The sequence below is a fragment of the Solibacillus sp. iso_87 genome (genome assembly GCF_056173085.1).
Map to the genome: position 1 here is coordinate 898871 of NZ_CM149656.1, position 57671 is coordinate 956541.

Annotated in this window: 54 protein-coding genes and 2 pseudogenes (2 of these 56 running past the window's edge); 36 read left to right on the forward strand and 20 right to left on the reverse strand. The window is 38.3% G+C overall.

What is annotated here, in order from left to right; all coding sequences use genetic code 11:
• Positions 1 to 1562: the 5' portion of a two-component system sensor histidine kinase NtrB gene (locus tag AC0VXV_RS04375; protein WP_475530505.1), read on the reverse strand. Its footprint begins 16 nt before the window's first position; the window shows 1562 of its 1578 coding nt (coding positions 1-1562); the start codon lies at positions 1560 to 1562; its stop codon lies off the left edge, out of view.
• Positions 1563 to 1910: 348 nt separating this feature from the next.
• Between AC0VXV_RS04375 and AC0VXV_RS04380 the strand changes: the two genes are divergently transcribed.
• The 3 genes from AC0VXV_RS04380 (at position 1911) to AC0VXV_RS04390 (ending at position 5655) form a co-directional block, all read left to right on the forward strand.
• Positions 1911 to 3380 carry a UDP-N-acetylmuramoyl-L-alanyl-D-glutamate--2,6-diaminopimelate ligase gene (locus AC0VXV_RS04380; RefSeq protein ID WP_475530506.1) on the forward strand — a complete coding sequence of 490 codons (1470 nt, stop codon included), beginning with the start codon at positions 1911 to 1913 and terminating at the stop codon, positions 3378 to 3380.
• Between the two features lie 76 nt (positions 3381 to 3456).
• A complete protein-coding gene (locus tag AC0VXV_RS04385; protein ID WP_475530507.1) occupies positions 3457 to 4017 on the forward strand; it encodes a VanZ family protein in 561 nt (186 codons plus the stop codon).
• 66 nt (positions 4018 to 4083) lie between these two features.
• A complete protein-coding gene (locus tag AC0VXV_RS04390) occupies positions 4084 to 5655 on the forward strand; it encodes a peptide chain release factor 3 (RefSeq protein ID WP_475530508.1) in 1572 nt (523 codons plus the stop codon).
• Between the two features lie 71 nt (positions 5656 to 5726).
• On the opposite strand, the gene AC0VXV_RS04395 is transcribed toward AC0VXV_RS04390, so the two are convergent.
• Positions 5727 to 6491, reverse strand: coding sequence for an NRDE family protein (locus tag AC0VXV_RS04395; protein WP_475530509.1), 765 nt, complete (start codon positions 6489 to 6491; stop codon positions 5727 to 5729).
• A 218-nt stretch (positions 6492 to 6709) separates the two neighbouring features.
• Between AC0VXV_RS04395 and AC0VXV_RS04400 the strand changes: the two genes are divergently transcribed.
• From AC0VXV_RS04400 to AC0VXV_RS04410, 3 genes are all read left to right on the forward strand, one after another.
• Positions 6710 to 9754 carry an efflux RND transporter permease subunit gene (locus tag AC0VXV_RS04400; protein WP_475530510.1) on the forward strand — a complete coding sequence of 1015 codons (3045 nt, stop codon included), beginning with the start codon at positions 6710 to 6712 and terminating at the stop codon, positions 9752 to 9754.
• Positions 9755 to 10148: 394 nt separating this feature from the next.
• Complete coding sequence (locus tag AC0VXV_RS04405) at positions 10149 to 10913, forward strand: TerC family protein (protein ID WP_475530511.1); 765 nt, start codon at positions 10149 to 10151, stop codon at positions 10911 to 10913.
• Between the two features lie 104 nt (positions 10914 to 11017).
• Positions 11018 to 12367 carry a TrkH family potassium uptake protein gene (locus tag AC0VXV_RS04410; RefSeq protein ID WP_475530512.1) on the forward strand — a complete coding sequence of 450 codons (1350 nt, stop codon included), beginning with the start codon at positions 11018 to 11020 and terminating at the stop codon, positions 12365 to 12367.
• Between the two features lie 84 nt (positions 12368 to 12451).
• Here AC0VXV_RS04410 and AC0VXV_RS04415 read toward each other — a convergent pair whose 3' ends face one another.
• The gene (locus AC0VXV_RS04415) at positions 12452 to 12739 is read right to left on the reverse strand and encodes a transposase (protein WP_079524844.1); all 288 of its coding nucleotides are present in this window, start codon (positions 12737 to 12739) and stop codon (positions 12452 to 12454) included.
• A 141-nt stretch (positions 12740 to 12880) separates the two neighbouring features.
• Here AC0VXV_RS04415 and AC0VXV_RS04420 point away from each other — a divergent pair, with 141 nt between their 5' ends.
• Positions 12881 to 13045 carry a hypothetical protein gene (locus AC0VXV_RS04420; protein ID WP_475530513.1) on the forward strand — a complete coding sequence of 55 codons (165 nt, stop codon included), beginning with the start codon at positions 12881 to 12883 and terminating at the stop codon, positions 13043 to 13045.
• 58 nt (positions 13046 to 13103) lie between these two features.
• On the opposite strand, the gene AC0VXV_RS04425 is transcribed toward AC0VXV_RS04420, so the two are convergent.
• A complete protein-coding gene (locus AC0VXV_RS04425; RefSeq protein ID WP_475530514.1) occupies positions 13104 to 14837 on the reverse strand; it encodes a B12-binding domain-containing radical SAM protein in 1734 nt (577 codons plus the stop codon).
• A 164-nt stretch (positions 14838 to 15001) separates the two neighbouring features.
• Between AC0VXV_RS04425 and AC0VXV_RS04430 the strand changes: the two genes are divergently transcribed.
• The gene (locus AC0VXV_RS04430) at positions 15002 to 16462 is read left to right on the forward strand and encodes an ATP-binding protein (RefSeq protein ID WP_475530515.1); all 1461 of its coding nucleotides are present in this window, start codon (positions 15002 to 15004) and stop codon (positions 16460 to 16462) included.
• 299 nt (positions 16463 to 16761) lie between these two features.
• Positions 16762 to 17208, forward strand: a complete 447-nt coding sequence (locus AC0VXV_RS04435) for a MarR family winged helix-turn-helix transcriptional regulator (protein WP_475530516.1) — start codon at positions 16762 to 16764, stop codon at positions 17206 to 17208.
• A 44-nt stretch (positions 17209 to 17252) separates the two neighbouring features.
• On the opposite strand, the gene AC0VXV_RS04440 is transcribed toward AC0VXV_RS04435, so the two are convergent.
• From AC0VXV_RS04440 to AC0VXV_RS04450, 3 genes are all read right to left on the reverse strand, one after another.
• Positions 17253 to 17981 carry a chemotaxis protein gene (locus AC0VXV_RS04440; RefSeq protein WP_475530517.1) on the reverse strand — a complete coding sequence of 243 codons (729 nt, stop codon included), beginning with the start codon at positions 17979 to 17981 and terminating at the stop codon, positions 17253 to 17255.
• A 62-nt stretch (positions 17982 to 18043) separates the two neighbouring features.
• Positions 18044 to 18655 carry a lysostaphin resistance A-like protein gene (locus AC0VXV_RS04445; RefSeq protein WP_475530518.1) on the reverse strand — a complete coding sequence of 204 codons (612 nt, stop codon included), beginning with the start codon at positions 18653 to 18655 and terminating at the stop codon, positions 18044 to 18046.
• 85 nt (positions 18656 to 18740) lie between these two features.
• Entirely contained in the window at positions 18741 to 18926 is a 186-nt protein-coding gene (locus AC0VXV_RS04450) for a YkvS family protein (RefSeq protein ID WP_008403508.1), read from the reverse strand.
• Between the two features lie 174 nt (positions 18927 to 19100).
• Here AC0VXV_RS04450 and AC0VXV_RS04455 point away from each other — a divergent pair, with 174 nt between their 5' ends.
• From AC0VXV_RS04455 to AC0VXV_RS04505, 11 genes are all read left to right on the forward strand, one after another.
• Entirely contained in the window at positions 19101 to 19289 is a 189-nt protein-coding gene (locus AC0VXV_RS04455) for a hypothetical protein (RefSeq protein ID WP_475530519.1), read from the forward strand.
• Positions 19290 to 19379: 90 nt separating this feature from the next.
• On the forward strand, positions 19380 to 19565 hold the full coding sequence (locus tag AC0VXV_RS04460; RefSeq protein WP_079524861.1) for an aspartyl-phosphate phosphatase Spo0E family protein: 186 nt from the start codon (positions 19380 to 19382) through the stop codon (positions 19563 to 19565).
• Between the two features lie 331 nt (positions 19566 to 19896).
• Entirely contained in the window at positions 19897 to 20763 is an 867-nt protein-coding gene (locus AC0VXV_RS04465; RefSeq protein ID WP_475530520.1) for an NAD(P)-dependent oxidoreductase, read from the forward strand.
• A gap of 93 nt (positions 20764 to 20856) precedes the next feature.
• Positions 20857 to 21762 (forward strand): chemotaxis protein, encoded by a 906-nt coding sequence (locus AC0VXV_RS04470; RefSeq protein ID WP_475530521.1) that lies wholly within the window; start codon positions 20857 to 20859, stop codon positions 21760 to 21762.
• A 197-nt stretch (positions 21763 to 21959) separates the two neighbouring features.
• Positions 21960 to 23501, forward strand: coding sequence for a Ppx/GppA phosphatase family protein (locus AC0VXV_RS04475; protein ID WP_475530522.1), 1542 nt, complete (start codon positions 21960 to 21962; stop codon positions 23499 to 23501).
• Between the two features lies 1 nt (position 23502).
• Positions 23503 to 25677 (forward strand): RNA degradosome polyphosphate kinase, encoded by a 2175-nt coding sequence (locus tag AC0VXV_RS04480; protein ID WP_475530523.1) that lies wholly within the window; start codon positions 23503 to 23505, stop codon positions 25675 to 25677.
• 272 nt (positions 25678 to 25949) lie between these two features.
• Positions 25950 to 26717 carry a 2,4-dienoyl-CoA reductase gene (gene fadH / locus AC0VXV_RS04485; protein WP_475530524.1) on the forward strand — a complete coding sequence of 256 codons (768 nt, stop codon included), beginning with the start codon at positions 25950 to 25952 and terminating at the stop codon, positions 26715 to 26717.
• A gap of 535 nt (positions 26718 to 27252) precedes the next feature.
• Positions 27253 to 27696 carry a cyclic-di-AMP-binding protein CbpB gene (gene cbpB / locus AC0VXV_RS04490; RefSeq protein WP_079524871.1) on the forward strand — a complete coding sequence of 148 codons (444 nt, stop codon included), beginning with the start codon at positions 27253 to 27255 and terminating at the stop codon, positions 27694 to 27696.
• A 71-nt stretch (positions 27697 to 27767) separates the two neighbouring features.
• Complete coding sequence (locus AC0VXV_RS04495) at positions 27768 to 28667, forward strand: LysR family transcriptional regulator (RefSeq protein ID WP_475530525.1); 900 nt, start codon at positions 27768 to 27770, stop codon at positions 28665 to 28667.
• Between the two features lie 76 nt (positions 28668 to 28743).
• On the forward strand, positions 28744 to 29457 hold the full coding sequence (gene dapD, locus AC0VXV_RS04500) for a 2,3,4,5-tetrahydropyridine-2,6-dicarboxylate N-acetyltransferase (protein WP_475530526.1): 714 nt from the start codon (positions 28744 to 28746) through the stop codon (positions 29455 to 29457).
• Between the two features lie 15 nt (positions 29458 to 29472).
• Complete coding sequence (locus tag AC0VXV_RS04505; RefSeq protein ID WP_475530527.1) at positions 29473 to 30594, forward strand: N-acetyldiaminopimelate deacetylase; 1122 nt, start codon at positions 29473 to 29475, stop codon at positions 30592 to 30594.
• Positions 30595 to 30645: 51 nt separating this feature from the next.
• Here AC0VXV_RS04505 and AC0VXV_RS04510 read toward each other — a convergent pair whose 3' ends face one another.
• Both AC0VXV_RS04510 and AC0VXV_RS04515 read right to left on the reverse strand, forming a co-directional pair.
• Positions 30646 to 31833 (reverse strand): MFS transporter, encoded by a 1188-nt coding sequence (locus tag AC0VXV_RS04510; protein ID WP_475530528.1) that lies wholly within the window; start codon positions 31831 to 31833, stop codon positions 30646 to 30648.
• Positions 31834 to 32105: 272 nt separating this feature from the next.
• A pseudogene (locus tag AC0VXV_RS04515) lies at positions 32106 to 32495 on the reverse strand (DsbA family protein); the annotation flags it as partial.
• A gap of 142 nt (positions 32496 to 32637) precedes the next feature.
• On the opposite strand from AC0VXV_RS04515, the pseudogene AC0VXV_RS04520 reads away from it, so the two are divergent.
• Together AC0VXV_RS04520 and AC0VXV_RS04525 are read left to right on the forward strand one after the other, a co-directional pair.
• A pseudogene (locus tag AC0VXV_RS04520) lies at positions 32638 to 33185 on the forward strand (TetR/AcrR family transcriptional regulator).
• A 25-nt stretch (positions 33186 to 33210) separates the two neighbouring features.
• The gene (locus tag AC0VXV_RS04525; protein WP_475530529.1) at positions 33211 to 33672 is read left to right on the forward strand and encodes an NUDIX domain-containing protein; all 462 of its coding nucleotides are present in this window, start codon (positions 33211 to 33213) and stop codon (positions 33670 to 33672) included.
• A gap of 223 nt (positions 33673 to 33895) precedes the next feature.
• On the opposite strand, the gene AC0VXV_RS04530 is transcribed toward AC0VXV_RS04525, so the two are convergent.
• The 5 genes from AC0VXV_RS04530 to AC0VXV_RS04550 are packed head-to-tail and all read right to left on the reverse strand — an operon-like array spanning position 33896 to position 38224.
• The gene (locus AC0VXV_RS04530; protein ID WP_475530530.1) at positions 33896 to 34972 is read right to left on the reverse strand and encodes an ABC transporter substrate-binding protein; all 1077 of its coding nucleotides are present in this window, start codon (positions 34970 to 34972) and stop codon (positions 33896 to 33898) included.
• Positions 34969 to 35769, reverse strand: coding sequence for an ABC transporter permease (locus AC0VXV_RS04535; RefSeq protein ID WP_079524891.1), 801 nt, complete (start codon positions 35767 to 35769; stop codon positions 34969 to 34971). Before AC0VXV_RS04535 ends, AC0VXV_RS04530 begins: the two co-directional genes overlap by 4 nt.
• The gene (locus tag AC0VXV_RS04540) at positions 35769 to 36572 is read right to left on the reverse strand and encodes an ABC transporter permease (RefSeq protein ID WP_079524894.1); all 804 of its coding nucleotides are present in this window, start codon (positions 36570 to 36572) and stop codon (positions 35769 to 35771) included. The genes AC0VXV_RS04535 and AC0VXV_RS04540 overlap by 1 nt, the downstream gene beginning before the upstream one ends.
• Positions 36565 to 37665, reverse strand: a complete 1101-nt coding sequence (locus AC0VXV_RS04545) for an ABC transporter ATP-binding protein (RefSeq protein ID WP_475530531.1) — start codon at positions 37663 to 37665, stop codon at positions 36565 to 36567. Before AC0VXV_RS04545 ends, AC0VXV_RS04540 begins: the two co-directional genes overlap by 8 nt.
• Positions 37666 to 37681: 16 nt before the next feature.
• Positions 37682 to 38224, reverse strand: coding sequence for a helix-turn-helix domain-containing protein (locus tag AC0VXV_RS04550; RefSeq protein WP_475530532.1), 543 nt, complete (start codon positions 38222 to 38224; stop codon positions 37682 to 37684).
• 226 nt (positions 38225 to 38450) lie between these two features.
• On the opposite strand from AC0VXV_RS04550, the gene AC0VXV_RS04555 reads away from it, so the two are divergent.
• Together AC0VXV_RS04555 and AC0VXV_RS04560 are read left to right on the forward strand one after the other, a co-directional pair.
• Positions 38451 to 38879, forward strand: coding sequence for a redoxin domain-containing protein (locus AC0VXV_RS04555; RefSeq protein ID WP_475530533.1), 429 nt, complete (start codon positions 38451 to 38453; stop codon positions 38877 to 38879).
• A gap of 60 nt (positions 38880 to 38939) precedes the next feature.
• Positions 38940 to 39602, forward strand: coding sequence for a potassium channel family protein (locus AC0VXV_RS04560; protein ID WP_475530534.1), 663 nt, complete (start codon positions 38940 to 38942; stop codon positions 39600 to 39602).
• Between the two features lie 101 nt (positions 39603 to 39703).
• Here the strand turns inward: AC0VXV_RS04560 and rnjA are convergent, their stop codons facing one another.
• A complete protein-coding gene (gene rnjA / locus AC0VXV_RS04565; RefSeq protein WP_475530535.1) occupies positions 39704 to 41371 on the reverse strand; it encodes a ribonuclease J1 in 1668 nt (555 codons plus the stop codon).
• A gap of 5 nt (positions 41372 to 41376) precedes the next feature.
• On the reverse strand, positions 41377 to 41586 hold the full coding sequence (locus AC0VXV_RS04570; protein ID WP_008403475.1) for a DNA-dependent RNA polymerase subunit epsilon: 210 nt from the start codon (positions 41584 to 41586) through the stop codon (positions 41377 to 41379).
• Positions 41587 to 41928: 342 nt separating this feature from the next.
• On the opposite strand from AC0VXV_RS04570, the gene AC0VXV_RS04575 reads away from it, so the two are divergent.
• Complete coding sequence (locus AC0VXV_RS04575; RefSeq protein ID WP_475530536.1) at positions 41929 to 42699, forward strand: Cof-type HAD-IIB family hydrolase; 771 nt, start codon at positions 41929 to 41931, stop codon at positions 42697 to 42699.
• A gap of 329 nt (positions 42700 to 43028) precedes the next feature.
• On the opposite strand, the gene def is transcribed toward AC0VXV_RS04575, so the two are convergent.
• On the reverse strand, positions 43029 to 43586 hold the full coding sequence (gene def, locus AC0VXV_RS04580) for a peptide deformylase (RefSeq protein WP_475530537.1): 558 nt from the start codon (positions 43584 to 43586) through the stop codon (positions 43029 to 43031).
• A gap of 383 nt (positions 43587 to 43969) precedes the next feature.
• Between def and pdhA the strand changes: the two genes are divergently transcribed.
• From pdhA to AC0VXV_RS04610, 6 genes are all read left to right on the forward strand, one after another.
• Positions 43970 to 45085 (forward strand): pyruvate dehydrogenase (acetyl-transferring) E1 component subunit alpha, encoded by a 1116-nt coding sequence (gene pdhA / locus AC0VXV_RS04585; RefSeq protein WP_475530538.1) that lies wholly within the window; start codon positions 43970 to 43972, stop codon positions 45083 to 45085.
• Positions 45086 to 45088: 3 nt separating this feature from the next.
• The gene (locus AC0VXV_RS04590) at positions 45089 to 46066 is read left to right on the forward strand and encodes an alpha-ketoacid dehydrogenase subunit beta (RefSeq protein WP_251689586.1); all 978 of its coding nucleotides are present in this window, start codon (positions 45089 to 45091) and stop codon (positions 46064 to 46066) included.
• An 18-nt stretch (positions 46067 to 46084) separates the two neighbouring features.
• Positions 46085 to 47473: a dihydrolipoamide acetyltransferase family protein gene (locus tag AC0VXV_RS04595; RefSeq protein ID WP_475530539.1), complete on the forward strand. Its 1389-nt coding sequence runs from the start codon at positions 46085 to 46087 to the stop codon at positions 47471 to 47473.
• 4 nt (positions 47474 to 47477) lie between these two features.
• Positions 47478 to 48890: a dihydrolipoyl dehydrogenase gene (gene lpdA / locus AC0VXV_RS04600; RefSeq protein WP_475530540.1), complete on the forward strand. Its 1413-nt coding sequence runs from the start codon at positions 47478 to 47480 to the stop codon at positions 48888 to 48890.
• Between the two features lie 461 nt (positions 48891 to 49351).
• Positions 49352 to 49765 (forward strand): CidA/LrgA family protein, encoded by a 414-nt coding sequence (locus tag AC0VXV_RS04605; RefSeq protein WP_475530541.1) that lies wholly within the window; start codon positions 49352 to 49354, stop codon positions 49763 to 49765.
• Positions 49728 to 50417 carry an LrgB family protein gene (locus AC0VXV_RS04610; protein WP_475530542.1) on the forward strand — a complete coding sequence of 230 codons (690 nt, stop codon included), beginning with the start codon at positions 49728 to 49730 and terminating at the stop codon, positions 50415 to 50417. Before AC0VXV_RS04605 ends, AC0VXV_RS04610 begins: the two co-directional genes overlap by 38 nt.
• 36 nt (positions 50418 to 50453) lie before the next feature.
• Here AC0VXV_RS04610 and AC0VXV_RS04615 read toward each other — a convergent pair whose 3' ends face one another.
• On the reverse strand, positions 50454 to 51923 hold the full coding sequence (locus AC0VXV_RS04615; RefSeq protein WP_475530543.1) for an aminotransferase class I/II-fold pyridoxal phosphate-dependent enzyme: 1470 nt from the start codon (positions 51921 to 51923) through the stop codon (positions 50454 to 50456).
• Positions 51924 to 52049: 126 nt separating this feature from the next.
• On the opposite strand from AC0VXV_RS04615, the gene AC0VXV_RS04620 reads away from it, so the two are divergent.
• Entirely contained in the window at positions 52050 to 53009 is a 960-nt protein-coding gene (locus AC0VXV_RS04620; protein ID WP_475530544.1) for an NAD(P)H-dependent flavin oxidoreductase, read from the forward strand.
• Positions 53010 to 53031: 22 nt separating this feature from the next.
• Positions 53032 to 53301 carry a UPF0223 family protein gene (locus AC0VXV_RS04625; protein WP_475530545.1) on the forward strand — a complete coding sequence of 90 codons (270 nt, stop codon included), beginning with the start codon at positions 53032 to 53034 and terminating at the stop codon, positions 53299 to 53301.
• Between the two features lie 206 nt (positions 53302 to 53507).
• Here AC0VXV_RS04625 and AC0VXV_RS04630 read toward each other — a convergent pair whose 3' ends face one another.
• A complete protein-coding gene (locus AC0VXV_RS04630; protein ID WP_079524935.1) occupies positions 53508 to 54131 on the reverse strand; it encodes a YktB family protein in 624 nt (207 codons plus the stop codon).
• A gap of 176 nt (positions 54132 to 54307) precedes the next feature.
• Between AC0VXV_RS04630 and AC0VXV_RS04635 the strand changes: the two genes are divergently transcribed.
• Positions 54308 to 54505 (forward strand): hypothetical protein, encoded by a 198-nt coding sequence (locus tag AC0VXV_RS04635; RefSeq protein WP_008403454.1) that lies wholly within the window; start codon positions 54308 to 54310, stop codon positions 54503 to 54505.
• 142 nt (positions 54506 to 54647) lie between these two features.
• Positions 54648 to 55442 (forward strand): inositol monophosphatase family protein, encoded by a 795-nt coding sequence (locus AC0VXV_RS04640; protein WP_475530546.1) that lies wholly within the window; start codon positions 54648 to 54650, stop codon positions 55440 to 55442.
• 37 nt (positions 55443 to 55479) lie between these two features.
• Here AC0VXV_RS04640 and AC0VXV_RS04645 read toward each other — a convergent pair whose 3' ends face one another.
• Complete coding sequence (locus AC0VXV_RS04645) at positions 55480 to 55695, reverse strand: DUF5325 family protein (RefSeq protein WP_475530547.1); 216 nt, start codon at positions 55693 to 55695, stop codon at positions 55480 to 55482.
• Positions 55696 to 55823: 128 nt separating this feature from the next.
• Here AC0VXV_RS04645 and typA point away from each other — a divergent pair, with 128 nt between their 5' ends.
• Positions 55824 to 57671, forward strand: partial view of a translational GTPase TypA gene (gene typA, locus AC0VXV_RS04650; protein ID WP_475530548.1) — the 5' portion only. Its footprint extends 3 nt past the window's final position; the window shows 1848 of its 1851 coding nt (coding positions 1-1848); its start codon is at positions 55824 to 55826; its stop codon lies off the right edge, out of view.

The following is a 57671-nucleotide window of genomic DNA, read 5'->3' on the forward strand; positions in this document are numbered from 1 at the left end:
GGAAATGTTAATAATATTTCAGTACCAACATGCTGCTTGCTTTTAATCTGGATCGATCCTTGATGATCTTGCACAATTTTATTGATAATCATCATGCCGAGCCCTGTTCCTTTTGTCTTAGTTGTATAGAAAGGTTCGAATATCCGATCCAGTACATGTGGAGGAATACCGCATCCAGTATCAATAATCTGGATATAGATTTCCTTCTCATCTTTACTTTTGCACACTTGCAATGTAATAGAACCATCTTCATTAATCGCTTCAATCGCATTTTTAAATAAATTAATAAATACTTGCTTCAGTTGATTTTTATTTCCTAATATTGTAATGTTCAAATGCTCATTAATAATTTTCAAGGAAATCGTTTTTGACTGGAACTCATATTGAAGAAACTGAACGACTTCCGATAAAGCTTCCGCCAAATTAATTGGGGCATACTGGTTTGCTTGAGGTTTAGATAGTACAAGAAACTCCGATAAAATTAATTCAATTCGCTCTGTTTCATTTTGAATGAGCTTCGTATATTCATAATAAGGTGAATCCGGATCTTCATTCATCATTTGAACATACCCGGAAATGACCGTCATCGGGTTGCGGATTTCATGAGCAACACCCGCGGCAAGCTCTCCAACAAGCTTCAGTTTTTCCGATTTTAATATCAGATTTTCATTTTCCTTAATATAGGAAATGTCCCGCGAAATGACAGACGATCCGATAATTTCACCATGCGGACTCAAAATAGGCGACAACGAAATTTGTGCATCGAAAAAAGTGCCGTCTTTTCTCATATCGGTCGTTTCATGCAGATGATATTTCTTTCCGGACATCAGATCTACTTTTCTTTGTTTTGATTCTTCCTCGTTTTCCGGTGGAATGAGTGGCAGAATACGACCGATTGCTTCCTCCTTGGTCCAGCCATACAATTTTTCGAATGCAGGATTTACGGCAATGACACGGTCCTCCAAATCAAAAACAGCGATTGCATCATTTGCCTGTTCAAAAAACAAGTTCAAATAGGCGTGTTTGGAGTTTAAATAATATTCGCGGTCAATCGCATTTTTCTCCAGCTTCATCCATATATGCTTAATAAAGAAACTTTGAGCAATACTAACAATACAAATGATAATCAAAAAACTGAAAACTAGAAAATGCTCCTGTGATCCAAATAATGTGAAAGAGAAAATTGATAATTTATATAACATAAAAATCTCCAAAATAATTAATAATATATTAATAGCTAAGATTACAGATGAACCGTAAATTGTCAAAATAGCGATAATATATAGAAATGCGTAAAAGGTAATAATGCTTACACTTTGAAAGTTAAAAAGAAATGCAAGTAAATGCCAACAGACGATTAAAATTATCTGAAGGGTTTTAGGCGACAATTTAACATAATAGAATGCAACGAGCAGAATACTACTTGCAACACAAACGATTAAAAAAGCGGGATGGTGATTGAAAAGTTGAAAAGTAATTACAACAGCAAATACGGTAGCAGAAAAAATATAGGTGATTATCATAAGCAAGTTTCGCTTATTCAGAATTTCATGTTGCTGCATAAAACACCTCGGATAAGTAATATTAACTATAATGATACAGTAATTCATGATGTCGATAAATGGCGAATTTTGATATGATAGATATATCGTATAAATAAATTAAATAAGTGAACAAAGTGGAGTCTTTATAATTTTAGTTCTTAAATTCTGTATATTGAGTCAATAATAAGAAAAATGAACTTTTGTATTATATGTCCAAAGTCCTTATATTGCAAACATGTTTATTTTATACGGAAACATTACAGTTAATGAAAAGCGTGGAAATTTCAATCTATGCACAGTATGATGATTAGTACATAGAAGAAAATTATCATTCGCAATTATATTGCAATTGTGGGGGAAAGAATTATGTATGCAGAAGAACTTTTAAGTACACTGATGCAAAAAAAAGTTGTAGGTCAATTACCGAAACTGATTACCGATATTGCGATTGACTCGCGCAGTGTACAGCCAAACAGTTTATTTATTTGTATAAAAGGTTTTACGGTGGACGGGCATGATTATGCTCAAAAGGCAGTTGATGCAGGTGCAACTGTAATCGTTACAGAACGTCTATTACAATTAGATGGAGAAGTTCCACAAGTAATTGTAAAAAATACGACACGTACACTTGGCATTTTAGCGGCAAAGTTTTTTGATTATCCATCGAAGGATATAATGATGATCGGAGTAACAGGTACAAACGGGAAAACAAGTGTATCTGGAATTATCCACAATATATTAATCGGACTTGGCGAAAAATCGGCATTGTCGGGAACAATCGGTTTCAATCTAAATGGAGTGCTATATGAATCGGCAAATACGACAAGTGATTCATTAAATACACAACAGATGATTTTCCGTGCGAAAAGCGAAGGCTGCCGAGCAATGGTGATGGAAGTTTCGTCACATGGTTTAGCATTAGGCCGTTTAGCCGGTGTTGACTATGATGTGGCGGTATTTACAAATTTAACGCATGACCATTTAGATTTCCACGGTACGATGGAAAACTACGGCAACACAAAAGGTTTGCTGTTTTCTCAGCTTGGACAAGACTTGGAGAAAAACAAGCATGTCGTTTTAAATGCTGATGATCCATGGTCTGAGCGCTATTCGGAAATGACACCATATCCAATTTGGACTTACGGATTGCATAATAAAGCGATTTTCCGTGCAGTAAACTGCCATTATGAAAATGGAATGACGCAATTTGATATGGAAACACCGGAGGGTACATTCCCGGTATCAATGCATTTACTAGGTGAATTTAATATTTACAATGTCCTCGCAGCAACAGCCGTTTTCTATGCTCGCGGCTTCCCGATTGATGTCATTATAGAACAAATTGAAATGCTACCGCCGGTGAAAGGGCGTATGGAGAAAGTAGATTCGGATTTACCGATTCAAATGTTCATCGACTATGCACATACACCGGATGCAATTGAAAAAGCGATCAATGCGGCAATGCCATATAAAAAACAGGAAAATAAATTAATTTTCCTTGTTGGTACAGGTGGCGGACGCGATAAAACGAAACGTCCGACAATGGCAGAAAAAGCATCTGTTGCTGATTATGTTGTCCTGACGACAGATGATCCGCGCTATGAGGAATTTGACAGTATTACGGGTGATTTGGCAAAAGGCATGAAACATAAAAATTATGCCTGTATCGGTGACCGTGCGGAAGCTGTTAGACATGCAGTAAGCGTAGCAAATCCTGGTGATATTATTATTTTCGCAGGTAAAGGTCATGAGGACTACCAAATTATCGAAAATACGAAATATCCGCATAGTGATGCGAAAATTGCGATTGAAGCTGGAAAGTTAAAATTTGTATAGATTATGCTATAATTTTTTCAAATCCACCGTGTTAACGTAATGGCGTTAGCGGTGGATTTTTTTGGAGGTGACAAAAATGATCCATTCATTTTTACTGAGTATGATTGCGTATTGCACTGTGAGCTTCCCGATTTATTGCATATTGCGAATGTTCTATATGAAAAATAAAACAAGAAATGCACGGCGCGAATTGGTGATGCTCGTATTCTTCTTTTACAGTGTCAGTATTTTTTCACAAACGATTATCCCAAACTTCCAAATCTCGAATGGACAGATCTATTTTGATACTTCGACCGCATATGTGCGCAGCAATTTCACCCCATTACAAACAATTATGCTGTATTATGACCAATTGAATGGACCATTGGCAAATATCGCATTTTATAATTTGGCAGGCAATATTGTCCTGTTTATTCCTTTTGGTTTCTTTATTCCACTGTTATGGAAAAAATTCAGAGGATGGCGCATCATGCATATCGTTGCATTCATCATCCCGTTATTTATTGAAGGAACACAATATTTTATTGGTCGTAGTATTGATGTCGATGATGTATTATTAAATGCAATTGCCATTGTGATCGGCTTTATGCTCTTCAAAATATTCCAGAGATTACGTAAAATGAGCACGCCAAAGTAAAAAAGGTTGTAACAAATGACTGTTGTCTTTTAAAATAAGAAAGTATGAATAAAGGAGACGAAATTAATGACTTTAGAACAAGATATATTATCGCGTCGTACATTCGCCATCATCAGTCACCCGGATGCTGGTAAAACGACGATTACAGAAAAACTACTATTATTCGGTGGAGCGATTCGTGACGCAGGAACAGTAAAAGGAAAGAAGTCAGGAAAGTTTGCGACATCTGACTGGATGGAAATCGAGAAACAACGTGGGATCTCGGTTACTTCTTCTGTTATGCAGTTCGATTATTCAGGCTGCCGTGTAAACATTCTGGATACACCTGGACACCAAGACTTCTCGGAAGATACGTACCGTACGTTAATGGCTGTAGACTCGGCTGTCATGGTAGTCGATGCGGCTAAAGGGATCGAGGCCCAAACATTAAAGCTATTCAAAGTTTGTAAAATGCGCGGTATTCCGATCTTTACATTTATCAACAAATTAGACCGTCAAGGGAAAGAGCCACTAGAGCTTATTGAAGAATTGGAAGAAGTACTTGGCATTAATGCATATCCAATGAACTGGCCGATCGGTATGGGGAAAGAGTTCCTTGGAATTTACGACCGTTACAACAAGCGTATTGAGCAGTTCCGTGTAGAAGAAGGTGACCGCTACTTACCGCTTGATGGAGAAGGGCATTTAGCTATAGATAACGATATGAAAAAAACATCGTACTATTCACAGGCTATCGACGATATCGAACTTCTAAATGAAGCTGGAAATGAGTATTCGGAAGATAAAATTGCACGTGGTGAATTGACACCGGTATTCTTCGGTTCGGCATTAACAAACTTCGGTGTTCAAACATTCCTTGATACGTATTTAAAATTTGCACCAATTCCTCAGCCTCGTATTACGGAAGATGAGCAATTTATCGATCCTGTAGACCATGGCGAGTTTTCTGGATTCATTTTCAAAATTCAAGCGAATATGAACCCGGCACACCGTGACCGTATTGCATTCGTGCGTATTGTATCTGGTAAATTTGAGCGCGGAATGAACATGACACTTTCACGTACAGGTAAGTCTTTCAAAGTGACACAGTCAACACAGTTCCTTGCAGATGATCGTGAAACAGTAAATGAAGCTGTTGCAGGTGACATTATCGGTCTTTATGATACAGGTACGTATCAAATTGGGGATACTGTAGTCGGAGGTAAGAAAACATTCAACTTTGAAAAATTACCTCAATTCACACCTGAAATTTTCATGAAAGTTTCGGCGAAAAACGTAATGAAAGGGAAGCAATTCCAAAAAGGCGTTCTGCAATTAGTACAAGAAGGCGCAATTCAGTATTTCAAAACAATGCATACTGAAGAAGTAATCCTTGGTGCGGTTGGTCAATTACAGTTTGAAGTATTCCAGCACCGAATGATTAATGAATACAATGTAGAAGTAATTATGCAGCCGATTGGCAGTAAGATTGCACGTTGGATTGAAAATGAAGAAGATGTGAAAGATTCAATGCATTCTCAACGTTCAATGCTTGTTAAAGACCGTTTCGATAATAAAGTATTCTTATTCGAAAACGAATTTGCGATGCGTTGGTTCTCTGAGAAAAACGAAAATATTCAATTATACAGCTTGTTATAATCTAATATTAAAGCCCCGGTGATTTTCTTTGAAAGAAAATTGCCGGGGTTTTTTTATTTTGAGACATACATTCATTCTCCCGCATCTATACGGTAAGACCGGTCAAATTTATACTTTCCGTCCTCATATGTCCGCTCAAGAAAATCAATCTTCCCATTATTGTGGTAAACAATGGCAGTCGAGCAGCGAGTGCCGTAATTAGGAATTTTTACAAATTGAGCGGATAAAGACCGTTCCAGATGGATACCTACACCAGTATTTGGCAATACTTCATCTTGTGCGATTTCGTCATTTGCCAATAGCGAAATTAAGGTGTTCATTTCGATTGCCTCGTTATCGACTGTATTTTCTAGTACAGTCTTTGCCGAATTTACTTTTGGCCATGGTGTATTGAAAGTAGCGTTACTTACACCGTGAACTCCGCTTTCTACAATGCGGTGTTCATCGTAAATATTATTGTAATGATGCATGGCTTCGCCGTCATAAAGCAACACATTGAAGCCGCCGTACAAATCTCTTTTTGAACGCAGTGACTGGATAAACGAGTCTGTCGGTTCCGTAGAAGTTAAAAATAACCGTACAATTTCTCCGCGTGACAATTGGCCGGTTTCAGGAAGGCGCGGATCACGGTAATTTGTGATAGCGGCAAAACGACCATTTTTCGACACGCCCATCCAGCTACCTAGCTGACGTAAATCTCGTCCGGCTAATATATCAGGGTCATCTTCCCAAAAATGGGCGGCTGCCGTCGGACGGTCATAAAATTCGTCACGATTTGCAACGATGATGAGCGGATATGATGGATGAACTTTATAGGAAAATGCAATTAGACACATAAATGAACCCCCGTAGCTTGAGTAGTAGGCAAAGACATCCAGCCCCAAAAATTCACTGGATCATACGATATAATGTGCTAAAACAGTGCCTACCTTGTATGATTTTTTGTAACATTTTGCTTTAGTAACCTAAGTTTTTGTCAAATGATAAAAGGGAAAAAGATAGCTCTACACGAATTTTAATTAATATATAGACAAATTGAAAGGACTTTCCACCGATGAATATAAGCAAGTTTTCTATAAAACGTCCGGTTTTTACAATTGTTTCAATGATTTTCGTGCTAATACTCGGCGCAGTTTCATTATTTAAAATACCCGTTACGTTAATACCCGATTTAAATCCGCCGATTGGAGTCGTTGTGACAAGCTATCCGGGAGCAAGTCCGATAGAAGTAAACGAAAAAGTGACAAAGCCGCTAGAATCCTCCCTGGCGACATTGCCGGGGATTAAACGAGTGCAGTCGACATCGCTGGAAAGCTCAAACTTGATTATATTGGAATTTGATTGGTCAACGAATATGGATGATGTTCAAACGGACATCTTACAGCGTATTGATCTTGTCCCACTTCCTGAAGATGCGGGAAGGCCGAGCTTTTTGAAGTTTGATCCTTCGCAATTTCCGATTATTCAATTAGCACTGTCGGCAGAAAGTGAAGAAGTCGATATTCGACAAATCGCCGAATCACTTGAGCAGGAATTGCAGCGGACTGAAGGGGTAGCAAGTGTAACCGTCTCCGGTGAAATAGTAGAAGAAGTACAGATTGAACTTGATGCGCAGAAGCTTGAGCAAAATAATTTAACGCAAAATGATATTATGCAAATTATCCGGGCGAGTAATATTTCAATGCCGGGTGCAGAGCTAAGTACAACAGAGAATCAGTTATTAACGACTCGAGTAGTCAGCTTGTTTACAAGTGCGGAAGAAATAGCGAATGTGGTGCTTTCAGTCAATCCATTAACAGGTGAAGCAATAAAAGTTCAGGATATAGCAAACGTAGAACGAAAAGAGCAGGAAACGAACACAATTACAAGGGCCAATGACCAGCAGGCTGTACTTATCTCGGTTTTGCAGGAGTCTGGAGCAAATACCGCAAATGTTTCCGAAACTTTCCAGAAGGAGCTTGGACAATTATTAGATGAGCCCCAATATGATGGAATCGAGGCGACCATTTTATTTGACCAGGGGGACTATGTACGATTGGCGATCGGCAATATTAGCTCCTCGCTTATTTTTGGCGGGCTGTTTGCAATGCTTGTGCTTTTCGTCTTTTTATCCGGAATAAAAAGTCCGCTTATTATTGGAATCGCGATTCCTTATTCGGTCATCGTAACGTTTGTTCTTATGTTTTTTGCGGACTTTTCCCTAAACATTATGACATTGGGAGCCCTTGCCCTTGGAATCGGGATGCTTGTGGATAATGCGATTGTCGTAATAGAAAATATTGAGCGCCATTTGGAGCTAGGAGAGAATCCGAAAGAAGCAGCGGTTAATGGAACAAAGGAAGTGGCTTTAGCAATTACCGCTTCTACTGTCACGACGATTGCGGTCTTTGTGCCGGTTATTTTTATAAGCGGGTTAATAGGACAAATATTTGTAGAGTTTGCGTTAACGATTTCATTTAGTTTGATTGCTTCGCTGTTTGTTGCATTAACAGTTGTTCCGATGCTGGCCAGCCGTTTCTTACGTACAAAACCTTCAACTGTAGTGAAGAAGCGCCAGGAATCTTGGCTGTATCGAAGTTATTCGAAAGCACTAAAATGGGGTTTAAAGAGACGTGCCCTTATTTTAACAATCACAACTGTCTTGGTAGGTATATCCGGATTTACATTATATAAAACAGGTACAGAGTTTTTACCGCCGACAGATGAAGGGTTTGTGTCCTTGTCCGTCGAGCTTCCAAACAGTGCAACAGTTGAGAAAACAGAACAAATTGTTTCGGAAATTGAGGAGATGGCGAAGGATTATGATGAAGTTGATGTAGTGGTCAGTTTAATTGGAGGAAATCAGCAATCTTTATCGCGAGGTACTAGTGAACAAAATGAAGGGGAAATTTCAGTCAAGCTCGTTGAATTAGCGGAACGAGACCGCTCCATTTTTGAATTTGTCGAGCAGTTTGAAAAACAAGTACAGCAGGAAATCGGAGAGCGTGCAGAAGTGACGTTTTCACTGTCGTCTTCTTCCGGATCAACACCGAATTCCTTAACATTCCGTGTGACAGACAGCAATGAGCCTCAGCTGAAAAAAACGGTCGCTTCCATCCAGCAACGTGTTGCAAAGATTGATTCGGTTATTGAGGTAACGACTGATTTGGATGAAGTGAAAGAGGAAATTCAAATTGAAGTAAATCGTGATGATGCACTTCAATATGGGCTAATGCCCGCACAAATCGCACAAACCGTCAATATGATGACACGAGGCGCATTTACAACGCAGATTATAGCCGAAGATGGTGAAGTACTTGGAGTATACACTGGTTTCGGAAAAGCGTACCGTGAAGATATAGAAGCACTTAAAACGATGAAACTTCGAACAAATGCCGGGGTGTATGTCGAACTGCAGCAGCTGGCATCGGTTGAAATTAAAGAAACGCAAACGGCTATTCGGAGATCGGATCAGGCATCGGCCGTTGCAGTATTTGTAAAATACAATACGTCCGAATCCCTTAGCGGTATTTCCCGAAAAGTGGATGAAGCGATTGAAAAAGGCGGCATTCCTGCAACATCGAAAATTGTTTTTGGCGGTGACCGTGAACTGTTCGATAGTGCAAAACAAGATATGATTTTGGCCATTCTGCTGGCGGTCATTCTTATTTATCTAGTAATGGGCGCTCAATTCGAATCATTTAAGCTGCCGTTTGTAATGATGTTCAGCGTTCCGCTAATGATTATCGGTGTAGCAGTTTCACTGTTTGTAACAAATACATTGCTCGGTGTCACAGCCATTATCGGAATCCTTATATTAGTAGGGATTGTCGTAAATAACGGCATTGTTCTAATAGATTATATTAATCAAAAACGACAGCTCGGATTAAATATATACGATGCCATTATTACTGGCGCACAGGATCGTATGAGACCGATTTTAATGACGGCTCTAACGACTATTTTAGGGTTGGTACCATTAGCGTTGGGAATTGGCGAAGGGACAGAAATGAATCAGCCAATGGCAGTTGTCGTTATTGGAGGGCTGATCAGTTCAACAATTCTAACGTTATTTATCGTACCGATCATCTACAGCTTGATTGAAAAAGAAGCAAAATAATAGATCAGTAAGAAGTATCTAAAGGTCATTATGTAAAATTTTGATGAATTCTAAAAGAATGGTTTGATTTTTCGTGACGTTATCGGTAAAATAGCAATATAATAATTGAATTGAATATCCAATTGACATTTGTCAAAGGGGAGTAGCTATAAGAGATTTAAGTAGCAGCCTTTCGTTTTAGATAAGCGCTATATTTAAATGTACTTACTTCACATTCGTCATTACATGGTTAGGAGCCATCGGGTGTGATAGCAATATTTGCTTAGCAAGACCTTTGCCTATATTACATAGGCAGAGGTCTTTTCTTTTTTGGCCAAAAAGGGTATTTTTTCAAATTTACATTATTAACGCCTAATTTATTGGGTACAAGTAAATAATAAGGAGGAGAAATTTCATGGAAGCAATTTTATTAGAATACGCATGGGTCTTACTTGTATTAGTATTCCTTGAAGGGCTGTTAGCTGCAGATAATGCAGTTGTAATGGCAGTAATGGTTAAACATTTACCTAAAGAACAACAGAAAAAGGCATTATTTTACGGATTATTCGGTGCGTTTGTATTCCGTTTCATCGCACTGTTCCTTATTACGTTCTTAGCGAAATATTGGGAAATTCAAGCGCTTGGCGCGGCTTATCTATTATTCATATCCATAAAACATCTATACGATAATCACTTTAAAAAGCAGGATGAGGAGTCGGAAATCAAAGAAGGTAAAGGCTCTGGTTTCTGGATGACAGTATTAAAGGTAGAGCTTGCGGATATTGCGTTTGCGATCGATTCAATGCTTGCTGCAGTGGCAATTGCTATGACATTACCGCATATTAGTGATTACGATGTTGGCGGAATTAATGCCGGTCCATTTGCTGTTATGTTCCTTGGTGGCTTTGTTGGGCTTGTCATTATGCGTTTCGCGGCCCAAATGTTTGTTAAGCTGTTAAACGACTATCCGACATTGGAAACAGCGGCCTTTTTAATTGTAGGTTGGGTAGGTGTCAAATTGGCTGTATTGGCATTAGGGCATGAGAACTTGGCCATTATTGACCCGCATTTCCCGCACTCGACAACTTGGAAAATCATTTTCTGGGTCGTGCTCCTGGGACTTGCAGTTGGCGGTTATTTAGTAAGTGTGTACAAAAACAAAAAAGCAAAAGCAGAATAATATATGGTTTAGGAGATACTTCAATTATTAGAAGTATCTTCTTTTCATTTTTCATGTTATTCATTATACTAGAAAAAATGTAATCAATTATCGGAGGCCATGATATGCCTTTTAAAAAGTTCGAAAAGCGGAAAATCACGCCTTTCCAAATTTTAATCACTTATTATTCAGTAGCCATTCTAATTTCATTTTTATTGCTGCGTCTTCCGGGCGTGCATTTGGAAGGCGTGCAAGTATCGTTTTTAGATAGTCTGTTTACCGCAGTTAGTGCGGTTAGTGTAACGGGCTTAACTACCGTTACTGTTGCAGAAACCTACAGTAGCTTTGGGCTTGCAATGATTTTGCTGATTCTGCAATTTGGTGCGATCGGGATAATGTCCATTGGTACGTTTTTATGGCTGCTGTTTGGGAAAAAAATCGGTATGCGTGAACGTCAGCTCATCATGATTGACAATAATCAGTATAATCTATCGGGTGTTGTTGCATTGATTCGTCAAATTGCCAAGCTGCTGTTTATGATTGAATTTACCGGTGCCTTTATATTAACAGTTCATTTTAAGCGTTATTTTGCAACATGGGAAGAAGCTGCGATCAATGGAGTGTTTGCGGCCATCTCTGCCACAACTAATGGAGGCTTTGATATTACTGGAATGAGTTTGCTGCCGTTTCACCACGACTATTTCATCCAATTTGTTTGCATGATCTTAATCTTCCTTGGAGCAATCGGTTTTCCTGTATTAATTGAAGTGAAGGCCTATTTAACGAAAAAGGATCCAGCATTTCGCTTTAGCCTATTTACAAAGGTTACGACATTCACGTATGTTGCCTTATTTGTTTTCGGTTCGGTTGTAATTTTTATTATTGAATCCTTCCAGTCGTTTAAAGGGATGCGATGGCATGAGGCGGCGTTTACGGCCATGTTTCAATCGGTTTCCACTAGATCGGCCGGTTTAACAACCTTTGACGTGACATCGTTTAATGAGGCGACACAGCTCTTTATGAGTGCGCTAATGTTTATCGGAGCATCACCAAGTTCTGTAGGGGGCGGAATCCGCACAACTACATTTGCGATTGTCATTTTGTTTTTAATCGCATTTTCCCGTGGGCATTCGGAAATTCAAATTTTTAACCGGGAAATTCATGTAATCGATGTATACCGCTCGTTTGCGGTACTGATTTTCGCGATTATTATGGTGCTCGGCGCTGCGATGGTATTGTTTATTACAGAAACGCAGGCAACGATGATGGAAGTCATATTTGAAATTACTTCAGCGTTCGGAACTTGCGGGATGTCGCTTGGTATAACAGGGGACTTAACCGCATTCGGAAAAATGGTCATTATGGTGCTCATGTTTGTAGGGCGTGTAGGACTCATTTCTTTCCTGTATTCAATAGGCGGATCCGCTCAGAAAAAGAAGTATCATTACCCGAAGGAACGGATCATTATTGGGTAAGTATTTTTGAACAATACGTAAAAACGTCCATTTCCTTTGAGGGAATGGGCGTTCTTTATTATTTATTAATTTATTTAAGAGCAGTTATTTTTCATGCAATGTGAGAATCATCAGTCTGTAAATAGTAAAAACTCCGATATATGCACCGGAAATTAAAAAGAGTTCATTTAAAAATAGACCATGGATTTTAGTCATAAATACAGCATCGTCAATAATGATCTGATAAATGGAAGTAGATGCAATACTGCCGAAAATGATGACAAAAATAACAGCGAGTATATTGAAAACAAGAGCTGACTTACTGATTTTCTTTCTTAGAAGGACCATAATAAGCGGAACAACAATGCTTGAAATAACTAAAAATATTTTCAAAAATAGCACTCCTTTCTTCTTATTTGAATTATGCCCTCTTTTTTGGGGTATAAAACGAGTAGGCTGACTGCAGCTCTGTTTAACCATATGGCGGAATAGATAATAGCCGATTGGTTAATTTATAAAATGGAGGTGATATATATGGAGAAAAAGAAAGGGAATGACCGACAAAACCTGAAAGAAGAGGTTGGACCAGAATTAAACCCTGATGATTTGGATCTTCGTGAAGACAATGATTTAACAGAAGAACAATCTAAAAATAGTCCGGAAAAAAAGCAAACGGATTCCAAATCGAACAAACAATAAGTTTTCAGTTCATAAAAAAACGCTGCACTCTTTATTAAGAGTTTGCAGCGTTTTTAAATTAATTGAATGTGCTGAAGTAAGGCTGTTGCCCATTGCGGAAGTATGTGAATAAATAGCCCGTTTTCTTTTGTGGAGCACCGACTTCGTAATCTTGCAAATCGATGTGGAGCGGAATAATTAAAGAATGCTTGAATAATTCGCGTTCAGTAATCTGCATAGCTTCAAATTCCTCGCCTACAAGAGAAGGGTTTTCTTTAATACGTGCATAGACATCTTTCATCTCTACTTCAGATAGACGATCATTCCACCAAAGTTTACGCGGCTGGAACTGCTGACCTTGCAGGAAGTCGTATTTCATCAAGCTTGTAATCACTTCTAAGTCGGCATGCTCGACCGTTTGAAGGAACTCAAGTAAACGGCGGAATAAATCTTCAAGCTGATGTCCGATACGTGACCAGCCTTTTGTTTCCCAGTATGTGCCGAAGCTTTGGAAGAAGTCGAATGGCGTTTCAAATACTTTTGTTACTAAATATTCAATTGTATTATCCATACGATGTGCATTCCAATACTTTTCCAGTACGTCTTCCGCATGTTTAATACGGACAATATCATCAAAAGTTAATACATTATTTGAGAAAATTTCATATGGTGAAATATCAACATATGTGTAGCCGTACTTTTCCGCTTCCAATCGTAAGCCTGTCCCGCGCAGCAGTTTCAGGAAGCCAAGTTGCAGCTCTTCTGGGCGCATCGCAAAAACATCATTAAATGTTTTACGGAATGATGCATAATCCTCTTCAGGCAATCCGGCAATTAAATCCAGATGCTGATCGATTTTGCCGCCTTCTTTTACCATCGTGACAGTACGAGTAAGCTTCTCGAAGTTTTGACGACGTTTTACAAGGTCGTTCGTTAAGTCATTAGTTGACTGGACACCGATTTCAAAACGGAACAGCCCTTTCGGAGCATTGTCATTTAAGAATTGGATGACTTCAGGACGCATAATGTCTGCCGTAATTTCGAATTGAAATACGACACCCGGCTGATGTTCATCAATTAAAAACTGGAACATTTCCATTGCATAACTACGACTAATATTAAACGTACGGTCTACGAATTTAATCGTTTTTGCCCCGTTATTCATTAAGTAGCGAATATCTTCTTTAATCTTCTCACGGTTGAAATAACGAACCCCTACTTCAATAGAAGATAAGCAGAATTGACAGCTAAATGGACAGCCACGGCTCGTTTCAATATATTGAATCCGTTTACCTAAGTGAGGTAAATCTTCTTCAAATCGGAAAGGGGAAGCGATTTCTCGCAAATCGATTTTAGGTGGCTGTGCTTGAATTTTTAATTTGCCTTCTTCCAAATAGCAAATGCCCGGCACTTTTTCGAGTGGAATCTCACCATTGAAATGGTGAAGCATTTCTTTAAACGAAACTTCACCTTCTCCCATAATAATGAAGTCAATTTCTTCATGTTTGCGAATCCATTCATGGACATCATAGGAAACTTCCGGACCACCTAATACAATTTTAACATTCGGCAAAACCGTTTTTAGCATACGGATTACTGCAATCGTCTCATTAATGTTCCAAATATAACAGCTGAATCCGACAACATCCGGTTTCTTTTGGAAAAGGTCGGATACGATGTTGAAAGCCGGGTCTTTAATTGTATATTCAGCAAGCTCACAGTCGAATTCAGGCAGTGCTGCTGCTTTTAAATAGCGAATCGCTAAATTAGTATGGATATATTTTGCGTTGAGTGTACTTAATATAATTTTCATATTTTTATTCTCCTCTTCATAAAGTCTATTGTAGCAGTGTAAACAGATACAAACAATATGGGAGAATATACCCATTTTATTCCAAATAGTAATATGAAATAATATACGGTAAGTATACAATTCTGAAAATTCTATAATATTTGAAATTGGGGGTAATAGGTGTAGTGGAAGGCCAATTGAATTATATGTTAGAAGAGCTTTTTCAGCAATCCAATGAACAAATCATTATATTGAACCGCCAAGGCAAAATTGAATTTATGAATAGTAAGGCAGAAGAAATATTGCAATCAGTTCACTTACCAAAGTGCTTTTGGGAAAGTGCGGATAAAATTAGTGGTGAGTGGGAGAGATTTATAATTTCTGTAAATGAAAAATCAACATCTACTGCTACTTTTACATTAATAAATATATACCATCAAAAAATACCGGTTCAAGTATGGGGTCATTATCTAGAAAATAAACAGCTAATCTTTACTCGAATACAAGTAAACCCTTCCAATGTCATTTCATTTGAAGAAAAGAGTAAAACACTAATGTTTCAAAATTTAATAGATGGAATGGCACAAGGTGTAATACTAACAATGTTGAATGGAAAGATTATATCAGGTAATTCTATGGCATTACATTTACTTGATCGAAAAGCAGCTCAAATAGAGAATAGAAGCTATGATTATCTATTTGAAGATTGCCAGTACGATTCCCAAGTCATTACTCAATATTATAAAAAGATTTCCAACAGGGAAATGGCCAGTATTTTTGTTATGAGAAAAACTGAAGATGGAAATACAGTCTATTTGAATTTTATTAGCAAAGTAGATGAAAATTTGGGAATATTAGTCACAACAATTATTGATCAAACAGAAGAGATGATGCTGCTGAAAAGAATTGAGCATCAGCAATCTTTATCGTTTATTGGTCAAAATTTTGCATCGATTGCCCATGAAATACGCAATCCTATGACATCGATTCAAGGTTTTATTCAAATGATTAAAAGCAGCTTAAATGAGCAGGAATATCCTTACTTTAAAATTCTTGAATCCGAATTGAAGCGTATGGATGATTTGCTTGGGGACCTTCTGAATATTTCTAAACCAAAGAAACAAGTATTTCAAATGGTTGATATGAAGGAAGTTGTCGATCAGTCTATTCAGCGTATGCAACCTCTAACAATGAAAACAAATGCGATGATTTTATATGAATATGATGAAAAAGTAGAATACCGGATAAATGGGGACTTTAATCGCCTGATGCAAATGATTATGAACTTGCTGAAAAATGCCATTGAAGCTATGGATACGAATAATTACATTGTCGTACGTTTACTTTACCGAGGCAAAAATACGCTTCAGCTTTCAGTTGAGGATAGTGGAAAAGGGATGAATGCGGTCGATATCGAAAACGCGTTAAATCCTTTTTACACGACAAAAGAAACAGGATCTGGACTGGGGTTAATGCTTGTACAATCGGTCATTAAAGAACATAATGGGACTCTTCACATTGAAAGTGAGCCAGGTGCAGGATCTAAGTTTTTAATTGATTTTGATTTGCGAAATGAAATTGAATATTTAAATTCTTCTCCTTCTTATTCAATGAGAGTGGCTAGAATGGCGGCAATTTCGAAGTGATTTTGACAAAACTTCCAATCCATCGCTATAATATGTACATCTTCAATAAGCAGATTTCGCAAACAATAGCTGAAATCTGAAGAATTCAGTGTAAGAGAACTCCTTCCGGCTGAGTACCTATCTCACGTTGGACAAGCTTCTTGCAGATGTCACAAATTATTAAAGGGAATTTAAAGAGGAAGTTAGCCTAAAAGTGTCGCATTACGGACAACAGCTGACAGTCCCATCCAGTGGGTCTCCTTAAATCCTACGCAATTATGCACAGCATAATTGATTATTTAAAATAGAGGATGGTTTTTATGGCTTCAGAGGAAGTAAAGCAATCGTTAAAATTATTTATCGTTTTATCAAGAGCGCACAAAGCGATAAGTGAAGCTACGAATCAATTTATACAAGCAAATGGTTTGAATCCTACAGAATTCGCGGTTTTAGAACTTTTATATCATAAAGGTCGTCAGCCCCTGCAGCAAATCGGGAACAAAATTTTATTAGCGAGCGGATCGATTACTTACGTAGTAGATAAGCTGGAAAAACGAAATTTTTTAGCACGTGTATCGTGTCCAACAGATCGTCGTGTCACTTATGCGGAAATTACTGATCTTGGTTCCGAGTTTATGGACAAGCTTTTTCCTGAGCATGAACAGAAAATTCATGAACTTTTAGGAGCATTATCGGTTGAAGAAAAAAAGACGGCAATTGAGTTATTAAAAAAATTAGGATTATCTATTAAAGATTTATCCTATTAAACAAGAAGAGGACGCTCCTAATTTACGGGCGTCCTTTTCGGTGATTATTGAATTGTTAAGCCCATTTGTAAAAAGGCGTCTGTTAAGTCCGCTTGGACATTATCGTAAATTGTTAACGTAACAAATAGGTTTTCACGTTCGATAACAACTTTTACAACCTTTTCATCCTCTAATAAAGCTTCATATCCAACAATATTTAAAATATCCTCACGCTCTGACAAAGTTGAAGCTAAATCCAGATCTTTCGTGCTTTCAGGTGCAATGGCAGAAATTGTTTCCTTTGCAGATTCCTTTAACTGATCAAAAGTTACATCTTCTTTTTTTACAACTTCAATCTGCATTGAAGTTGCTTCATCGGCATTATTTAATAAACTGTCGACACCTGGTTCTTCTGAAGTTAGTGTGTAGTTTTCTAAATGCTGAATTGTGTAATTCATTTCATCACTTGTTGAAGTTACTACTTTTTCTTCAAATGGCTGACCATTTGAAATGTATGTCAATGTAGTATTATCAGCTTTATCTTCTTGTTCAGCTTTTGTTTCCTCTGATGGCTCAGTAGCTTCTTCTTCTTTTTCAGAAGAAGAGTCATCTGATTCGCTTGTCTCGTTCGTCTCGTTTGTTTCTTGCTGTTCTTCGTTTTGCACTTGTTCTGTTTCGGTAGGTTCTTCTTTTGCTGCATTTGTTGTTGTAGGCTCGTCTGTATCCGTATTACAAGCTGCCAAAAATGCAGATAAAATAACTACGGCACCGACTTGATAAATTGTTTTCTTCATATGGATCCCCCTTTTACATGTTTAGACGGAATTTAGAAAGATAAGTTTCTGCTTTAATTGTATCAGAATAATGGTAAAACTAAAAATAATAGTAAAACAAAGACAATATGGGTAACGATAATTAACGGTAAACTTTTTTTCCATTCATATAACGCTCCCCAAAGAATACCAGCGATAATAGCTGCAAGAGCACCTGGAAGGAACCCGCTAATTGCTAGAGACAGTGAAAATAACATTGAAGTAATTACGACAGCCCAGAAAGGCGTTGTAAATTGTTTTAATTGCTGCTGAACATAGCCTCGCCAAAATATTTCTTCCCCTACGGCTACGATAAAAATGAGCATTAAGTAATGGAAAATATTTTGAGGACCATATACATCCAAAAACTTTGTTATATCCTTTGCTGCGCTTTTATCGAGATAAGGCATTAACATATAACCGAGTTTTACAATACCATACGTAATTGTCCCGTACCCAATACCGTAAATCAAATATTGCCATGTTGGGATACGGTCTTCAAATTTACCTGCCACTAAACTGATTGCAATTCCAACTAGTAATGTAAAGGCATATAAATACCAGAAAATCGATTTTTCATAAAATGTGAAAAACATCATGCTGAATATAAAAACTAATGCCAGAAGGAGTGTAATGATTTGTTTTCTGTTTTTCAATAGCTTCAACCTCCCATTACGTATCGTAACAAAAATTACCCTTTTTATCATCATATCAATGTTAAAAAGGGTAATTTGCATTAAATTATTCGTTATTAGCTAATATTTTATACCGTTTGTGATTAACAACTGTTTTTTCTTCCATTTCTAAATCATGAAAATTATCCATAATCGTTATATCCACGATAACAGAATTCTCATTCACCTTTTCAACGACTCCTTTTAAGCCGTCTTTAAACTCGATTATATTTCCAACTTCCGCAATTTTCATACACAGTCAGTCCCTTCATCGACTACTAATTAACAGTTTGCTTGAAATTATACTACAAAATTCAATTAGTTTGAATAATTTTATTAATTTACTAGGGTTTATTTGGAATATATTTTCGATTAAGAGTTTGATATATTGGAATTATACATATAAAAAATGGAAAGAGGCATCCATATGAAAGACTATAAAAATATTCTTGATCAGTTGCGTAACGGTGAATTACAATCTGTAAGTATAAAAAAAGAAGAATTTCTTCAGTTTCTAGAACACCTTATTAAAGATGAACAATTTAAAAACTTCCGTGGTGAGGCGAAACAAGGTGGGGATGTAGTTTATACATTTTCCGAGAATTCAAGAGCATAATAAGTGTCGAATTTTGAATATTGATTATTTTGTAAGAAGATTACAAAATGGGTATAATAATGGTAAATGACAAAAGAAGGAGGAAATAAATTGGGTAGACCTATCTCGAATGAGGCACTACTTTTGGAAATTGAAGAAAAGCGTAAACAAATGATTCAATCGGGTTTAGAGAATGGTTTACGAAGTGACAAAACGCTCCAGCTAAGCGTCCAAGTAGACAATCTAATGAATGCTTTTAATCAATCGAGAAGTGCACATCTGTTTTATAAACATTAAATTAAAAATATTTATAAATTTTATGTTTAAAACAGTGATGAGAAGGGAAGAGTAATTTTGAACACAGCAACATTCTCATTTCCCCCTTTAGAGTAGAAGCGGACCAACGCTACTGCTCTCTTTTTTTATATATGCACGAAAATCAAATTTATTCATTCGATTTCTTTAAATACTCCTAATAAAAATTCTCCTATTGACGAACACATCTTTGTATATAATTATCCTAATTAATAATATTAAATAGATTTTATTTTGAATTATTGAAATACACTGACATTGAAGTTCTCTCTGATTTTGTTAAAATAAAAGAAAATACTAAAGGGGCATACATATGGAATCAAAAAAAATAGGGTTTATCGGTACGGGAGTTATGGGAGCAAGCATTGTTATGCATTTGCTGAATGCCGGACATGATGTAACAATTTATACAAGAACAAAAAGCAAAGCTGCAGATCTTATTGCTGCAGGCGCGAAGTGGTCGGAAACACCGGCAGAAGCAAGTAAAGAGCAGGATATTATCTTTACGATGGTTGGCTATCCAAAAGATGTCGAAGAAGTTTATATTGGTGAGAACGGTATTTTCTCGGCAGCGAAAAAAGGTGCAATTGTCATCGATATGACGACGTCCGAACCGACACTTGCGAAAAAGCTTTATCACGAGGCAAGCGAACGTGGATTGCATAGCCTTGACGCACCTGTATCAGGAGGAGACATCGGCGCAAAAAATGGTACATTATCGCTCATGGTTGGCGGTGACCAAGATGTATTTGAAAAAATGCAGCCGATTTTCGAACTGTTTGGACAAAATATTATTTACCAAGGTGTTGCAGGCAGCGGGCAACATACGAAAATGTGTAATCAGATTGCAATCGCATCAGGCATGATTGGTGTTTGCGAGTCGATGGCATACGGTTTAAAAGCAGGATTAACGATGGAAGAAGTTCTACGTTCGATAACAGCAGGTGCAGCAGGGTCATGGTCGCTATCCAATCTTGCTCCACGTATGTTAAAGGGGAATCTAGAGCCAGGCTTTTACATTAAGCATATTATTAAAGATATGAAGATTGCGCTTGATGAAGCGGAGCGCATGAATCTCCAATTACCAGGCTTAACGTTGGCGAAATCTATGTACGATCAGTTACTTGCAGAAGGCTATGGGGACAATGGGACACAAGCATTAATCAAGTATTATGAATGAGTATAAAGGGCATAATAATAGATAGTAGTTAAATAGTTCTTATGATACAATGGGATTATTGTAAACGTGGCAGTTTGGAAGGAGAGACATGTAGTGGAAGATCATAAAGGGATTTTACTAGAAAGTGGAACAAATGAGCTTGAAATTGTTGAATTTGAGGTGGCGAATAATAAGTTCGGTATTAATGTAATTAAAGTAAAAGAGATTATTCAGCCAATACCAGTGACATTTATTCCACACGTACATCCACATGTTGAAGGCATAATTCAATTGCGTGGGGAAGTATTGCCGGTTGTAGATATGTTAAAAGTATTAGGCATACCTACAGAAAACCGAAACACACAGCAAAAATATATTGTGGCAGAATTTAATAAACAACGTGTTGTATTCCATGTGGATAACGTTACACAAATTCACCGTATTTCCTGGGATCAGATTGAAAAACCTTCGGATATGTATCAAGGTGGATCATCTCAGGTGATTGGCGTAATCAAGTCTCAAGATGAAATGATTTTACTACTGGACTTTGAACGAATCATGGTTGACATTAATCCTGAATCTAGTATTAGTGTGGATGCTGTTAAGAAACTTGGCAAGCGTGAACGCACTGAAAAGAAAGTCATTATTGCAGAAGATTCACCGTTATTGCGTAAACTGTTATTTGATACAATGAATGAAGCAGGCTATGTGAATACGGAGTTTTTCGAAAACGGCCGTGATGCATACGAATATTTGGAAGCGTTGGTGAAGGCAGATAAACAAATTGAAAACCATGTACAGCTAATTGTTACAGATATTGAAATGCCACAAATGGACGGACACCATTTAACTAAGAAAATTAAATCACATCCTGATCTGAAAAAGCTTCCGGTCATTATTTTCTCAAGTCTGATTACTGATGATTTACGCCATAAAGGCGAACAGGTAGGAGCGGAAGAGCAAATTTCGAAACCGGAAATTGCAGAGCTGATTTTACGCATGGATAAGTTAATTCTGTAAAAAGATTATCTAATAATTGATGCATTGTTTTAAAATGTATAGAATAATGAGAAAGCCGGATACTTGAAAAAGTTATTCCGGCTTTTTTGTAAACTCAAAAGGAAATCAATTGAAAATATTATATAGCAACTTTTCTTGAACACGCTAAAAAGAGGGTAGAAGAATACAAAGGTATTCAGAAGGAAGTGAAGCGTATTATGAAAAACATTAAGACAGCCATTATTGATATTGGTTCTAACACGATTCGACTTGTACTATACTCCTATAATAAAAACGAAGGGCTAAAGGAATTCGGAAATATTAAAACCGTAGCCCGCCTGCGCACATATTTATTGCCAAACGGAGAAATGTCCGAAGAGGGCATTCAGCTGTTGGCTGAGACGTTAAAATCATTCCGCTTAATATTAGCCGATTATCATGTAACAGACGTAAAAGCGGCAGCTACTGCTGCAGTACGTCAAGCGATCAATAATGATGTAATTATTAACCGTATGAAAGAAGAAACAGGTATTCTGATTGATATTTTAACGGAAGAAGAAGAAGCGTATTACGGATTTGTTGCCGTTGCCCATTCAATGGATACTCCATCAGCAGTGACGATTGATATTGGCGGTGGTTCGACTGAAATTACGTTATTCATCAATAAAAAGCTCCAAAAAACAATCAGCTTCCCATTTGGTACTGTTTCTTTAAAGCAAAAGTTTGTAAGCGGTACGATCATTAATAAGAGTGAGCGTGAGAAGCTTCGTGCATTTGTAATGGAACAATTCAGCTCATTGAAATGGATAGTTGATGTAGGATTACCGGTTATTGCAATCGGGGGAAGTGCACGTAATATTGCCCAAGTTCATCAGCAAAAAATAGGCTATCCACTGTCTGGTGTTCATCAATATGAAATGAATGTGAGCGACTTACAACAATTGCGCGACTATTTAACAGAATTTTCGTACGATAATTTAAGACAGCTAGATGGTCTTTCTTCAGACCGGGCCGATATTATTGTTCCGGCATTAGAAGTTTTTATGGCGCTCCTGTCTACTGTAAATTCAATTTCTTTCCAGGTCAGTAAAAAAGGGTTGCGGGAAGGGCTCATTATTAACCGTGTTTTGCAAGGGAATCCTCAAGCCTATGATAAATACAATGTTTTTGAAGAAAGTGGCCGGCAGCTTGCATTAGCCTATGGACGTACAGAAGAGGAAGTACAAACACTGGAATCATTGACAGAGCAATTATACCGAGGCTGTATTAATTTAAAGCTATTTGAATATAGTGAAGTAGATCTTCAGCTATTAAAGAAAGCCGCAAAAGTTTATGCAATCGGAGAATATATCGAGCTGGATTCATCCAGCCAGCATACATTTTATTTGATCTCCAATCAATCAATACCAGGCATGTCCCATATTAACCGGGTTAAACTGGCATTGCTGGCATCATATAAAAACCGTGATTACTTTTTGCGTTTTGCACGGCCGTTTGATTCCTGGATTTCAAAAGAAGAATTTAAAAAGCTGCGCGATTTTGGCGCAATTTTAAAATTTGTTTACGCCCTGAACATGACGAAGCGCAATGTCGTTAAAAACATCGCAATCCAAAAATTAAATAACCAATTTCACATAGAAGTACTGACTTCTGAGCGGGCAATAGCTGAGATGGCTCAGGCAGAAAAACAGAAAAAGCATATCGAGCGTGTTTTCAAAGGCGATGTAAAACTTAAGTTCAAGGAAGAAAGGCAGGGTTGATATGACAATGAATATGGAAAAGGATCCGTTTTTTGATCCGGAGCATGAGGACTTTGAAAATAGTCCGGATTTCAGCGTCGAGCTGCTTGAAGAAATTGCTAAGCCGCAGTATTACAACAACCGTGAACTAAGCTGGCTCGCATTTAATGAACGAGTATTGGAAGAAGCGGAAGATACTAATAACCCGTTGTTGGAACGGATGAAGTTTTTGGCAATATTCAGTTCCAATTTGGATGAATTTTTCATGGTCCGGGTTGCTGGTTTGCAAGACCAAATTCGTGCAGGCTATCATAAGCCCGAAAATAAGTCTGGTTTAACACCGAAAGAGCAGCTTGCTAAAATTGCTGAACGTACTCAAGCATTAGTAAGACGCCAAACGGAAGTGTACCGCCATTTAGTGCATGAACTTTTACCGAAAGAACATGTGCATATTCTTGATTTAACAATGCTGAATGAGCAGGAGAAAAGTTATATCAATGAATTTTTTGAAGAAACGATATTTCCTGTCCTAACACCTGTTGCGGTCGACGCCTACCGTCCGTTTCCTACATTGTTGGGACGTACACTCAACTTATTTGTCATGCTGGAAAACAGCAGTGAGGATTTGGAAAACAATATGGATAAAGTAGCAATTGTTCAAGTACCGTCCGTATTGAACCGTTTTATTAAAATACCATCAAATGGCAAGAAGACGTTGTTCGTATTATTGGAAGATGTTATTTCAAGCAATATCGACCGTTTATTTTTAGGTTATAAAGTGAAATCGACCCAAGCATTCCGGTTAACGCGAAATGCAGATTTGACCATCCATGAGGAAGGCGCACAGGACCTGTTAGTAGAAATCGAAAAGGAACTGAAAAAGCGCAAATGGGGTGTCGGTTCACGTTTGGAAGTACGTGACGGTGAGATGAATGATGATGTGCTGGATTATTTACTGGATGAATTTGAACTGGGAGAGTCCGATGTTTTCAAAATTGATGGACCGCTCGACTTAACGGCAATGTTCGGTTTTGTAAAAGAGATTTCGGTAGGACGGGAGCATCTGGAGTATGAAAGTTTTATTCCACAGCCTCCCCATGATTTACAGTCGGACGAAAATATTTTTGAAAAAGCGTTAACCCAAGATATATTCTTCCATCATCCATACGAATCATTTGGACCGATTGTTGATTTTATCGCAGAAGCAGCGGAAGATCCGAGCGTTTTGGCAATTAAGCAAACGCTGTACAGGGTAAGTGGCAATTCACCGATTATTCAAGCTTTAAAGCAGGCGGCGGAAAACGGTAAACAGGTGACAGTTTTAGTAGAGTTGAAAGCACGTTTTGATGAGGAAAATAATGTGCATTGGGCCAAACAGCTTGAACAAGCAGGATGCCTTGTCATTTATGGGATGAATAATTTAAAAACACATTCAAAAATTACACTTGTCGTACGTCGACGAAACGGAAAAATTGAACGCTTTGTTCATTTAGGGACGGGCAATTACAATGATGCTACCGCAAAAATCTATACGGATATGGGGATTATTACATCGCATAAGGAATTTGGTATTGATGCGACAAACTTCTTCAATTATTTAAGCGGTTATACCGACAAACCTGAATTCCATCATATTGTCGTTGCTCCTTTTGATATTCGTGATGAATTCCTTGATTTAATCGATAAGGAAATTGCATTACATAAAAAATATGGAAATGGGTTTATCCGAGCAAAAATGAATTCTTTAACTGACAAGGATTTAATGATGAAACTTTATGAGGCGTCGATTGCAGGTGTAAAAATCGAGCTGATTATTCGCGGCATTTGCTGTCTGCGTCCGGGCATCCCGGGAATTTCCAAAAATATAACCGTCTTGAGCATTGTTGGTCGTTTCCTTGAACACTCCCGGATTTTCTGGTTTCATCATAACGGGGAGGATAACCTATATTTATCTTCTGCAGACATGATGACCCGGAATATGATTAAACGTGTGGAAATACTGTTTCCAATCTATTCGCCGGAAATAAAATACCGGATTCAGCGCATTATGCTGCTCCAAATTAAAGATAATCAAAAAGTACGCATCCAGGATTCAAATGGAAAATACCACTATAAAGAAGGCCATCATAGTGATGTCCGGATTAACAGTCAGGAAATCTTTCTAGCCGAATCACTCGGTCCGATTATGGAAGAATAGTAGAAGAGATTAAGCTATGGACAAAATGTTCATAGCTTTTGATTTTGTCTGGGGCTGGGGATTTATTAGAACAATTATGAAGGTTATTAGAATAAAGAACCATGGTATTAGAAAATCAATCTCACTCCACTATAAAAAAAGAAAACCTCCTATATAACAGTAAAACATTACATAAAACAGAAAAATTTATATTTTAGTATTTATTTCCCCACTGTTATAGTAAACTCTATTTATGAATGACTGTTCATTTATAGGTAAAGGGGATGGATAAAATGTTACAAGGGAAGACGATTATAATTACGGGCGGCTCTAGCGGGATGGGGCTTGGAATGGCAAAGCACTTCGTGAAAGAAGGGGCAAATGTAGTGATCACCGGGCGTGACTTGGAGCGTTTAGCCAATGCAAAGAAGGAAATAGAAGAATTTGGTTCCACAATTGAAACATTTCAAATGGATGTTCGCGAACCGGAACATGCACAGGCAATGGTTGCATTTGCAGCTGAAAAATTTGGGCAAGTAGACGGCTTAGTGAACAATGCGGCAGGAAACTTTTTAGTGAATGCAGAAAAATTATCGCCGAACGGATGGAAGGCTGTTATTGATATTGTGTTGAACGGTACATTTTATTGTACTTCTGCTATTGGCCGTTATTGGATTGAAAATGGTATAAAGGGTTCAATTATCAATATGGTGGCTACATATGCCTGGGGTGCAGGAGCTGGCGTCATTCATTCGGCTGCGGCAAAAGCCGGGGTGCTCTCATTGACACGATCGCTTGCGGTTGAATGGGGGGGCCAATATGGGATTCGCGTAAACGCCATTGCACCTGGGCCAATTGAGCGTACAGGCGGGGCAGATAAACTATGGGAATCGGAAGAACAAGCGAAACGTACATTGAATTCTATACCATTAAAGCGTCTTGGCACGCCTGAGGAAATAGCCGATCTGGCGGTATTTATGCTATCGGATAAGGCAAGCTATTTAAACGGGGAATGCATTACTTTAGATGGCGGACAATGGCTGAATCAGCACCCGTTTTAACTTTTTTAAAAGATGTAATAAAAGAATAAATTCCAAATTATTGCTGCATACTATCGCTAACTGTTAAAAGGAGGCGATCACAATCGGAATATGGCTTTATCCAACGATTTTCGTTGTTATCATACTATGTTTTATAGGCTATTATTTAACGGTACGTGTTGGACATAATATAGAGGGCAGCGGTCAGGAACGTGATTCGGAAGTGCCTGAAGAAATTCAGGAGCATCCTTTCCTGCTCAACCCGATTATTTTATCGTATGCAGTTTTTGGCACATTTACTGGTATCATTATTTTTTATTATTGGGCAAGGGGTTACTGAAATTAATGCATAATGGGACGAATCTTCTCGTCTTATTATGCATTTTCTTTTGCAATCATAGGCGCCTTTCATAGTCATAAAAATGATCTGTATGGTATGATAGAGATTAGAGAAACTGTTTTGTCGAAAGACGGGGCAAAGAATAACGGCAGTAAGTTTTCAGTTTATCTTAGTATGGTGCTGCCCGTTATTAGCGGGATAAAGGAGTAGAATGTCATGATTTCAACGAACAACAGAGCTTTACTAGATATGCCTATAAAAGATTTTATTATTTCATCTGAGAAGGTCGCCCATGTACAAAGTGGAAATAACGCTGAACATGCATTATTAGTTTTAACAAAAACAGGGTATTCTTCTATTCCGGTTCTGGATGTAAAGTATCGTTTAAAAGGATTATTAAGTACCAAAATGATAACGGAGTCTATTTTAGGCTTAGAGCGAATTGAATATGATAGATTAGCAGACATTCGTGTGGATGAGGTCATGAATCAGGAAGTTGTGTATTTAAAAATTACGGATACATTCCAACGTGCACTCGATCTAGTAATTAACCACGCCTTTTTATGTGTAGTCGATGAAGAAGGTACATTTGTCGGTATTATGACGCGAAGAATTATTTTAAAACAATTAAAGAAATATATTTACCAGCAAAACGCTTAATATAAGTCGACAAAGTCCTAATAGGATTTTGTCGTTTTTTTAACCGTTTGTTCGGAAAGGAATGGTTGTCAGTGACAGCGACAGAAGCAGAGATTATTAAAGTGTTGGCAGAAGAGAGAAATATGCGAAAAGCGGCAGAGCGCCTTTTTTTAACGCAACCAGCACTGTCACAGCGACTTCAATCAATTGAAAAAGAATGGGGCGTACAAATATTTATTCGTTCCCAAAAAGGATTAACACCGACGCCTGCGGGAGAACTTGTCATTCAATATTCGAATGATTTGATTGTAAAGCGGGAGGAAATTTTTGAAACGATCCACTCGTTGAATACAAAAGTACACGGTACATTAAAAATTGCCTGTGCTTCGATTGTCGGTCAAAATTGGCTGCCAAAAGTTTTAAAAGACTATGTAACGAAATATCCGGATACGAAAATTTCGTTAATTACTGGATGGAGCTCTGAAATCATAAAAGCTCTTTATGACGGCGAAGCACATATTGGCATTGTCCGGGGACAGGCAGAATGGAAAGGTAAAAAAATCCATTTGTTCCGCGATACGATGTATTTAGTAGATAGGGAAATCGAGGATATGGAAGATATATTGACATCCGACCGCCCGTTTATCCAATTTAAAAGCGATTCGAATTATTACCAGGAAATTCAACAATGGTGGCAACGTCATTTCAACTACAATCCAAAACATCAAATCATTGTAGATCAGATTGAAACATGTAAGCAAATGGCTGTAAATGGTATCGGCTATGCAATTTTACCTTCAATTACGTTGAACGGTGAAGAAAATGTTCATAAAATCCCTTTAGTCAATAATGGAAATGATGACGGATTAACACGGGATACATGGCTGATCGGATATGAATCGACATTCGAATTACGCCAAGTGGAAGCTTTTGTCGATTTAGTACAAGACCATGCACGCTGTCTGTACGATTATTCAAGTGAAACCAACTAAAAAAATAGTTTTAATATTACTGAAAATTTAGTACAATTATTCATGTTAAAAAATCTAACACGCAGCGAGGTGTCATATGGAAAAATTAAATGCACAACAAATTATTGATTTTATTTCAGAAGCAAAAAAGGTAACACCAGTAAAGGTTTATGTAAAGGGAATTGGTGTTGCGGATTTATCATTTGGGACCGAAAGCAAAGTGTTTGGTGAGGGAAATAATGCGGTAGTGTTTGGCGAATGGTCTGAAATTGAAGCATCATTAAAAAAATATGCCGATCTTATCGAAGACTATGTAGTAGAAAGTGATCGTCGTAATTCAGGCGTACCGCTTTTAGATACGAAAAAAATAAATGCACGTATTGAACCAGGTGCAATTATCCGTGATCAAGTTACAATCGGTGACAATGCAGTAATTATGATGGGTGCCATTATTAATATTGGTGCAGAAATTGGTGCAAAATCAATGATTGATATGGGCGCGGTACTAGGTGGTCGTGCTACAGTAGGAGCAAACTGTCATATCGGTGCAGGAACTGTTCTTGCAGGGGTAGTAGAGCCACCGAGTGCGTTACCGGTTGTTGTAGAAGATGATGTTGTCATCGGCGCAAATGCCGTAGTATTGGAAGGTGTTCGCATCGGTAAAGGTGCAGTAGTAGCAGCCGGAGCAATCGTTATTAAAGACGTTGAACCATATACAGTCGTTGCAGGCGTACCAGCTCGTCAAATTAAAGTATTAGATGAAAAAACAAAGTCGAAAACAGAAATTATCGATTCACTGCGTAACTTATAAAAAGGCGGGAACGACATGAGGCATCTTATTGAAGTAAGAAGAGACCTACATAAAATTCCTGAAGTAGGCTTTAATGAATTTAAAACACAGAGCTATTTACTCCAATTTATTTCAAATCTGGATCAGCAGCATTTGCAAATAACGACTTGGAAAACAGGAATTGTTGTATTTATACAAGGGACAAGCCCGTCAAAGATGATTGGTTGGCGTACCGATATAGATGCACTCCCTGTACAAGAAGAGACGGGACTTCCGTTTGAATCGGAGTATGCCGGATTTATGCATGCTTGTGGTCATGATTGTCATATGTCTATTGCGCTTGGACTTGTAGAGGCGTTTTCAAAACAGCCACCTTTTCAAAATGTCGTTGTTTATTTCCAGCCTGCCGAGGAAGGTCCAGGCGGGGCAGAACCGATGCTGGAATGGCTAAAAGCAGAACAGCCCCATCTTGTTGCAGACGAACTCTATGCACTACATATCGCTCCGGAATATCCGGTAGGTACGATTGCAACGAGACCAGGGCTTCTGTTTGCCAATACTTCCGAGCTGTTTATTGATTTGAAAGGGATTGGCGGTCATGCAGCCTACCCTCATAAAACAAGGGATATGACGATTGCGGCGGCCAATTTAGTGATGCAGCTGCAAACAATTATTAGCCGGAATGTCGATCCAATGGATAGTGCAGTCATTACGATCGGAAAAATGACTTCTGGTACAGTTCAGAATGTCATTGCAGAGAATGCACGTCTTGAAGGAACAATTCGAACGTTGAATGCACAGGCAATGGCAGAAGTGAAACGTCGTATTGAAGCAATATGCAAAGGAATTGAAGCCGCATTTGAATGCTCTGTCGCTATTGATTACGGCTCAATGTATTATGAGGTAAATAATGATACGAATTGTGCCAATGCCTTGCTGGAGTTTGCTGAACAGTTTGAAGGGACAACCGCTTATGAATGTCCTGCCGCAATGACAGGTGAAGACTTCGGTTATTTCATCAAGGATTTGCCAGGTGCGATGTTCTGGACAGGAGCCAATTCAAACTATGGCCTCCACCATGCTAAAATGGCACCGGACGAATCACTCATTCCTCTAAATTGCCGCTTCGTCGAACAATTTATACGCCAGCTGAGCTAACATACAAAAAAGGCTATCCAATAAATTTTGGATAGCCTCTTTTTTAATTTTTTATGAAGTGGCTCTCATTAAATGAGGCGCTCTTTTGACTGTCCATAAATAGGCAAGCGTGAAACAGCCGACGAGCACAAAAGTTCCCAAAATATATGGAGAATTCGGGTTCCAATCGAACAGGACACCTGCAAGCGCTGGACCGAACATATTGCCGAGACTCATATAAGCATTGTTCATACCGGCAGCAAAGCCTTGCTCATTACCAGCAAGCTTTGAAATAAGTGTATTTACTGCAGGACGAATAAAAGTTGTGGCAATCGAGAACAGTGTAGCGACAACTAAAATGATGAAGAAGCCACTAATGTAAATAACGAGCAGCATCATTGCAGCCGCCAACAGTAAGTTGACTAAAATAACCTTCATTTCCCCGAAACGTTTAAATAATTTATTCACGACAAACATTTGCAGCACTACACCCGCAAACCCGCCGACTGTTAAAATAATGGCGATCTCTGATGGAGTATAACCAAATTTATGGTCTAAATAAAGCGTTAAAGTTGCTTGGAAATTGGAAATACCAAAACTGAACGTGAAGACAATGATTAAAAAGATGAAATAGGAGGTCTTCACAGATTTGACCATTTGCCTAACCAGTTTTTCACGTGGCGCAATTGTCTCTCGAACATTTTTAATATTAGGTAAATATATAGCGGACAAGATTGCAGCCATATATGCTACAGCTCCGGCTAAAAAGAAAGGGAATGTCAAATTTACTTCAGATAAGAATCCGCCTACACCCGGACCAACCATAAAGCCTAAAGACATTGCGGCACCGATCATACCCATCCCTTTGCCGCGCTCTTCAAATGTCGTAATATCGGCTACAAATGCCATAATTGGCGCCATAATAAATGCCGCGCCTGTCCCGCTTAAAAAACGTGCTAAAAATAATACCCATACTTCCGAAGCGAGACCGAATAAAATTTGTGAAGACCCATACACGATCAGTCCGCCAATAATAAACATTTTCCGACCATGACGGTCCGACAAATCTCCGGCAACCGGAGAGAACAGAAACTGTGCGAGAGCGAAGCCTGCAATTAAAAAGCCGAGTACTTGTCCACCGACACCGAACACTTGCAAATAGGCAGGCATAACAGGAACAATAATCCCGATACCGCCCATTGTAATGAACATATTAAACATTAATAAATAAAGCGCTAACTTATTGGATTTTTCTGTCATAGAATGCCAGCCTTCCTGTTTAGATATTTCGATAATAGAAATATATATTTATATTAAATATCATACTCTAAAAATTTCAAAATTGCATTTAATCATGTCGAATCTTCATAAAGAAATTGTTAGTAGGAAACATTTGTATGCAGCTGGTACAAGTCATGAACTATCCGGTATTTATACTAGCAAGTATACCCCCTACACATATTGTTTTTGTGTTGGGGTAATTTAAAAATCAGTAATTCATGAACGCTACTTCGATACTATAAAGGATTCACCACATGAGATGGCGGATAGGATGATTGAACAGGATTATCCACCATTAGAGAACCATCAATCGGCATTCTTGAATACTGGACTACTTCTCGCCAATGGCCTGCAACGTCAGCCGGCTTATAGATTCCGTTTGCAGGATCAATCGGTCCGTCATGCCATTTTTCCAGCAAGCCGCCCATTACAGTATGGGAGTTGAAATGCTTTCCATACTGTTTTACAAAACGGCCAATTACAGGTTCAATTGCCCAGCAATGTGAACAAATTGGATCTGTTACATAATAAAGATCCACTGATTTTTCCTGTTTGTTAAAATCAATTAGTTCCAATTCATTTTCCTCAGCCACACCACAAACCCCAGTTACTAAATCACAAATCATATTATTATTTTTCAATGTCTATTCCTCCTTTAAGTAATATCTTTGTTCTATAATTGAATTGTAAAATATGTTAAATACATTGAGTACCAATAGTTCAAGCAATGTGTCGTATATTCAACACATTCGAAAATCTGTTTAAAAAGTAGGAGGGATATTAATGAAGGAAGTAAAAGTAGACCCTAGAATACATCGTACACGTAAACTAATAATGGATGCTTTTATAGAACTTTCAAGTCAGAAGGAATTTAAGGATATAACGGTGAAGGATATTACAGCTGAGGCGATGATTAACCGTGCAACTTTCTATTATCATTTTGAAGATATTTACGATCTTTTGGATAAATCTTTATCGGAAGTATTACTAGTTAATTTGGACTGTGATACGTACAAAAACAGTGAATTAAATGAAGAAGTGGTAAGCGGTCTTTTCAAGGCTATTACGGATTTCCAAATGTCACTGTCTACTCGTTGTCATCGAGGCTATGAGGATACGATTGCTCGAATTATCAGGGAACAGCTTAAATCATTTTTTATCATATGCTCGTTAAACAGCAATCAAATGATGATGAGCAAACAATAAAGCTTACGGCAATCATGCTGAGATGGGTGATATATGGAGCCTCTGTAGAGTGGAAAAGAAGCATTGAAGAAGTCGAACCCGAAGCCTATATTAAATCAGTTTTACCGTTATCATGTCCGGAGTAAGCGGCATGTGAAAGGGGAGATATGGATGAATTACAAATTTTGGACTGTTGTCATGATACAAAAAGAAGATAAAGTATTGTTGCTCAACCGGCAGCATGATCATTTCAAAGGGTATATTCCACCGGGTGGTAAAGTGGATTTTCCTGAAGGCTTTGCTGAAGGTGCAATCCGGGAAGTAAAAGAAGAGACCGGGTTGGAGATTCAGTCATTAGTGTTTAAAGGAATCTCCCACTACACGAATCCGGAATTGCACGATCATTTTATTATTTATAATTATTGGACGGATGATTTTACGGGAGAAGTTTTAGACTCCTGCACAGAAGGAGAGCTGGAGTGGGTTAAGATTAGCGAGGCTAAATTTTACCCGATGCAGGAGGACATTCAAGTACGCTTCGATTTGTTCTTCGAGCCAGGAACATTTGAAATCCATACAATGTGGGATGAACAAAACAATCAAATCGACAAGCGTATCATACATAAGCTATAAAAAAACGTGGCCAAATTTGTTGGCCACGCTTTCGTAAAGTTAGGGGAATTATAGATTCTGGCTATTTTGGATAGCTTTTAAATAAAATGTTATCTGCGTCCAGGCTAAAGCGCCAGCCCCTCGGTCATTTCAATCCCGCCGTCGAAAGTGGTGAAACGTTTACTTTCTAGTCGGGCTCTTAATTGCCTGTCGGGGCTGAACGGGCGCTTTAGCACTTTTGTTCTTATTTCAAGCTCATTTTAAATTCAAGGAAGTATTCGTTGTATTTTCCTAGCCATTCAAGGCCAAGGTTTTCGTAAACTTCCAATGTTTCACGCTGGTCATGTGGCGGGTAGAAACGTTCATCATTAATAACTTCCTCATCCATCAGTTCCCAAGCGGCTTCATTTGGTGTTGAATAGCCGACATAGTCTGCATTTTGTGCAGCATTCTCAGGGTCAAGCATGAAGTTGATAAATTTATGGGCACCTTCAATGTTTTGTGAAGTTTTTGGGATAACCATATTATCAAACCATAAGTTAGAGCCTTCTTGCGGTACGGCAAACTCCAATTCTTCATTTTCCCACATCATATCTGCGGCCTGACCTGAGAAAGTTAATGCTACAGATGCTTCATTATTTATCATAAGCGGTGTAATTTCATCACCGATAATAGCTTTAATATTTGGTGAAAGCTCAATTAAGTGATCTGTCGCTTTACGCAATAAGTCATCATCTTTTACATTAAGTGACTCGCCGATTGAGTTCAGCCCCATTCCGATTACTTCACGTGAGCCATCGACCAGGAATACTTTACGTTTTAATGAAGGATCCCATAAGTCTTTCCAAGTTTCGAACGTTAAATGGTCATCGATTAAATTCGGATTATAGACAATGCCAACTGTTCCCCAGAAATAAGGGATGGAGTATTCATTACCAGGATCGAACGGCAAATCCAGAAAGTCTTCATTAATATTTTGCAGATTCGGAACTAAGTTATGATCAATCGGAATAAGCAGGTCATCTTCCTTCATTGATTCAATCGTATATTCGGAAGGAACAGCAATATCATAGGCAGAGCCGCCTTGCTGTACTTTCGTCAACATCGCTTCATTTGAATCAAATGTTTCATACGTCACTTTAATTCCAGTTTCTTCTTCAAACTTATCGATTAATTCCGGGTCGATATATTCACCCCAGTTATAAACCGTTAATGTATCTTTACTTCCTGCAGAACCAGCTGATTGCATACGGTCAACTGTAAAAAACAGCAGGGCACATACAATGACAATGGCAGTCGTTGCTTGAACTAATTCTCTCATCGTTGTCCCCCCGTTGCTACTGATTTTGAACGTTTGTTAATAAAGTAGTATCCGATAACGATTAATACCGTTACAGCAAATACTAACCCTGAAATAGCATTGATTGTTAATGAAATGCCGGCACGGGCCATTGAGTAAATTTCAACAGATAATGTACTGAAGCCATTTCCTGTTACGAAAAATGTAACCGCAAAGTCATCTAGTGAATACGTCAATGCCATGAAAAAACCGGCGAAAATTCCTGGTGAAATATACGGTAAAATAACACGTGTCAATACATCGCGTTTAGTTGCACCTAAGTCTCGTGCAGCATCAATCAGGGAAGTGTTCATTTCAAGCAATTTCGGTAAAACCATAAGTACAACGATCGGTACACTGAACGCAACATGCGAAACAAGTACTGAAGCGAACCCTAGTTTTACACCGATCATCGTAAATAAAATTAAGAAACTTGCACCGATTACAACATCAGGAGAAACAATCAAAACATTATTTAACGAAAGCAATGTATTACGCATCTTTTTATCTTTCAATGAAACAATACCGATTGCCCCGAGCGTTCCGATAATTGTTGCGATTAAACCGGATAAAAGGGCAACGAGTACTGTGTTTAGCAAAATGATAATTAATCTTGAATCTTCAAATACAGCCGCATAGTGCTCAAGTGTGAATGACTCGAAATTATTCATGTTGCCGCCACTGTTAAAGGAGTAGAAAATTAAATAAAATATTGGTGCGTAAAGGATCGCGAATACGAAAAGTAAATATACTTTCGACATAGCGGACAACTTTTTCATCAGACACGTCCTCCTTTAGATTTTTGTCTCGTAAACAGCATTGTGAGCACCATGAATAAAATTAAGAACACGGCAATTGTCGAACCCATACCCCAGTTTTGGGAAACAAGGAATTGCTGCTCAATCGCCGTACCTAAAGTAATAACCTGGTTGCCGGCGATTAAACGTGTAATCATGAACAGCGACAATGCCGGAATGAACGTTACTTGAATACCTGATTTTACGCCGTCGATTGTCAGCGGGAAAATGACACGTCGGAAAGTTGTCCATGCATTTGCCCCTAAGTCTCGTGATGCGTAAATAAGTGAGGGATTCATTTTGTCCAATGAGTTGAAAATCGGAATAATCATAAACGGAATGAAAATATAAACCGATACAAATACGAAACTGAAGTCCGTAAATAAAATTTGCTTTGGATCAAAACCAAATACTTCAATCATTGCATTGATCGGGCCGTATAAACCGAAAATACCGATAAATGCATATGTTTTTAACAGCAGGTTAATCCAAGAAGGGATAATAATCAGCATAAGCCATAGCTGTTTATGCTTCGTTTTAGTCAGTAAGTAAGCAGTAGGGTAGGCAAATAATAATGTAAACAATGTAATTAAAAATGCATACCAGAAACTGCTCAATGTCATTTTCAAATAAACCGGTGTAAAGAACTTCGCATAGTTGGCCAATGTAAAGTTTCCGTTTAAATCAAGAACAGAATAATAGACGATTAACGCAATTGGTGCGATAACGAATAGTATTATCCAAAATACGTAGGGGATTAAAGGACCTTTAGCTGTTTTATTCATGTTCTTCATCCCCATATGCTTCTAAACGTTTATCGAAATCTTCTTCTGTTTCGTTTAAACGCATTACGTGAATTGCTTCGGGATCAAAGTCCAATCCGATTTCCGCGCCAACTTCCGCTTTTTTCAATGAATGAACAAGCCATTCATTGCCGTCTTTATCATATGTTGATAATTCGTAGTGCACACCACGGAACAGCTGTGTATCTACTGTTACGATCAGCTTGCCGTTTCCAGGTGTGGTAATTTCCAAGTCTTCCGGACGAATAACAATATCGATTTTTTCATTCGGCTTCATCCCGCCATCGACACATTCAAACTCTTTTCCGGCAAATTTCACACGGTAATCTTCAATCATGATTCCGTCTACTATATTGGATTCACCGATAAAGTCCGCAACAAAACGGTTGATCGGCTCATCGTAAATATCAACAGGTGTACCGGATTGCTTAATTTCACCTTGTGAAAGGACAAAAATTTCATCACTCATTGCAAGCGCTTCTTCCTGGTCATGTGTAACAAATATAAATGTCTTACCAAGACGCTGCTGCAGTTCTCGAAGCTCGTACTGCATTTCTGTACGTAATTTTAAATCAAGTGCAGATAGAGGCTCATCAAGTAAAATTACGTCAGGATCATTGACGATCGCACGGGCAATCGCAACACGCTGACGCTGACCACCAGACATTTCCGAAATTTCACGGCTGCCGTAGCCTGCCAAGTTAACGAACTTCAATGCTTCCTGCACACGTTCTTTTACTTCGGCTTCTTTTACTTTTTTGATTCGTAAGCCGAATGCCACGTTTTCGAAAACATTCAAATGAGGGAAAAGTGCATAATCCTGGAATACTGTATTTACTTGGCGTTCATTTGCAGGAACATCATTGATACGTTTTCCGTTGAAGAAAACATCCCCCGTAGAGGCATCGGTAAACCCGGCAATTATACGTAAAATCGTTGTTTTCCCGCATCCTGATGGTCCGAGTAATGTATAGAACTTACCTCGTTCCAATTCAAAGTTAATATTTTTTAATACTACTGTTCCGTCATCATATGATTTTGTGACATTCTCAAAGCGAATAATCGTGTTATCCATTATGCATCCTCCTAATTTATAAATATGATTGTGTCGCGACTAGGAGCAATTTTGTTATGCCACTGTGCGCATTAAAAATTTGATGGTTGGAAGATGCTTCGTAATATACGGCATCACCTTCACTAGCGATATATTCTTCATTGCCAAGAACGACTCGAATTCGACCGTTTTGAACATAGATGAACGTTTCTGCCAGTGATGGCTCAAATGCTTTAAATTCTGCATCTTTTTGCAATGTAATGAAAACAGGCTCCATTTCCTTTTCGTTTGAAGTAGGAATAAGCCACTCGATTTCATATTTTTTATCTTGATCAATGAAGCATGTTTGTTCATCTTTTGCGAAAACAATTTTTTCATTTTTTTGCGTATCATCAAAAAAGTCTCGTGGCGAACACCCGAGAACTTCCAGTAAGTTAAACAATGTTTCGATGGAAGGGGAATTTAAGTCACGCTCCAACTGGGAAATATAACCTTTCGTTAAATCGGTACGTTCTCCGAGCTCTTCCTGGGTAAGCCCTTTTTTTATACGAAGGGCTTTAATTTTTGAACCAATTTGCATATAGTCACACCCCTTATATTTTTCGCTCAATAGTTTACTGTTTATAAACCCTGAGTAAGGAAGTTTACTTTTACATTACTTTAAGTTTACGAAAGCAATAATAATTATACATAATAAATATGTATTTTCAAGGGACTTGTCCAAATATATATTGATATATGTATTGGGGCATTTGAATGGTACCGAAAAAACCGTCATTACATATGTTACAACGAGGTGAATATAAATGAGGATTCGAACAATAATGCCATCATTAAGTGGCGCGACGAAAATATTAAATCGGGAGAATACTTACGAAGAAAATGCTAAAGCGACATTGGTTTATTTCTGGTCAATGAGCTGTTCGGAATGTGCACATTCCATCAAAAACTTGAAGGAATTGGAACGTATATTTGGGGATCGGTTAACGGTTCATGCGATTCATATGCCAAGAGAAGAATCGGATTATTCGGAAGCCCTTGTAAAAGAGAAAATAAAGCAATTGGAATTAATATACCCTGTTTACCTTGATAATGAACTAAAAATAAGCGACATGTTTGGAAACAAATTCGTACCTGCCTACTATATATTTGACCAACAGCAGCAATTACGCTTTTTTAAGGCGGGCTTTTTTGCATTAAAATTACTGCAACAGAAAATAGAACGTATAATTTAATGACAACAGCTGTTTTGATGCGTTAAACTAGTGGCAACTGGATGTTCGGAGGAGAAAAGAATGAAAAAAGAATTCGTAGTAATAGGGCTGGGACGTTTTGGAGGAAGTATCGTACGTGAACTCGTTAAACAGGGGGCCAATGTTATGGCGATCGATACAGATAGTGAACGTGTCGATGAATATGCCCGTATTGCAACACAGGCTGTAGTAGCGGATACGACAGAAGAGGAAACGATCAAATCACTAGGTTTATGGAATTTCGAACATGTCATTGTAGCGATTGGAGAAGATATCCAATCGAGTATTTTAACGACGCTTATTTTAAAAGAGCTTGGCGTTCCACAAATTACAGTAAAAGCGCAAAATGACTATCATGAAAAAGTATTGCTGAAAATCGGTGCGGATTTTGTCGTGCACCCTGAACGTGATATGGGTATCCGGATTGCCAATAATATGATGTCAAACAGTGTCCTTGATTACTTGGAGATTTCCGGTGAACATTCCATCATGGAAATTAAAGCTAACGAAAGTATTGCCGGCCAATCGTTAATCGAGCTGGATGTACGGGCAAAATACGGCTTGAACATCGTCGGCATTACACGCGGTGATGAGATCATGATTTCTCCAAATGCAACAGAACGCATTGAAGTAGGGGATGTCTTGCTTATAATCGGTGCGGATGTTGATATTAACCGATTTGTGAAGAAGGTTATTCAGCGGTAGGTTAGGATCTTTATAACAGAAATAATTTCTGATATAACTAAAAATCCATCATTTTGCGAAGGCAAAATGATGGATTTTTTATATTGAGGACTAGTCCTGTTTTATACTTCCATAATGATTGGTAAAATCATTGGACGACGTTTCGTTTTCTCATATAAATATGGGCCTAATACATCGGTAATTTCATTTTTTAAATCATTCCATTGTGTATCTTTTTCCTGAATCGTGCTGTTTAAGTGATGGTTCAGCATTTTTTGTGCTTCATTGATCATCATGCCCGATTCACGCATATACACAAATCCGCGAGAAATAATATCCGGACCAGAAACAATTTTGTTTTTAGCCATATCGACACTTACGACTACGATGACTAAACCTTCTTCTGAAAGAATTCGGCGGTCGCGTAATACGATATTGCCGATATCCCCGATTCCATTACCATCGATATACACATCGCCTGAAGGAATGCGTCCTGCAACATGTGCTTCATTTGCACTTAATGCAAGAACATCACCGTTTTCCATAACAAATGAGTTTTCCAATGGAACTTCACAAGCTTCAGCTAATTCAGTATGAATTTTCAGCATGCGATATTCACCATGAATCGGCATAAAGAATTTCGGTTTCATTAAACGAAGCATAAGCTTTTGTTCTTGTTGAGAACCGTGACCTGAAGTATGGATATTATTTAATGCGCCATGGATAACTTCTGCACCAGCGCGGAATAATAAGTTGATGATTTTGTTTACGCTCATCGTGTTACCAGGAACTGGAGAAGATGAGAATACAACTGTATCACCAGGCTGGATTTGAATTTGACGGTGTGTACCGTTAGCAATACGTGATAATGCAGCCATCGGTTCACCTTGAGAACCGGTACATAAAATCATCACTTCATTTGCAGGTAAACGGTTTAAGCTTTGTATATCGACAAATGTTTCTTTAGGTGCTGTAATATAGCCTAATTCACGGCCGATTGTAATCGCATTATCCATTGATCGACCGAACACAGCAATTTTACGGCCATATTTCAAGGCTGCATCTGTTGCCTGTTGTAAACGGTGGATATTTGAAGCGAATGTTGCAAAAATAATCCGTCCGTCAACTTTACGGAAAATTTCGTCAATGCTTTTCCCGACTGTACGCTCAGACATTGTAAAATCAGGCTTTTCGGCGTTTGTACTATCAGATAGTAAACAAAGAACGCCATCACGGCCGATTTCCGCCATTTTCGTCAAGTTAGCAGGCTCGCCTACTGGAGTAAAGTCAAACTTAAAGTCACCAGTATGCACAATATTACCCGGTGGTGTCTTTATGACAATACCATAAGCATCTGGGATACTATGTGTTGTTCGGAAGAAGCTAACAGCCGTTTTACGGAATTTAATGACATCATTCTCTTTAAATTCAATCAGTTTTGTTGTACGTAATAAGCCATGCTCTTCTAATTTGTTGCGAAGTAGACCTAGTGCAAGTTTCCCGCCGTATACAGGAATGTTAACTTGACGTAATAAATAAGGAATACCACCGATATGATCTTCGTGACCATGTGTTATAAATAAGCCTTTGATTTTGTCTACATTTCGAACTAAATACGTATAATCTGGAATTACATAGTCAATGCCAAGCAAATCGTCTTCAGGGAACTTAATACCTGCATCTATTAGTATGATTTCATCTTGGAATTGTACTGCATATGTGTTTTTGCCGATTTCGCCCAGTCCGCCGAGTGCGAATACAGCCGCTTGATCATTCTTAACGAATTTCATAACAATTAAGCGTTCTCCAGACGGAAATTCGGGCTATTTTGTTCATATTCTAAATAGTTGCCTTCTAGAAGTTGAACAAGTTCGATATTGTAGTTACGGTCTTTTAAATAGTGACGTACTTCACGTTCAGATGACGCCTCTAAATAAAGTGTTTTTGTGTTTTCGCGAACTGGAATCTCAGAAATGTTTTCTTGATAATAGACTTTGTAAATCATAGTTACTCTCCTTTAAGTACGAACATTATTACTGCACTTCTAACTTGTAGAAAAATGCATTTCCTTTATATTATCACGGGACTCCTTTAAAATAAAGAAAAGCCCTTCAAATTTCGTGAACAACAAAGTGGTCACGAATGAAAAAAATGGCACGTCCTGTAATCGGGCGTGCCACTCTAAATGAAGTGTTAGGCAATTAATTTTTTTCCGAGGATGCCATTTAATCGTTTTCGCCATTTCTTTTTGAGACGTTTTAACATAGGTCATCACTCCTTACACTCATTATACTAAATATTCAGATTTTTGTAAAGGGCCTTATTATAATTAAAGGAGCGTTATAAATTGAAGAAAATATTATTTTTTGATGTAGACGGTACTCTATACAATTCAGATAAAAAATTACCTGCTACAGCAAAGGAAGCGATATTCAAGGCACGTGAATACGGTCATGAAATTGCCATTGCAACTGGACGTGCGCCATTTATGATAAAAGATATACTGGAAGAGCTTGAAATCGATACATATGTGACATTTAACGGGCAATATGTGGTTTATCAAGGTGAAGTCGTTTATACAGATCAAATCGCCAACGAAATTTTAACAGAAATCCTAGAATTTGGCGCACAGCGAAATCATCCGTTAGTTTTCCTTAATGAAAAGGAAATGATCGCTTCAGAAAGCGACTATGAAAGTGTAGAAAGCAGTTTATCAACACTTCAGTATCCATATCCGCAAATCGATCCGCAATACTATTTGCATACGCCGGTTTATCAAACACTTGTATTTATAGAAGAAAAAGACCAGCCGATTTATGAACAGCAATTCCCGCAAGTACAATTTATCCGTTGGCATCCTTTCTCTTGTGATGTGCTTCCGGATGGTGGTTCAAAAGCAAACGGCATTCGAAAATTGCTGGAGCATATTAATTTTCCAGTAGAGGATGTAATTACATTTGGCGATGGATTAAATGACATTGAGATGCTGTCAGAGTTTGGCTATAGTGTAGCGATGGAAAATGGTCATGAAAGGGCAAAGGAAGTAGCTTCAATGATTACAGGGCATGTGGACAATGATGGATTGGCTGACGCGATGAAGAAATTAAAGTTAATATAGGCAGGTTAGGAAAAGCGTTGTGAAAAGATTTTTCACAGCGTTTTTTTGGTTTGTGAAATTGGAGTTGGATTTTATTAGAACAATATTAATGTTTCTTAGAAAATCTGATACCGATATTGGAAAGAATGGAAAGGATTTTAGAACATCGCGCGTCCATTTTAGAAAAATGGACAGTTAAATTAGAAAATCTCATTTTTATTAGAACAATTAAAAAGATAGTGAACATTTATGAATTTATAAGAACTATCACAAGCTAAAATGACTTTCTTCTATTGAAACTGATCAAAAAAACCCGTTTTCGCTACTAACGAAAATGGGTTCTGCTGAAGTTAATCTCTTCCGAATGGAATGCTGTTTTCTAATTGGACAAACGGGTCTTTTTCATCGATGCGATCGTAAAACATAACTCCATTTAAATGATCAAGCTCGTGCTGGAACGCGATTGCAGGAAGTCCTGTTAAACGCATTTTCTTTTCTTCTCCGTCCACTGTCATAAACTTCACAGTGATACGAGCATAGCGATAGACATAGCCAGGCACGGCACGATCTACAGATAAGCAGCCTTCACCACTTGTTATATAAGTCTGTTCAACAGAATGGCTTACAATTTTAGGGTTAACTGCGACAAAGCTGATCTGTTCGCCGTTATCGTCTTCCAAATGCAGTGCAAACATACGTTTTAAACTGTTTACCTGGTTTGCAGCTAAGCCGATGCCGCCGCGTAAATTATATTTTTCAGCAATTTCAGGATCTTGGCTATTAATTAAATATTGCAGCATATCATCTGCGAGTTTTCGATCTTCTGCAGATAACGGAAAAGTAACTTCCTCCGCGCGGGTACGTAAAGTAGGGTGTCCTTCACGGATAATATGTTCCATTAAAATCATGTGAAACTTCCTTTCAGTTCAAACTTATATGTGTAAGTATACACGACTCTCCGGAATCGAAGTAAGAAAAAACCTTCTCCAAAAGAAATTTATCATAAATTCAGATTTAACAATTCATTATAAGGGAATGAATAAATCGTGTGGTGTTATAAATTAAATAATAAAATTTATTGGGTGTTTTTTCTATTATAGTACAGAGGTGATTCCAGTATAATACAGGTAATGTAACTGTATTAGTTTCAACAAATGTGAGGAAAAATCTTTAATTAAGATGATAAACAATGATTGACCGATAGAATTTTATTCTTTATACTCGGTTTATAGAAACGTTGTACTAGTAAAAAACGAATTTTTTTTAATACAGTTCAAAGGGGATGTAAACAATGGCAGAAAAAATGAAGAATCAATTGGACCCAGCTGGAACGTTACAGGAAATTGAAAGTAAGTTTGAGATGTTCCAAATTTTAAACGAGCAGGGTGAAATAGTAAATGAAGCGGCAATGCCGGATTTAACGGACGAACAATTAGTAGAATTGATGGAACGTATGGTTTACGTACGTATTTTAGATCAACGTTCGATTTCGTTAAACCGTCAAGGACGTCTTGGTTTCTATGCACCGACTGCGGGTCAGGAAGCTTCACAACTTGCATCGCATTATGCTTTGGAAAAAGAAGACTGGATTTTACCGGGTTATCGTGATGTTCCGCAGATCGTTATGCACGGTTTACCGTTATGGAAGGCATTTTTATTCAGCCGCGGTCACTTCATTGGTAACCAAGTACCGGAAGGCGTTAATGTATTGGCACCACAAATTATTATCGGTGCACAATATATCCAAACTGCTGGTGTAGCACTTGGTTTACAAAAACGTGGTTCAAAAACAGTTGCGATTACTTATACAGGTGATGGTGGTTCATCACAAGGTGATTTCTACGAAGGAATTAACTTTGCAGGTGCATTCAAATCACCGGCGATTTTCATCGTACAAAACAACCAATATGCAATTTCAACACCCCGTGAATTACAGACATCTGCTAAAACAATTGCTCAAAAAGGTGTAGCGGCAGGTATTCCATGTATATTAGTGGACGGAATGGACCCATTAGCAGTATATGCAGCGACAAAGGATGCGCGTGACCGTGCTGTCCGTGGTGAAGGACCAACATTAATCGAAACAATGTGTTACCGTTATGGACCACATACGATGGCGGGAGATGACCCAACACGTTACCGTACAACGGATATCGACAATGAATGGGCTGCGAAGGATCCATTAGTACGCTTCCGCACATTCCTTGAAGGTAAAGGCTTATGGGATGAGCAAAAAGAAGAAGCAGTAATTGAGCGTGCTAAAGAAGAAATTAAAGATGCTATTAAACAAGCAGACCAAGCACCAAAACAAAAAGTTACGGAATTAATGGAAAATATGTACGCTGGAGAAATGCCGGCTAACTTAAAAGAACAGTATGCGATTTATAAAGAGAAGGAGTCGAAATAAGCCATGGCACAAATGACAATGATTCAAGCAATTACAGATGCATTACGTTGCGAATTAAAAAATGACGAGAACGTTTTAGTATTCGGTGAAGACGTTGGTGTAAACGGCGGGGTATTCCGTGCAACAGAAGGTCTTCAAAAAGAATTCGGCGTTGATCGTGTATTTGATACGCCACTTGCAGAATCAGGAATCGGTGGTTTAGCAATTGGTTTAGCGTTAACTGGATACCGTCCAGTACCTGAAATTCAATTTTTCGGCTTCGTATTTGAAGTAATGGATTCTATCAGTGGACAATTAGCTCGTATGAGATACCGTTCAGGCGGTACGTATAATGCACCAGTAACAATCCGTTCTCCATTTGGCGGTGGTGTTCATACGCCTGAAATGCACTCGGATTCATTAGAAGGGTTGATGGCTCAATCACCAGGATTAAAAGTAGTTATTCCATCAACGCCATATGATGCAAAAGGTTTAATGATTGCTTCGATTCGTGATGATAATCCGGTTATTTTCTTAGAGCATTTAAAACTTTACCGTTCATTCCGTGAAGAAGTTCCGGAAGAGTCATATACGATTGAATTGGGTAAAGCAGACGTGAAACGTGAAGGAAAAGATCTTTCTATCATTGCTTACGGCCTAATGGTTCACGAAAGTCTAAAAGCGGCAGAAGAATTGGAAAAAGAAGGCTACTCGGTAGAAGTAATTGATTTACGTACAATTCAGCCGTTAGATATCGAAACAATTATTGCATCTGTTGAAAAAACAGGTCGCGCAATTGTTGTACAGGAAGCGCAAAAGCAAGCAGGTATTGCGGCAAATGTAGTCGCAGAAATTACAGAACGTGCGATCCTATCATTGGAAGCACCAGTATTACGTGTTGCTGCACCAGATACAATCTATTCATTCCCACAAGCGGAAGGTGTATGGTTACCTACGTATAAAGATGTAATGGAAACTGCAAAGAAAGTCTTAACATTCTAAGAATTGAGGGTGAGATAAATGGCATTTACGTTTCGTTTACCAGATATCGGAGAAGGTATTCATGAAGGTGAAATCGTCAAATGGTTCGTTAAACCAGGCGATCAAGTAAAAGAAGACGATATTTTAGCAGAAGTTCAAAATGATAAAGCAGTCGTTGAAATTCCGTCACCAGTTGATGGTACAGTAGAAGAAATCTATGTAGAAGAAGGAACGGTTGCGATTGTCGGGGATGCCTTAATCCGCTTTGATGCACCAGGCTATGAAGATTTAAAATTAAAAGGTGATGACCACCACGAATCTAATGAATCAAACAAAACAGAAGCACAAGTACAGTCTACTGGTGAGGCTGGCCAAGATATGAAAAAAGAAGAAACTAAAACAGATAAAAATGCAGATGCTGCTCAGCCGGAAGCTCCTGCTGAAACAGAAAAAGCTGCATCGCCATCTGAAACAGAAACTTCTGGCAAACGCATTATCGCAATGCCTTCTGTTCGAAAGTATGCTCGTGAAAAAGGTGTCGAGATTCAGCAAGTTTCAGGCACAGGCAAAAACGGCCGTGTGTTAAAAGAAGATATTGAGAGCTTCCTAAACGGTGGTCAACAGTCGGCTTCTGAAACAGAAGAAGTAATAGAGACACAACAGCCACAAGCAGAAGAGAAACAAGCAGAAACTAAACAAGCTGCTCCTGTAGCACTTGAAGGCGAGTTCCCTGAAACACGCGAAAAAATGAGCGGTATCCGCAAAGCGATCGCAAAAGCGATGGTACATTCAAAACATACGGCTCCGCATGTAACGTTAATGGATGAAGTGGACGTGACAGAACTTGTTGCACACCGTAAGCAATTCAAAGATATTGCAGCAGAACAAGGTGTTAAATTAACGTATTTACCGTACGTTGTGAAAGCTTTAATCTCGACTTTACGTAAATATCCTGATTTCAACCGTTCGCTGGATGATGCGACACAAGAAATTATTCAAAAACATTACTATAATATTGGTATTGCTGCTGATACAGAAAAAGGTTTATTAGTTCCTGTAATTAAGCATGCTGATCGTAAGTCAGTATTTGGCTTATCTCAGGAAATTAATGAATTGGCTGTAAAAGCACGTGATGGTAAGCTAGCAACGCATGAAATGAAAGGTGCGTCAATGTCGATTACAAATATCGGTTCAGCTGGTGGGCAATGGTTCACACCGGTAATTAACCATCCTGAAGTGGCAATCTTAGGAATTGGACGTATTTCAGAGAAACCAGTAATAAAAAATGGTGAAATTGTAGCAGCACATGTGTTAGCATTATCATTGAGCTTTGATCATCGAATGATCGATGGAGCGACTGCACAAAACGCTTTAAATCATTTAAAACGTTTATTAAGTGAGCCGCAACTATTATTAATGGAGGCGTAAAAAAATGGTAGTAGGAGATTTTCCAATCGAACTAGATACTCTTGTAGTAGGTTCTGGCCCTGGTGGCTATGTAGCAGCAATTCGTGCAGCACAAACAGGTCAAAAAGTAACAATCGTTGAACGTGGAGCATTAGGTGGGGTATGTTTAAACGTAGGTTGTATCCCTTCAAAAGCTTTAATTTCTGTAGGTCACCGCTTTGAAAATGCCCAACATTCAGATGATATGGGTGTTACTGCATCTGAAGTGAAATTAGACTGGTCTAAAGCACAAGCATTTAAAGACGGCGTTGTTAAAAAATTAGTAGGCGGCGTTGAAGGCTTATTAAAAGGAAACAAAGTAGATATCGTAAAAGGTGAAGCATACTTCGTGGACGCAAACACTGTACGTGTTATCGACGGCGATAATGCTCAAACTTATACATTCAAAAATGCTATTTTAGCAACAGGATCTCGTCCTATCGAAATCCCAACATTTAAATTTACTAAGCGTGTAGTAAGCTCTACTGGTGCATTATCTTTCCCTGAAGTACCAGGTAAATTAGTTGTTATCGGTGGCGGTTACATCGGTACAGAGCTTGGTTCAGCTTATGCTAACTTAGGTTCTCAAGTAACAATTATCGAAGGCGGTAAAGATATTTTAGCTGGTTTCGAAAAGCAAATGACGCAAATCGTTAAAAAAGGTCTTAAGAAAAAGGGCGTTGAAGTTGTAGTAAACGCATCTGCTAAAGGCGTAGAAGAAAACGATAATGGCGTAGTTGTAACTTATGAAGTAGGCGGCGAAGAAAAAACTGTTGAAGCGGATTACGTATTAGTAACTGTAGGTCGTCGTCCAAATACGGATGAAATGGGCTTAGAAGAAGTAGGTATTAAATTCGCAGAACGCGGATTATTGGAAGTAGACAAACAAGGTCGTACTTCAGTATCGAACATCTATGCAATCGGTGATATCGTTGCAGGTCCACAACTTGCTCACAAAGCTTCTTATGAAGGTAAAGTTGCTGCAGAAGCAATCGCTGGTGAACCATCAGTAGTTGACTACTTAGCAATTCCAGCAGTATGCTTCACAGATCCAGAAATGGCAACTGTAGGTTACTCTGAAGAGCAAGCAAAAGCGGAAGGTTTAGAAGTGAAAGCTGCTAAATTCCCATTCGCTGCAAACGGTCGTGCATTAGCATTAAACGAAACAGAAGGTTTCGTGAAACTAGTAGCGCGTAAAGAAGACGGCTTATTAGTTGGTGCTCAAATCGTTGGTGTTGGCGCTTCTGATATGATCGCTGAAATGGCAACTGCTATTGAAGGCGGTATGACTGCAGAAGATATCGCATTAACTATTCACGCACACCCAACTTTAGGTGAAATTACAATGGAAGCTGCTGAAGTTTTACTAGGCAATCCAATCCATATTGTAACTAAATAATCATATAAAAATTTACACTGCCCATTTTTAAATGGGCAGTGTTTTTTTATGGTTATGAATAACAGGGGAGCATACAACAGAAAATCGCTTAATGATGGGAGCGAAAAATCGGCCGGAAGCTATCTTGTATAAATTTAAACAAGGTAGCTTTTCATATTACTTTAAATACAAAGTAATGACCCAAATTATAGTAGGAAAATAAAATAGACAGAAATTTCTTATGGACGTACAATAAAGTAAAACTTCAATCAGTGGGGCACCCCCGCTGATTAGAAGGAACACAAGCTAAAACCGTCACGTCCTGTGACAACGCTTGTGCGACCAACATTGTGTTGGTCCGAATCAACCGGGCTTTTACGGGTAGTTGATCTCCCGCCTATCCTTTTCGTCCTGTTTACGTTTAGGAGCGGAGAGTTACTACCTGTTAATGCAGGGGAAAACTGTGTAAAGGGGGGTAGCTGGTGGAGATTATTCGTACTATTGCTCAAATTGGTATTATCATTTTGTTTTATCTCACAGGAGAATTTATCGTTTCCGTTACCGGTATTATTATACCTGGAAGTATTATCGGGTTAGTTATATTATGGCTTGCTCTTTACTTTAAAATTTTAAATGTGAAATACATACAAAACGGTGCCAGTTTTATGCTAGCATTTTTAACATTGTTTTTTATTCCTTCAACAGTAGGAGTCATCAATTATCCTGAATTGCTTACGCTATCAGGAGGGCTTTTTGTTTTAGCTGTTATTATGAGTACAATTTTTGCGCTTGTCATTACCGGAAAAATAAGTAAACTCATAGAAAGAAAGGAATGCAAAATGAAGGAGGAGAAGAATATTGCTGCATCTACTGCTAATTCTATTCATCATAAGTAGCACTGTTCTTGTTTTTATATTACTGAACATACTGTACCTGAAATTTGGCCACCCATTATTATTGCCTATTTTAACGGCGACTTGTATTACAGTCATTATTTTACTAGTTTTTAATATTCCATATGAAACCTACATGGAAGGGGGTCAATGGATATCCAAAATGCTTGGTCCTGCGGTCGTAGCATTGGCATTTCCTTTATATAACCAGCGGGAGCTTATATTTAAATACAAATACTCGATTATTACGAGCATCATTGTCGCAATGCTCGCAGGTCTCATTAGCGTTGTAGCATTACTTTTACTTTTCGGGTCAAGCAAAGACTTTATCCTTACTTCTTTACCGAAATCATTAACAACACCTGTTGCAATGCAAGTAAGTGATATTGTTGGCGGGATACCGCCGCTGACTGCTGTAATGGTAATGGTAGCAGGGTTTACTGGTGCCATTTTAGGTCCGGTGCTATTTAAATTATTTAAAATTGATACGGCGATCAGTAGAGGAGTCGCTATGGGAAGTGCTTCTCATGGTGTCGGATTGACAAAATTAAAGGAGTATAGTGAAGAAGATTTATCCATTGGATCTCTGTCTATGGGGCTTAGTGCGGTTGTAGGGGCCTTCATTATTCCGCTTATTTCGATTTATTTATTTTAAAAAAGACAGACAGCATTTAGCTGTCTGTCTGAAATATTAATAAATCGCTTTCCGCTCTTTAATAACTCGAATATTTTGCAATGTACTGTCTTCAGGTCCTTGAACAGGAAGACCTGCTTCAATATTCATCTTAATAAAATCAATATTGCTTTGCGTAATTATTTCCCCGGGAATAAATATTGGAATGCCCGGTGGGTACACCATTATAAATTCTGCGCAAATATATCCTTCTGCCTGTGCAAGGGGAATACTTTCTGTTTGCGCATAAAATGCATCACGCGGTGTCATAGCAAGAGCAGGAATTTCAGGTATTTGAACATTTGTTTCAGTAATCGATGCTTCCGATTCGAAGTTTTTCGACATGCGTGTCAAAGCATTAACAAGTAAATTAATTTCTTTTTTCGAATCTCCAATTGTAACTAAGCATAAAATATTGTATAGATCGGACAACTCTACTTCCAAGTTAGCGTTTTGACGTAACCATTCTTCTGCAACATGTCCGGTAATGCCTAAATCTTTAACACAAATCAACAGCTTTAATGGATCCATACCAAATGTAGCCGAAGTTCCGAGTTTTTCACGTCCTACACAATGTAGATGCGGAATTGCATTAATGCGTTTACGGGCATCTTTTGCCAAACGGATTGCTTCATCCAATAAATCATATCCATGGACAGCAAGCTGACGACGTGCCGTATCTAAAGACGCCAGTAATGGATAGGAAGTCGATGTCGTTGTCAGCATAGAGAATACAGCCTGTACTCTTTTAGCTGTTACAAGGCCTTCTCTGACGTTTAAGACAGAGCTGCCTGTCATGGAGCCACCAAGCTTATGTGTGCTCGTAGCGGCCATATCTGCGCCGGCCTGCATTGCAGATAACGGCAACTCATCATGGAATTTAATATGAACGCCATGAGCTTCATCCACAATTACTGGAATATTACGTGCATGTACAATTTCGACAATGCGTTTTAAATCTGCTACAAAACCGAAATATGTCGGGTTGATGACAAGTACGGCTTTCGCATCTGGATATGTCGTCAATGCGCGCTCAACGGACTCTGGTGAAATACCATGAGAAATGCCGAGCTCACTGTCAACTTCCGGATGAATAAAAATAGGAATAGCACCTGCAAAAACAATTGCTGACATAATCGATTTATGTACATTCCGAGGTACTATAATTTTATCGCCTGGGCCAACGACAGTCATAATCATCGTCATAATGGCGCCACTAGTACCTTGCACGGAAAAAAATGTATGGTCAGCACCAAAGGCTTCAGCAGCAAGGTTTTGTGCTTGCATAATCACACCTTTAGGAGCGTGTAAATCATCTAGTGGAGCAATATTAATTAAATCAATTGATAAAACGTTGTCGCCTACAAATTCTCTGTAAGCTGGATCCATACCTTGTCCTTTTTTATGGCCTGGGATATGGAACTGGATAGGGTGTCTGTTGCGATGCTTAAGTAATGCATCAAACAAAGGAGTCTCTAACTGTGACAACGCAGGTACCACCTCACTATATAGTATTTTTTAAAAACAAATGAATTATAGCACCTATTAAAGTTGCTGACTATATAAATATTTTAATCAACTGAATTGACAGTTATTATTTTAGGAGGAATAGCAATGAAATGGCAAACAAAAGTAACCGATTTATTACAAATTCAATACCCGATTATACAGGGGGGATTAGCATACCTGGCCTACTCTGAGCTTGCTGCAGCGGTTTCAAATGCAGGCGCCTTAGGACAGATTACCGCAATGAGCTTGCCGTCACCGGAAGCGTTAAAAGAAGAAATAAAAAAAGTGAGAGAAATGACAGATCGACCGTTTGGAGTAAACTTTGCGATAGGAATGCATGGAAAAGGATACGAAAAGATGATCGAAGTTGCTGGTGAAATGGATGTACCTGTAGTAACAATTACTGGGGGAAATCCTACACCGATATTCGACATATTAAAAGATGCATCATGTAAAAAGCTTGTTCTCGTTGCAGCGAAACGACAAGCGCAGAAAGCAGAACAGCTGGGAGCGGATGCAGTAATGGTAGTTGGACAAGAAGGCGGCGGCCATTTAGGGCGAGATGATGTCGGAACAATGGTGCTCGTACCGCAAGTAGTCGATAGTGTATCGATTCCGGTTATCGCTTCAGGGGGAATTGGAGACGGACGAGGATGGATGGCAGCACATGCATTAGGGGCGGAAGGAATTGAAATGGGGACACGCTTTATTGCGACCAAAGAATGTGTACACGCTTCTTTAGCGTATAAACAGGTACTGATTGACAGTGAAGAAACAGATACGACGATTATTAAACGCTCGATCGGTGCACCTGCCCGAGTGATACGCAATGTATTTACAGATGAGATTTTAGAAGTGGAGCAAAAAACGCCTACATATGAAGCGCTGAAATCATATATTAGCGGTGAAGCGAACAAAAATTTCATTTATGGTGGCGATGCGACAAAAGGGTTTGGCTGGGCAGGTCAAGTAACGGGATTAATTCAAGATGTACCGTCAGCCGAAGAATTAATTCAGCGTATGGTTGTACAAGCGGAAAAAATCCGTTTAAAATGGGGTCAGTAATAATTAAAGGCAGGTAATAACTATGGAATATTCATACCCATTATCGACGGACTGGACAACAGATGAAATGGTCGATGTCGTACGCTTTTTTGAAGTGGTTGAAATGGCCTACGAAAAAGGGGCAAAGCGTGAACTAGTCATGTCACGCTACAAACGTTTTAAAGAGATTGTACCTTCCCAGTCGGAAGAAAAAACAATCTGCCGTGAATTCGAACAGGCAAGCTCTTATGTACCATACCGCGTCGTAAAGCTTGCAAAAGAATTAGCGGACGGGCAAATTGTAAGAATGTAATTAAAATGCTGTGACGGAAGTAGATATTCATCGGATAAGGTATAGCACTTATAAAAGAAACGGATTTTCTGCACAGCAAAAAGCAGCATTTTCCTCCACGAGGAAAATGCTGCTTTTAGTTTTAATTATAAGAATTTTTTAAATTATTTTTAAATTGTTGGAATGTTTAGCAGTCTTTTGTACATATTAATAATAAATGGTTGCAATTAACCTTTGATGATTTCATAAACAGGGAGAAGCTCATCAAAAGTTTGTTCAGCCAATTGTAAAAATTGTTCTGCAGACATTTTAATTGCCTCATCTGCAGGTATACGACGCCCAACAAGAAATTCTCCTTTTTTTACATCACGCAGGCGTATAAGGAGCTGTTCAAGCTTTTCGGTGCGCGCTTCTTTTAAAGAGATCGTATCTGGTTGCATATGATCGCCGGAAAGTACGTAATCATCGGATAAATCTTTAATTACTTGCATATTTTTCAATAAGCGCTGTGCCATTTCCTCTTTCTGCGGCGCTTCATAAATTACTGCAACAACGATGAAAAGGTGCGTACCCCATAACCCAATCTGGAAATGCGGCAAAGCTTTATAACCCCGCTTATAAGGAGCGAATGCAACCCAGGAATCTTTTGGCGGGTTTACTGTACGGCGGGCATGTTTCGCAACATGGCCGAAAAACTCTTCTCCTGTTTGTGCACTGAAATACCCTGTAAACGTTTCTGATAACTCATTAAACTTCGGTCGGATAATTGTTGTTAAAGCTTCCATACGCTCATCTAGACCGTCAATATCAAATACTTGGAAGTCTTCTTTAGTCCATTTAACAATACTCATTTTTATAATTCCTTTCGTTTTAATGTTTATTTTATTAATTTTTTGGGAAAAAATCTTGTAATAGAAACTTTATACCAATGGAAAATATCAAAGGCGAGGCTATAAGTCTTAAGGAATTAGTCATATTATCCAGTTTGGTTAAAGTCTGAAAAATTATGATAAGGAAGTGATTTATTATGAAACAGATGATTAAGATTATACGCAAAGTTGATATTGAAAAGCAATACGAAGAAATTTTAATGTTGGAAATGGATTATGAACTAGCAACACTCTATGCGGCGATGAATGACAAAAATCAGTCTGAAATTGATAAATCTAAAAAACGATTAACAGAAATTCAAGAGGAATTAAAAGGTCTACATGCATATGCGTAACAAAAAAACCTTTCCAAAATAAAAAATCACTTGCCGACGTAAGAAAGCAAGTGATTTTTTGTTATAATAAGGTTACTTTAAAAACGCTCAACATGTTTACATATATATAAACTAGCGATTGTTGTCGGAAGGTGGATGAACGATGGATATAAGAAAACTGGATGAATTTGCAAAAGAAATAATCTTTGAAGCAGGAAAAAATATTCGAGCAGCATTTTCCTATAATATTAAAATCGAAACAAAGTCGAATCCCAATGATTTAGTAACGAATATAGACCGGGAAACGGAATTATTTTTTATTGAAAAAATAAAGGCATTTAATCCGGACCATCGTATTTTAGGTGAAGAAGGAATGGGCGAAAAGGTTGAAAATTTGGAAGGTGTTGTGTGGATTATTGATCCAATTGACGGCACGATGAATTTTGTAAAGCAGCATCGTCATTTTATGATTACAATCGGTATTTATGTTGATGGTGTCGGAGTATTAGGTTACATATTTGATGTAATGCGGGAAGATTTATTTAATGCAATTGCAGGTGAAGGGGCATGGTATAATAATTCTCCGCTGCGCAAGCTGCAACCGGTGAAAATCGAAGAGGCGGTAATCGGCATCAATGCAAACTGGGTTACACCGAATAACCGCATTAATCATGAAAAAATTATCGAACTTGTTCGCACGGTGCGCGGTACACGTTCTTACGGTTCGGCTGCAATGGAAATTGCGTTTGTTGTGAGCGGAAAGCTGGATGCCTATATGTCCATGCGCCTTGCACCTTGGGATATTGGCGGGGGAGTCATCATTGCAAAAGAAGTAGGGGCAATTTCCACAAACTTAAAAGGCAAAGATTTCGATTATTTATCGAAAGATACATTCCTAATCGCAAACCCTTCTATTCATCAGTTAATTTTGGATAAATATATTGAAGTAAAAAAATAAAAAACTTCGGTGCATCGTTGCACCGAAGTTTTTATTGCTATAGTATACCTTGATCTCTGAATTTACGTTTTGTCTTAAATGCCATACCGAAAATTCCGCACATTACGATAACACCTAAAATAACACCGATCCAGCCGGTTGTTTCATATTTTGGACCTGTCATGAAAACAAGGGAAAATGCAAATCCAATACTAATCATTGAAAGAATCGCAGCTAATGCGTAAATAAACATCACAAATTTTGCTTTATTCATCGTTCATACCTCCATATACTTTTTATATGTGACAATAAATGTAATTAATTATTGTGAAAAGACATTTAATCTTTCATGTGCTATAATATCACAGTTAAACAATTGAAAAAAGAATATGGAGTGGAATAATGACAAATTTACGTCAAGATATTCGTAATATCGCAATTATTGCTCACGTTGACCATGGTAAAACAACGTTAGTAGACCAATTATTAAAACAATCAGGGACTTTCCGTTCAAACGAACGTGTTGAAGAACGTGCAATGGACTCTGGTGATATAGAACGTGAACGTGGAATTACGATTTTAGCTAAAAATACTGCAGTAAATTACAATGGAACTCGTATCAACATCCTTGATACGCCTGGACACGCAGACTTCGGTGGAGAAGTAGAACGTATCTTAAAAATGGTAGATGGCGTTTGTTTAGTTGTCGATGCGTATGAGGGTTGTATGCCGCAAACACGCTTTGTATTAAAGAAAGCGTTAGAGCAACGTTTAACACCAATCGTTGTAGTTAACAAAGTAGATAAAGATTCAGCTCGTCCACTAGAAGTAGTAGATGAAGTATTAGAATTATTAATCGAACTAGGTGCAGATGATGATCAACTAGACTTCCCGGTTGTTTATGCTTCTGGTGTAAACGGAACTGCATCTTTAGATCCAGACCCAGCAAACCAAGAAGAAGACATGAAATGCCTATTCGAGAAAATTATTGAAGCAATCCCAGCTCCAGTAGATAACTCGGACGAGCCTTTACAATTCCAAGTAGCATTACTTGATTATAATGACTTCGTTGGCCGTATTGGTATCGGTCGCGTATTCCGCGGTAAAATCTCTGTAGGTCAACAAGTTTCTCTTATGAAACTAGATGGCACAGTGAAGAACTTCCGTGTAACAAAAATCTTTGGTTTCTTCGGTTTAAAACGTGAAGAAATTGAAACAGCAGTTGCTGGTGATTTAATCGCAGTATCAGGAATGGAAGATATTAACGTTGGTGAGACAGTATGTCCAATCGAGCATCAAGAAGCATTAACACCATTACGCATCGATGAGCCAACATTACAAATGACATTCTTAGTAAACAACTCGCCATTCGCAGGTCGTGAAGGGAAATGGGTAACTTCTCGTAAAATCGAAGAGCGTTTACGTGCACAATTACAAACAGATGTATCTCTACGCGTAGAAGATACAGAATCTCCGGATGCTTGGACAGTTTCAGGTCGTGGTGAGCTTCACTTATCGATCTTAATCGAAAACATGCGTCGTGAAGGCTATGAACTACAAGTTTCTAAACCACAAGTAATCATCCGTGATATCGACGGCGTAAAATCTGAGCCGATCGAGCGCGTTCAAATCGACGTTCCTGAAGATTCAGTAGGGTCTATCATTGAATCAATCGGTACTCGTAAAGGTGAAATGCTTGATATGGTAAACAACGGTTCTGGACAAGTACGTTTAATCTTTAACGTACCAGCACGTGGTTTAATCGGTTATACAACTGAATTCATGTCGATCACAAAAGGTTTCGGTATTATTAACCATACATTTGATCACTATGCACCAGTAGTACCAGGTAAAGTAGGCGGACGTCACCAAGGCGTATTAGTTTCTATGGAAAATGGTAAATCAACAACTTACGGTATGATGGGTATTGAAGACCGTGGTACATTATTCATTGAGCCGGGTACAGAAGTATACGAAGGAATGGTAGTGGGTGAAAACAACCGTGACGGCGATATTACTGTAAACATTACAAAACAAAAACAAAAAACAAACATCCGTTCAGCGAATAAAGACCAAACGAATGTTATCAAAAAGCCTCGTATTTTAACGCTTGAAGAAGCATTGGAATATTTAGGTGATGATGAGTACCTGGAAGTAACTCCAGAATCAATTCGTTTACGTAAACAGATCCTTGATAAAGGTGAACGTGAACGTGTTGCTAAAAAGAAAAAGAACGCTGAGTTAGAAGCT

Coding starts and splice junctions, on each gene's coding strand:
- AC0VXV_RS04635 (WP_008403454.1), top strand. CDS start 54,308: ATGAAACAGATGATTAAGATTATACGCAAAGTTGATATTGAAAAGCAA.
- cbpB (WP_079524871.1), top strand. CDS start 27,253: ATGATTTCAACGAACAACAGAGCTTTACTAGATATGCCTATAAAAGAT.
- def (WP_475530537.1), bottom strand. CDS start 43,586: ATGATTTTAATGGAACATATTATCCGTGAAGGACACCCTACTTTACGT.
- AC0VXV_RS04465 (WP_475530520.1), top strand. CDS start 19,897: ATGGAATCAAAAAAAATAGGGTTTATCGGTACGGGAGTTATGGGAGCA.
- AC0VXV_RS04480 (WP_475530523.1), top strand. CDS start 23,503: ATGACAATGAATATGGAAAAGGATCCGTTTTTTGATCCGGAGCATGAG.
- AC0VXV_RS04645 (WP_475530547.1), bottom strand. CDS start 55,695: ATGAATAAAGCAAAATTTGTGATGTTTATTTACGCATTAGCTGCGATT.
- AC0VXV_RS04630 (WP_079524935.1), bottom strand. CDS start 54,131: ATGAGTATTGTTAAATGGACTAAAGAAGACTTCCAAGTATTTGATATT.
- AC0VXV_RS04435 (WP_475530516.1), top strand. CDS start 16,762: ATGGCTTCAGAGGAAGTAAAGCAATCGTTAAAATTATTTATCGTTTTA.
- AC0VXV_RS04385 (WP_475530507.1), top strand. CDS start 3,457: ATGATCCATTCATTTTTACTGAGTATGATTGCGTATTGCACTGTGAGC.
- AC0VXV_RS04410 (WP_475530512.1), top strand. CDS start 11,018: ATGCCTTTTAAAAAGTTCGAAAAGCGGAAAATCACGCCTTTCCAAATT.
- fadH (WP_475530524.1), top strand. CDS start 25,950: ATGTTACAAGGGAAGACGATTATAATTACGGGCGGCTCTAGCGGGATG.
- AC0VXV_RS04550 (WP_475530532.1), bottom strand. CDS start 38,224: ATGCAAATTGGTTCAAAAATTAAAGCCCTTCGTATAAAAAAAGGGCTT.
- AC0VXV_RS04390 (WP_475530508.1), top strand. CDS start 4,084: ATGACTTTAGAACAAGATATATTATCGCGTCGTACATTCGCCATCATC.
- AC0VXV_RS04530 (WP_475530530.1), bottom strand. CDS start 34,972: ATGAGAGAATTAGTTCAAGCAACGACTGCCATTGTCATTGTATGTGCC.
- AC0VXV_RS04395 (WP_475530509.1), bottom strand. CDS start 6,491: ATGTGTCTAATTGCATTTTCCTATAAAGTTCATCCATCATATCCGCTC.
- AC0VXV_RS04640 (WP_475530546.1), top strand. CDS start 54,648: ATGGATATAAGAAAACTGGATGAATTTGCAAAAGAAATAATCTTTGAA.
- AC0VXV_RS04420 (WP_475530513.1), top strand. CDS start 12,881: ATGGAGAAAAAGAAAGGGAATGACCGACAAAACCTGAAAGAAGAGGTT.
- rnjA (WP_475530535.1), bottom strand. CDS start 41,371: ATGAAATTCGTTAAGAATGATCAAGCGGCTGTATTCGCACTCGGCGGA.
- AC0VXV_RS04455 (WP_475530519.1), top strand. CDS start 19,101: ATGAAAGACTATAAAAATATTCTTGATCAGTTGCGTAACGGTGAATTA.
- AC0VXV_RS04425 (WP_475530514.1), bottom strand. CDS start 14,837: ATGAAAATTATATTAAGTACACTCAACGCAAAATATATCCATACTAAT.
- AC0VXV_RS04620 (WP_475530544.1), top strand. CDS start 52,050: ATGAAATGGCAAACAAAAGTAACCGATTTATTACAAATTCAATACCCG.
- AC0VXV_RS04405 (WP_475530511.1), top strand. CDS start 10,149: ATGGAAGCAATTTTATTAGAATACGCATGGGTCTTACTTGTATTAGTA.
- AC0VXV_RS04505 (WP_475530527.1), top strand. CDS start 29,473: ATGAGGCATCTTATTGAAGTAAGAAGAGACCTACATAAAATTCCTGAA.
- pdhA (WP_475530538.1), top strand. CDS start 43,970: ATGGCAGAAAAAATGAAGAATCAATTGGACCCAGCTGGAACGTTACAG.
- AC0VXV_RS04525 (WP_475530529.1), top strand. CDS start 33,211: ATGAATTACAAATTTTGGACTGTTGTCATGATACAAAAAGAAGATAAA.
- AC0VXV_RS04450 (WP_008403508.1), bottom strand. CDS start 18,926: ATGAAAATTGCGGAAGTTGGAAATATAATCGAGTTTAAAGACGGCTTA.
- AC0VXV_RS04625 (WP_475530545.1), top strand. CDS start 53,032: ATGGAATATTCATACCCATTATCGACGGACTGGACAACAGATGAAATG.
- AC0VXV_RS04510 (WP_475530528.1), bottom strand. CDS start 31,833: ATGACAGAAAAATCCAATAAGTTAGCGCTTTATTTATTAATGTTTAAT.
- AC0VXV_RS04540 (WP_079524894.1), bottom strand. CDS start 36,572: ATGAATAAAACAGCTAAAGGTCCTTTAATCCCCTACGTATTTTGGATA.
- lpdA (WP_475530540.1), top strand. CDS start 47,478: ATGGTAGTAGGAGATTTTCCAATCGAACTAGATACTCTTGTAGTAGGT.
- AC0VXV_RS04535 (WP_079524891.1), bottom strand. CDS start 35,769: ATGAAAAAGTTGTCCGCTATGTCGAAAGTATATTTACTTTTCGTATTC.
- AC0VXV_RS04545 (WP_475530531.1), bottom strand. CDS start 37,665: ATGGATAACACGATTATTCGCTTTGAGAATGTCACAAAATCATATGAT.
- AC0VXV_RS04595 (WP_475530539.1), top strand. CDS start 46,085: ATGGCATTTACGTTTCGTTTACCAGATATCGGAGAAGGTATTCATGAA.
- AC0VXV_RS04560 (WP_475530534.1), top strand. CDS start 38,940: ATGAAAAAAGAATTCGTAGTAATAGGGCTGGGACGTTTTGGAGGAAGT.
- dapD (WP_475530526.1), top strand. CDS start 28,744: ATGGAAAAATTAAATGCACAACAAATTATTGATTTTATTTCAGAAGCA.
- AC0VXV_RS04555 (WP_475530533.1), top strand. CDS start 38,451: ATGAGGATTCGAACAATAATGCCATCATTAAGTGGCGCGACGAAAATA.
- AC0VXV_RS04570 (WP_008403475.1), bottom strand. CDS start 41,586: ATGATTTACAAAGTCTATTATCAAGAAAACATTTCTGAGATTCCAGTT.
- AC0VXV_RS04440 (WP_475530517.1), bottom strand. CDS start 17,981: ATGAAGAAAACAATTTATCAAGTCGGTGCCGTAGTTATTTTATCTGCA.
- AC0VXV_RS04590 (WP_251689586.1), top strand. CDS start 45,089: ATGGCACAAATGACAATGATTCAAGCAATTACAGATGCATTACGTTGC.
- AC0VXV_RS04400 (WP_475530510.1), top strand. CDS start 6,710: ATGAATATAAGCAAGTTTTCTATAAAACGTCCGGTTTTTACAATTGTT.
- AC0VXV_RS04475 (WP_475530522.1), top strand. CDS start 21,960: ATGAAAAACATTAAGACAGCCATTATTGATATTGGTTCTAACACGATT.
- AC0VXV_RS04380 (WP_475530506.1), top strand. CDS start 1,911: ATGTATGCAGAAGAACTTTTAAGTACACTGATGCAAAAAAAAGTTGTA.